Here is a 54,195-nt window from a genome sequence, read left to right as displayed (position 1 = left end):
CTTCCAGCCGTTGAGGTGCAGGATCGGCAGGACGACGCCGTCGGTGAGCGGGTTCACGAACTTGTTGGAGTGCCAGCTGGTGGCGAGCGGGCCGGTCTCAGCCTCGCCGTCGCCGACGACCGCCGCGACCAGGAGGTCCGGGTTGTCGAAGGCCGCTCCGTACGCGTGGCTCAGCGCGTAGCCGAGCTCTCCGCCCTCGTGGATGCTGCCCGGAGTCTCGGGGGCGGCGTGGCTGGGGATGCCCCCGGGGAAGCTGAACTGGCGGAAGAGGCGGCGCAGCCCCTCCTCCGACTCGTCGATGTGGGAGTAGATCTCGCTGTAGGTGCCGTCGAGGTAGGCGTTGGCGACCATGCCCGGTCCGCCGTGGCCGGGACCGGTGATGTAGAGGGTCGGCTGGCGGCGCTCGCGGATCGCGCGGTTCAGGTGCGCGTAGATCAGGTTGAGGCCGGGGGTGGTGCCCCAGTGGCCGAGCAGGCGGGGCTTGATGTCCTCCCGGCTCAGCGGGGTCTTCAGGAGCGGGTTCGCGAGCAGGTAGATCTGCCCGACCGCGAGGTAGTTCGCGGCGCGCCACCAGGCGTCGACGGTGTCGAGAGTGTCCTGCGTCAGCTCGGCGTCGGCGGGTCGGGCGATCCAGCTGTGCTCGGGGACGGGCAGGAGGGACGGAGCGGGGGAGTCGGCCATGTGCCCACGCTGGCATCCGGACGCCCGGGGCGGAAGGGCCTTGCAAGCCCGGCTCCGGAGGGGGTCAGGCGCGCGGCGTCGCCCGGCGGAGGACCAGCGACCCGACCGCCGTCAGGAGCGCGGCGGGGACGAGGAGCAGAGCGGCGGCTCCGGCGGTGCCCGCGCTCTCGAGGACGTCCGCCACGACCGGCCGGCCCCCGGCGAGAGCGACGACGACGACCACCGCGAGTGCCGCCGCTCCGAGGGCGAGGAGGAAGGCCGTCACTCCGCGCTCCCGCCAGCGGAGGAAGACCGCTCCCGCTGCTCCCCCGAGGGCGAAGGCGGCGAGGAGCGAGCAGAGCAGGACGACGAAGCGCTCGTGCCACGGACCGTCGAGGGGGGAGGCGAGGAAGAGCGCGCCACCCAGCCACCAGCCCCCGGTCGCCTCCTCGAGCACCCCGAGGGCCACGACGATCGCGGACCAGAGCACGGACAGTGCCGCGAAGGCGAGGGCGCTGCCGAGGACGTGGTCGCGCCGGGTCGCTCCGTAGCTCAGCGCCAGCCCGAAGGTGGCGGTCGTGGCCTGGATGGAGCCGATGAAGAGGAAGACGACGATCAGCATCCCCGGCCCCACGAGCAGGATGCCCGAGTCGCCGCCGCCCCGCTCGGCCCCGATCCCGCGGAGGACGAGCCACCAGATCACGAGGTTGCCGGCGAGGACGGCGAGCAGGACGAGCAGCGGCCAGCCGAGGACCGTCCCGGGGTGGGCGAGGTGGAGCCTCAGGACGGAGAGGATCCTCCGCGGGGAGGCGGAGCGGCGGGCGGGGGCGGTCATGGTCGGTCCTCTCGGATCGGTGGCGGTGGTGTCAGCTGCTGCGCGGGGTGGCGCGGCGGAGGATCGCCCAGCCCGCGACTCCGGCGATCGCGGTCGGGATGAGCGAGAGGGCGTAGCCGCCCGCGTATCCGACGCTGCCGAAGAAGGAGCCGACGGCGGGCCAGTTCTCGGTGAGGGTGAGGAGGGTGATCACGGCCAGCAGGAGGGCGCCGAGGATCCCGAAGAAGAGCAGCATCCCGCGCTGGCGCCAGCGCACGTAGACCGCCGCCGTCGCCGCTCCGATGAAGAAGAAGAAGAGCAGGGCGCAGAGCACCGCGACGGCCTGCTCGCCCACGGAGTCCCCGCCGAAGTAGATCGAGCGGAAGAAGCTGCCGCCGAAGCCCCAGCCGTCGGTCGCGCGCTCCACGATCCCGAGGACCACGAAGACGCCGGTGTAGAAGACCGAGAGGGCGACGAAGGTGAGGGCCGTGCCGAGGGAGAAGTCGCGGCGGGTGGCACCGTAGCCGAGGGCGAGGCCGAAGGTGACGTTCACCGACTGGACGGCCACGACCATCATGTAGACGAAGAGGAAGAAGGACGCGCCGGAGTAGGCCATCCCCTCCTGCGCCTCGAGGCGCTCGCCGGAGTCGAGCCCGCGGAGGATCAGCCACCAGACGACCAGGTTGCCCGCCAGGATGACGGCCGTGATGATCAGCGGCGTGTAGAGGATCGTGGCGGGGTTCGCGAAGTGCAGGCGGACGATGCTGCCGAGGCGGCCGACGGCGGTGTCGTGGCGCGTGTGGGCGCCGGTGAGGGCGGTCATTCCGAGGCCTTCCCGGTGGTGAGCTGGACGACGAGCTGCTGGAGGGGGACGGACTCGAGCTCGAGCCCGTGGCGGGCGGCGGAGGCGCGGCCGGCGTCGTCGAGGCGGGGGAGCGTGGCAGAGGCGCGGCTGCCGAGAGCGGAGCGGGCGATGACCTCGCGGCCGGCGGTGAACGACTCGACGGCCTGCCGGGGTCCGATGACCGTTGCCGCAGCACCCCGCAGCTCCTCCGCGTCACTGTCGACGACGAGGCGGCCCTGATCGATGACGAGGACGTGCTCGAGCAGGCTGCTGACCTCGTCGATGAGGTGGGTGGAGAGGACGACCGTGCGCGGGTGCTCGGCGAAGTCCTGGAGGAGGCGGTCGTAGAACAGCTGCCGGGCGACGGCGTCCAGCCCCAGGTACGGCTCGTCGAAGAACGTGAGCGGGGCGCGGGAGGCGAGACCGACGATCACTCCGATCGCCGAGAGCTGTCCGCGGGAGAGCTTCTTGATCTTGCGGTCGACCGGGAGGCGGAAGTCCTCGACGAGCTCGCGGGCGAACGCCTCGTCCCAGCCGTCGAAGAACCAGGGAGCGCTGCGCAGGACGTGCTTCACCTTGAAGTCGTCCGGGTACTTCTGGCTCTCCTTGATGAAGCAGGTGCGGGAGAGGACGGCGGCGTTCTCCACAGGCGACTGCCCGAAGACGCGGATCTCGCCCGAACTGGCGAACTCCTGGCCGGTGAGCAGCGACATCAGCGTCGTCTTGCCCGCGCCGTTGCGGCCGAGGAGGCCGTGGATGCGGTTCTCCTCCAGCGCGAAGCCGATGCCGTCGACGGCGCGCATGCGTCCGTAGTGCTTGGTGAGGTCGTGGACCTCGATGACCGCGCTCATCGCGATCCCCCTTCTGTGATCATGTCGGCGAGCTGCTCGGTGCTGAGGCCGAGCTTGGCGGCCTCGGCGAGCAGCGGAGCGACGAACTGGTCGCGGAACTGCGTGCGGCGCTTCTCGACCAGCCGGTCGCGCGCCCCCTCGGCGACGAACATGCCGATCCCCCTCTTCTTGTAGAGCACCCCGTCGTCGACGAGCAGGTTCACGCCCTTGCCGGCGGTGGCCGGATTGATGCGGTGGAACGCGGCGAACTCGTTGGTCGACGGGACCTGCGACTCCTCCGGCAGCGCGCCGTCGATGATGTCGTTCTCGATCTGCTCGGCGATCTGCAGGAAGAGCGGGCGGGAGTCGTCCACGCGGGCTCCTTCGGTGCTGGGTTAGGTGGTTGGTTGGTATTGTAGCTAACCATGGAGGCGGGAGGCCTTCGTGTCAAGAGGGGTGTGCCGCGCAGTCGCCGCGACGAGGGCCGTGGCGTGCTTCGCTGGCCTTGTGGTGGGGCCCTGTCGTCGCTTCGCGGGGGGGCGGGGCACGGCGGGTACACTGGCTCGGCCAGCCTCTGTAGCTCAATGGAAGAGCGACTCCGTCCTAAGGAGCAGGTTGGGGGTTCGAGTCCCTCCAGGGGCACCACGATCCGCAATCGGGATCAGTCCATCGGACGACCGCCGCTTTCGCTCCGTCTGACGCCAGCGTCCGCCCCCCGCCCAGCACTCCGAGCTCTGCTCGTCGAGGCGACGACGGTCCGAGCCCTCGATGGTCCTGCCCGGGTGGGGACTCCTCGGCGGCAGGGACGCACGACCGAGGAGCTCCGTCGCGCGTTCTCGGCCGTCCTCGTCCTGAGCCTCTCCATCCAGCGGGACCCGTTCGCGGACAGACGGCGCGCGGGTTTCAGTGCGCTGCTCGCGATAGCCGGTCGCATGGCGGCCGTCCGCAGGCGGTGACCGGCGGAATCCGAGACCCCCTTCTCGGCGGGATGTGGCGGGCCGTCTTCCGCCCGCGGTACGTGCGCGAGCTCCTCGATCAGGCGGGGAGCACGGATACGCTCTCGAAGCGTCGCCCGAGGTTCCGACCGCTCACGGTCTTCTGAGGGCGTCCCGCGGGCCTTCGTTCAGGCTGCCTCGACATGATCGAGGCTGGTACTCGACGGAAGGTTCTCTGTGAGCATGTTCAAGCGCGTTCTCGGCATGGCGTCGAAGGCGCTCGATTCGAAGAGCGGCTCGGGGTCGTCCTCGAGCGGGACGACCGATTGGCGCGACCTGGTGCGCACCGCCGCCGACAAGGTGACGGGCGACTCGCGGAGCGGGCAGGCTCAGCCGCCCCAGCAGTACGGCTCGCCGCAGCGCCCCTCCGCGCGACCCCAGGACGCCCGGCCCGGGCAGCAGCCTGTGGTCACGCAGGAGGACCGCGCGGCGATCGCGCGCTACGACTACCTCCTCCGCACCGCCGACCCGGAGCAGCTCGAGCAGGTCCACCGCGACGCGTTCGCGAAGCTGACGCCGGCGCAGCGCACCCAGGTCGAGGCCCGGCTCCGCGACGAGCTGCCCGCGAACGAGCAGCCGCGGTCCTCCGCCCCCGACGACCTGGCGCGTGCGGCGACGCGGGGAGAGGCGAACAACCCGGGATTCCTCAAGAAGATGTTCTCGAAGCCGGGGACGCGCGGTACGCTCGCGGGCGCGGGCGTCGGAGCGGCGGCGGGCATCGGGCTCGGCGCGGCGGGCGGACTGCTCGCGGCGGTCGCAGGCGGTGCCGTGATCAGCAGCGTCGCCGGTCCTCTGCTCGCGCAGGCGTCCGGTCTCGGCGTGGACTTCGAGAACCTGGCCGGCGGATTCGGGGACCTGGGTGACTTCGGCGACATCACGGGCGGCGCGGGCGAGTTCGTCTCCGGCGCGGGCGAGCACGTGTCCGGGCTGGGGGAGCAGGTGTCCGAGTTCGGCTCGGACTTCCAGCTGCCGGGTCTCGGCGACCTCGGGAACCTCTTCGACCGCTAGGCGGTCCCGGCCGGAGCGCTCCGGCGGCGGAGGAACGGCGACGCGATCGCGAGCGCCGCTCCGACGACGAGCAGGACGGCGCCCACGATCGCGACGGCGGTCGTCGACCAGTCGGGGAGGTCGACGACCGTCGTGCCGTTGAGGAGCTTCCATTCACAGGCTGCGCCGAGCGGCCACCACGACCAGAAGCCGCGGACGAGCTCTCCCGCTTCGGGCGGGACACCGCCGAGGCTGACGCTGCAGACGTAGTCGAAGCCCTGACGGTCGATGTTCGCGTACTGCAGAGGCACGAGTGCGAGCGCGGCCAGGCCGGCGACGGCGAGGACGAGGCCGGCGATCAGGGCGAGACGGGCGGCCGTGAGGCGCTTCTTCACCGGTGTCGAGGCGGGGGCGGGCGGCGTCTCGGTCATCATCCGATGGTGTCATGAGCGCGGAAGGGCCGGGCGGGGGTGCGCAACTACGGCTGAGACGCGTGCATCGGTCTGATTCAGCGCTTCGCGAGAAAGTCAGCATCCGGTGCGCAAGAGTCGCCGGTGTGCTGGCGCGATCGGATGCCGTCACCAGCGTCCGCCGACCGCCCGCAGCGCGACGGCCAGCATCCCGGCCAGCGCCACCAGGACGGTCGCGATGACGAAGATCCCGGACGAGTAGCCCTCGACCATCAGCGGCAGCACTGCTCCGAGGACGGTCCCGACCTGCGTCACGGCCGTGTATGCGCTGGCGCCCGCGCCGACTCCGCCCCTGCTCGTTCGACCGAGCAGGACCAGGCCGGTGCTCTGAAAGCCGACGCCCACAACGGCGTAGAGCACCTGGGCCAGCAGCAGCACCGGATAGGTGGTCGCGAGGAGCAGGAGCGAGAACGATCCGACCCCGAAGAGGGCGATCACGACGAGGGTGACGGCGCTGCCGCGGGCCGCGCTGAGCCGACCGAGCAGAGGCAGCGCGGCCAACTCCAGTAGAGCCGATATCAGGAACAAAGGAGGCACCTCGGCAGGGCGGAGCCCGGACGAGACAGCGAACAGCGGCAGATAGATCCCCCGAAGGGTGTCGGCCGACTTGAGAAGCGCCACGAGGACAAGCGCAGCGAAGAACGCTCCGCTTCTCGCTCGAGGCGTTCCGACTTCTCCGCCATCGTGCTCGCGCGGGAACGCGCGTCCAGCGAATGGTCTGCAGGTCGCACCGATCATCGTGATGCCGCCGAACACGGAGGCGATCAAGAGAGGATCGAGCCCGAGCGCGGACACGGCCGAGTAGATGACGAGGCCGAGGATGTATCCGCCGACCGTCATCAGCCGAAGACGCGTGACCGCGGCGACCTGTTCGTCGTCACTCAGCTGCGCGGCGACGCGGCCGAAGATCTGCGGGACGATCGTGCTGACGAGGAGCAGGAGAACGCCGCTCAGCATGACGAGCACGAATGTACCTGCGGTCGCGCGGAGTGCAAGGAGGGCGACCGGGACGGCTGCGCAGGTCAGGACCAATGCGCTGCGCGGGTACCCGTGATGGCGAACTGTAGGGACGAGCAGGGTGTTGTAGACGATGGCGGCGGCCGCGTTGACGAGAAAGAACACGGCGATCTCGCCCTTTGAGTGACCGGCCGAGTCGAGGGAGACGGGAACGGCTACGCTCGTGAGGCCTCCGATGGTCGCGTTGCTCAGCAGGGTCAGGGCGACGGATTGTGGGACGCGAGCGCCAGACAGTGGTTCCTCCTTAGTCGCTGACCGGTCTAGTTGGCGCGGGCGGACGAAGGTGGATCCTCGATGTCGCCCGGCTCGTTGCGATCCGAAACTGATGCGCGCCACTGAATATCTCTCACCTAAAAGCCGTCCGACCCTATCCCCGCTGATTGAAATGCCGCGGCGAGACCGCGCCCCAGCAACAGGTCCTTCCCGCACCTCCGGGCCGTGGCCAGAAGATGCTCACCCCACACTGCAGCCAGGGGCGCCATCGCATCGCTCAGGTACACCATGTCGAATTCGCGTTCGGTGAAACCGCATCGGATCCCGATCGCGTTGAGATTGACCGGTCGCCGTGCAGTCGACCAGCCGCTCGGATGTTCGGACGCAATGGGAAAACCCGGCCCGAGCGCGACGACGGACCGTGAATGAGCTACTTCAGACATCAGTCCGACGAAAAGCATCGATGTGTCGTTCGGATGCTGACGAAGGATCTGCAGGTCAGCTCGGCTGTTCGTTGAATCTCGAGCCCACCTCGCGACGCGCTCCCACTCGGGCTGCTCCAATTGCGCCAGGGGCCTGTTGCAGATGAAGAACTCGATTTCCATATCGACACATCGATCGGCCCACTGTTCCAGGTTAGCTCGATTGCTTCTTGCTTGTTCGGCTGTATTTTCGGAGATGCTCGGCAGTTCTACGCCCCACGCGTCCTCTATCCAGTGAAGAGAAAGGCCCATCCGGCATAGCCTGTAGCCGAACTCCACATCTTCGACTCCATAAGTTGAGAAGCGCTCGTCGAAACCGCCCGCGGAGAAGAAATCCGATCGCGCCACTGCAATGTTCCGTCCCCAGTAGAAACGCCAGGGGACCGCCAGCGGAACCCGCCGGACATCGACATCCAACCACTTGTCCGATCTGTAATCAGCGTAGCCGGGCCGCGTAGCCATCTCCATGTGTCTTGTGCGCCAGTCCGGGCCGCTGACAAGAGAACGGAATGCATGGGCATCTTCGCCAGAGAAGTCCCAGCCGTAGGTCGGCCCTGCTGTACTGCGTTTACCGACTTCCACGTTCGCCGCATGGGACTGAATCAGGTTCTCGCCCGCGAGAGTGCCGCAATCGAGGAAGATCAGTGTTCTGCCCCGAGATGCTCGCGCGCCGAGATTCCTTACCGCGCTCAGGCGGAACCCGTCGTCTCGTTGGCGAGTGTATGAGATGTCAATCGCGTGTTCGAAGGCCTTGACGACCGCAACGGTATCGCTCGAAGAGCCGTCGTCTGCGACGATGACCTCATAGGTGAACGACGCCTCTTGTTGCGCTAATGTCGTCAGAGTTCTTCTCAACTCGTCAGGGCGGTCATAGGTCGGAACGACGACTGAAACCTCCGGAGAAACACCGTCTGCTTTCTGCGGGAAGATCAACGGTCCTGACATGCCTTCATCCTTTCTCGCGTACCTGGAGGCATCGCAGAGCCGGCCCTCATTGTACGTTGCGGACTGCACTCCGCGATGTCGCGGTAAAGGAGTGATCGCTTCACGTCAGTTCGCTTGTGACTTCTCAATTCGATGTGCGAGACCGTAGCAGGCTGTGCCCTTCGGCGACCAGAGTGTGGCGCGCGTGGCACCCCTCGGGTCGTGAACACCAAGCGCACGCGCAGACGTGGCGCCAAGGCTCGCCCGCTGTCCAGCTCTCACAGAGCCAGGCGCGGCGAGTGTCATTTCGTGCCAGTCGTCGGCGTGGATGGCTGTGGGATATATGTTCATCATCACATCGAACCGACGAAGACCCACACGAAGAGGTGCGGAGTGATTTATCTCGATTCTGCGGCCACGTCTTTTCCCAAGGAGCATCATGTAGTGGACGCCATGAAATCCTATGCTGAACGTGGAACAAGCCCAGGCAGGTCGGGGCACCGGCTATCCGCTTGGGCTGAGGGCCAAGTCTGGGCAGCTCGTGAGTCGCTAGCAGATCTGGTCAAATGCATCGATCCGGAGCGGGTGACCTTCTCGCTGAATGCAACGATGTCTCTCAATGCGGTTGTGCACCACCTGGGCTCGATCGGGGGCCGCGTCCTGACGTCCGCTTTCGAACACAATTCAGTGGTTCGGCCACTTCATGCAGCGGCGCAGGAGGGTTCGGTCAGGCATGAGATCATTCCGCCCTCGACCAGCGGACCGTTCGATCTCGATCGACTGCAGGAGCAACTGCTTGCCGGCGGAGTCGCCGGGGTCATTGTCACCTGGGCCTCCAACGTCTCCGGTTCAGTGCTTCCGATCCGTGAAATCTCTGAAATCTGCAGAGAGGCCGGTGTTTTCATCGCCGTGGATGGGGCGCAGGCGCTTGGGGACCTTGATGTCGACGCGGGTCTTGCGGACGTGCTGGTGTTCGCTGGGCACAAGGGTTTGGGGGGACCTTTGGGTGTTGGTGGCGCTGTTGTCGGAGAAGGTGTCCGGTTGTCGCCTTTCGTCACCGGCGGATCGGGTGGACGTTCTGAAAGTCGGGATCATCCCTGCTGGCTGCCCTGGTCGCAAGAGGCGGGAACACAGAATGGGATCGGAATCGCCGGGTTAGGCGCGGCTCTGAGGCTGTTGGACGGGGCCGAGATCGCCAGAAGGCGGCGTCGAGCAACCGATTTGCGAGAACGATTCGTTACTGGTCTCAGTGGTGGTGGCGCGGTCACCCTCATCGAATCGCCCAGCGCCGAAGAACCTGTCGGAGTGGTGTCGTTCCGGATGAACCGTGTGACCCCGAGTGTTGCTGCTTCGCTCCTCGAAGAACGCTTCGACATTCTCGTTCGCGCCGGACTGCATTGCTCTCCTCTGGCCCACGAGACTCTCGGCACAGGCGATGGCGGGACTGTCCGGGTGAGTTTCGGGCCGAGAACTACGACAAATGAGGTCGATCTAGCACTTGCCGCAGTCCAGTCCATCTCATCGAGTTCGAGCGAAAGGAAATGATGAAGAATTTCGGTCACCTGGGACCCCGAATGCGTCTTCTGCAGGTCGAATCCGCGTCGAGTGTGGGAGGAAGACGGACTCGCGGTCTGTTCTGATCCAGCTCCCCTTCGGCAGGGTCACCTCCTCATCTACACAACCGAGCACTATCCATCGGCCGCAGACATGGATGCGCAGGCGGCAGAGCGGCTCGACGCATTGGAGGCCGACCTCGGTAAGCGCATCTGTGCAGAGTTCGGGGACTACGTTCTGTTCGAGCACGGGCGTACCGGTCACTGTCTTCGAAGTCGTCCTGGAGAGCGCCTCTGTCATCACATGCACGTCCACATGATCCCCGGCGCCCTAGACCTGCGGGGCTATGCAGGAATAGCGCAAGAGATCGAGATCTCATCATGGCGAGACGTCCTAGCCCTTGGTAGCGATGTCGATGGCTACGTTGTCATCGGCAATGCGCACGAAAAGGTCGTCGCGCCATTGACGCGCTCTCTTCCTCCGCATCACCTGCGTACGGTGATCGCGCGAGCGAACGCAACTCCAGATCTCGCCGACTGGGAACTCGCTCTCGCGGGAGAAGAGGTGGGCCTGGTCGCCGCTGCATCGCATTCGACTGTCGTCGCGCTCGTTGAGAATTTTCGGTTTGCGAGGGCGACATGAAGCGCCCCGTTGTACTGCATGTCTCGTGGGGAAGGGGGAACGGCCACGTCACGCGCCTGGTAGCCATAGGTCGGGCTTTTCACTCCGCGGGTTGGGACTGTGTTCTACTCGGTCGGCAGAATGCGGTGCACGATCGATTGGTCTCGAAGGCGGGAATCTTCACGACAGCCTATTACCGCGAAGGTGTCGCAGACATCGACCCATGGGCAGAATGGGGAGATCCTGGCGTGTTCGATAAAGCAGTCGTTGCTGACGTCGCTGTGCTCCAGCGGTTCAGGCCGGACCGGGTGATCAATGATAACCGATTGTCGATGATCGTAGCTTGCGCTTCGCTCTCCATCCCGATCGTCACGCTATGCCAAGACAATCAGCTCGTCGGCTACCGCTATCAGGGCGAGGGAGTGTCCGAGATCTGGACCGGACCGCTCATGGCGGTCAACGAGGCTCTTGGGCGGCGAGGGCTTCCCCTGGTCGATCGAGATGTTCGAGAACTGTTCGAACGCGGGCTGATCGCAATACCGAGTGCGCCGAGTCTTGACGTAATGGAGAGCCGCGTCGGTATGAGAGAAGTGGTTTTCACTGGCGTTCTCGGACCGGTCAAAGCGGGTCTGCATGGATCCGGGTTGCTGTTCTATCGGACGGTAGGAGGAATCGACTCGGAGTTCCTGCACGCTTTCGAGAACTGGGAAGGAGAAATCTATGTGGCGACCGGAGACCAGGCGTCAGCGGATTCGTATCGACATGTCCCGGACGCCGTCCACGTCGCGGCTCTCTGGGATCTCGAAGAAGTGTTTCCGGAGCTGGCTGCCGTCGTGCATCACGGAGGACATGGAATCGCGACGACGTGCGTGGCATCAGGGGTGCCAGCCGTCATTCTTCCAGGTCACAATCCGGAGAGGCGTTCGAACGGGTATCGGGTGGAGTTGTCGGGGTGGGGGAAGGTGCTCGGTCCACTTTCAGCGGAGGGTACTCGATGGGGCCCGGCCGTCGATGTGACCGGAGACCGTCCTCCGTGGAGCGATGTCCGTGGTGCAGTCGACGCTCTCCGGGCCCCCGACGTCGACGCGGGCGGGTCCGTCGCGTCAGCATCAGAGCTCGTCCGGCTGCTGACATGACGAGGGAGAAGCTCGTCCGAGACGGTGTACCGGCACTGCTCCGGGGTCTCGGTGTCGACGCGCGCTTCAGATCCGTCGATGCCGGCGAGCGGCGGGCCTGGCTCCTGGCGAAGCTGAAGGAGGAATGCGACGAGGTCCTGGCTGCCCCGTCCGTCGAAGAGCTGGCGGACGTCGCGGAAGTCCTGCATGCGCTCGCGTCGGAGCTCGGAGTGGCCTGGAGCGAGGTCGAAGCGGTGCGCGAGAGGAAAGGAGCGGACCGCGGAGTGTTCGACGCCGGAGTCGTGATGCGACTCTCCGAGTAGCACTCTGCTCGCGCGGCGGCGTCGTACCCTCGTCTGCATGGGGTTCGTCTTCTCGCTGCTGATCATCGTCCTGACCGTGCTCGCGCTGGTCGACGTCGTACGGCAGCCGGACAACATCATCAAGAACCTGCCCAAGATCGTGTGGATCCTGCTGATCTTCTTCCTCCCGCTCATCGGCGTCTCGCTGTGGTTCCTGCTCGGGCACGACTGGAAGCGCGGCGACGGCGGATCCTTCGTGCCGGGCGGCCGAGTGCCCCGCCGCCGGAAGCAGGCGCCGCCGCCGATGGTGGTGCGGCCCGCTCCGAAGAGCACCGAGGAGCAGCTCGCCGACCTCGAGCGCGAGGAGGCGCACTACGCGCGGCTCGCCGAGGAGCAGCGTCGCCGCCGCGAGGGTGAGCGGCCGCTCGACGCGTGAGCGGCCGCTCCGGAGGCCGCTACTTCGAGAAGTTCGACGCCGCCCACTGGATCGAGGCGATCTTCGCCTGACCCGCGACGCTCGGGTGGAAGTAGTCGGTGGTCCCGATCAGGCCCTTGGTGACGGGGGTCGCGGTGAGCGCTCCTCCGTCCCAGTCGCAGAGCTGACCGGCGGCGCTGCACGCCGTCTGCAGCGCGGTGTTGTACTGCGTCGTCCGCGTCTTCGCGGCAGCGGCGGAGGCGGCCGCGGCGGTGCTGCTGAGCCTGCGGCCGGTGGAGCTGACGCCGCGCGTGGTCCGGCAGAGGTCGCCGCCCGCCCAGACGAGCGCGCCGACTCCGGTCTTCACGACCGACCACTCGGAGGCCACGTTCGGCATCGACGAGAGGACGATGCGGGCGGAGGGCCACGTGGTGCGGATCTTCGTGATCGCGGCGGAGGCTCCGGTGCGGAACGTGCTCGCCGGGGTCATCGTGTAGCCGTCGGAGGCGACGCGGTTGTCGGGCGAGCAGAGGTCGTTGCCGCCGATGAGCAGGGTGACGACGTCCGGCCGCACGCCGGCGGCGACCGCGGCGTCGATCCGCGAGGGGACCTGCGCGACGACGTCGCCGGTGGTGGCGAAGTTCGCGGTCGTGACGGTGGTGCCGGGGAGCGCGGTCCGCAAGCGGGAGGCGAAGGAGTTCACGGAGGAGCTGGTGCCGGTGGACCAGTTGTTGCGGGGGCAGTCCGCGAAGGAGCCGCAGGTCCCGTAGGCCTGGGTGATGGAGTCGCCGAGGCTCAGCACCGAGAGGGTGGCGGGAGTGGCGGCGGCGGCGGCCTGCGCCGGGAGCAGCGCGGCGGCGAGGGCGAGCGCGGCTCCGACGGCGAGGGCGCGGACGCGGCGGCTCGGGGTCGGCGGGCGGGAGAGGGAGAGGCTCATGGGGGACCGTTCTCGAGGGGGAGGACGGTGGGGGAGCCGTCGGTGCTGACGCTAGGGGAGCGGCGCCCCGGATGACCCCGAACGGGTGACCCCAGAACGGGCCGGATGTGCGCGACGGCAGCGGATCCGGTCGTCCGGCGGCGGAACCGTCTGGACGGCGAGCGTCCTCTCAGCCGCCCGCCACCGGCACGATCCGCAGCCGGCTCATCGCCCAGACCAGCGCCCCCGACGCGAGGAACGCGACCGCGATCCCGACGACGAACACCGACACCTGCCCGTACCCGGTCGCGGGATCCAGGAACGGATAGGGCACCCAGCCGTCCGTCGCTCCGCGGATCAGCACCACGACGAGCCAGACGATCGGGTAGACCACGACCAGCCAGAGCCTGCGCCACGGCAGCGGAGGGCGATCCGCGAGCAGCAGCCAGTCGAGCAGTCCGTAGACGGGGAACAGCACGTGCATGACGGTGTTGGCCCACTGCAGCGCCACTCCGCCCGCCACATCGGTGAGGAGGGTGTTGTACACGAGGCCGACGACGATGATGTACCCGGTGAAGGCACCCCGCACCAGTAGGAGCCCGCCGGGCGCGGGACGGCGGCGGAGCGCGAGCACGGCGGTGGCTCCGAGCACGACGGCCAGCACGATGTTGCTCTGGATGGTGAAGAAGCCGAAGAAGTTGAACGGGTTCAGCGGCGTCCGAGAGGCGGTGTCGACGGCCGTCGCGATCACGGCCACCAGAACGGCGGCGGCCACGAGGAGGCGGAGGAGCGCGACCGGCACGCGGGCCGACTCCGCCCGGGAGGAGGGAGCGGGCGGCGTCATCGCTCGAGCGTAGCGCCGGAGCGCCTACCCTGTCCCCGTGCTCACGATCGGTGTCGACCTCGCTGCGGAGCCGGTGCGCACCGCTCTCGCCGCCCTCGAGTTCTCCGGCGGCCGGGCCGTCGTCCGCTCGCTCGTACTCGGCGCCGAGGACGCGACGATCGTCGAGGCGTCACGGGACGCGGCGGTCATCGGGATCGACTGCGCGTTCGGCTGGCCGGTGGAGTTCGCGGCGTTCGTCTCCGCGCACACGCGACGGGAGGTCTCGCCGCGGACGCTCGCGGGACGCGACTGGCGCCGCCGCCTCGCGTACCGCGAGACGGACCGGGTGGCGCGCGAGGTCACCGGCCGCTGGCCGCTCAGCGTCTCGACCGACCGGCTCGGGATGACCGCGATGCGCTGCGCGGAGCTGCTCGACGCCTTCGCCGCGAGCGGGGAGGACGTCGACCGCTCCGGGCGCGGACGGCTCGTCGAGGCGTACCCGGCGGCGGCGCTGCGGCTCTGGGGAGTGGACACCACGGGGTACAAGACGCGACCGGAGGCCGTGGCGCTCGCCGCGGAGTCGCTGCGACGGGCCGCACCCTGGCTCGATGTGCCGGCGCCCGCGCTCGCGCTGATGAGCCGCTCCGACGACGCGTTCGACGCCGTCGTCGCCGCTCTCAACGCCCGCGCCCACGCCCTGGGCGCGACCATGCCCGTGCCTCCCGAACTCCAGGAGGCGGCGGAGGCCGAGGGGTGGATCGCGGTCCCGACCGGATCGCTCGCGGAGCTCGCGGGCTGATCCGGCCGTCTCGACGGGTGTGCGCTCAGGCCGGGATCTTGGCCCCCAGCAGGCCGGCGGCGACCTCGGCGGCCCGCTCGGCCTCCTCGACGGTCGAGAAGGGTCCGGTGGGGACGAGGGAGGGCGCGGTGGTCAGTCGGGCGTCGATCTCGAGTCGGAACCGGGGCAGCTCCGCCCCGGGAACGACGACGATCCTGACTCCGTTCCGGCTCCATCGCGCGGGTTGGATAGAAGAAATCTGTGTCATGGTGCTCTCCGCTTTCGCGATCATCCGCACGGGTGGCTGACGCCTCGACCGTGCACGCTTCACGCTACGTCCGGTGCCCGTCTCTCCGAACGGGCTTGACCTCTCAGGCTCGTCGGGCGTAGCGCCTCATTGCAGTCGGTCGAGGGTGTCGCTGATCCGCCGCAGGCACTCGATGAGGACCGACACCTGCGCGGCGTCCAGGTCGGCGAGCACCTCGCCCTCGGCGGCGACGAGATTCCGCATCGCCTCGTCGACCCGCTTCGTGCCCCGCGGGGTGAGCGAGACGATCTTGCTGCGCGAGTCGGCGGCGTTCTGCTCGCGGACCACGAGCCCGCGGGCCCCGAGGCGGTCGACGCGGCTGGCGAGGTTGCCGCTGGACAGCGCGAGGTGCGTGGCCAGGGCCGAGGGCGTCATCCCGCCCTCCCCGCGCTGCCGCAGCAGCGAGAGGAGCTCGAACTCCCACGGGGCGAGATCGCTGACGGCGAAGGACTGCCGCCGCACCTCCTGCACGCGCGGGCTGAGCCGGCGGAGGCGGGAGACGACGTCCAGAGGCGCGAAATCGAGGTCGGGCAGGGCCCCGGCCCACGCGTCGATCACCAGATCGACATCGTCGTCTTCGCGCATGCCCCGATTATCCCCGGACGGCGCGGGCGTCGACGACGGGTGGTCTGGGGAGGCCGGCGGGCCTAGCCTGTGCGGACGACGGGCGGACCGGTCAGGCGCGGGCGGCCCGGACGTAGGCGACGATCGCGTTGGCGTGGCCGTGGCCCAGGCCGTGCTCGGTCTTCAGCCAGGTGACGACCTGCATGTGCGGCTCGGAGCGCAGCCGCTCGTCGGCGAGATCGAGCCAGTCCTGGACGGGACGGCCGTAGGTCTTCTCGATGCTCGGGAAGTACGAGGCCGGTCCCTTCGGCTTCGCGCCGTCGGCGGGCGGTTCGGGAGCGAGCACACGGTCGGTCATGCGGTCACGATAGCGAGCCGCGGTCAGGTCGTGTAGGCCGAGGGGTCGAACCGGCCGAGCTCCTCGCGGAAGGCGAAGGCGAAGTCGGGCCAGAGCAGCGTGAGTCGCCGGTTGTCGTCCAGGTACCAGCTCTCGCAGCCGCCGTTGGTCCAGACGGTGTCGGCGCTGAGGGCGTCGAGGCGGGCGACGGAGGCGGCCTCGGCCTCGGCGGTGACCTCGAGCCGGTCGGCGCCGGAGACCGCGAGGTGGTCGAGCGCGGCGAGCACGTAGGCGATCTGCGTCTCGATCATGTGCACCGCGGAGTTGTGGCCGAGGCTCGCGTTGGGGCCGTTGACGACGAAGAGGCTCGGGAAGCCGTGGACCGCGGTCGACTCGTACGCGACCATGCCGTCGGCCCAGCGGTCGGCGAGGAGGACGCCGCCGCGGCCGCGGATGCGCCGGGCGAAGGGCGGCCGCGTGGAGTGGAAGCCGGTCGCGAAGACGAGCACGTCGACCCTGTGCGGGACACCGTCGTCGCCGAGCGCGGCGCCCTCCTCGAGGCGCCGGAGCGGACCGGGGACGACGCGGACGTGCGGCTGCGCGAGAGCGGGGTAGTAGTCGTCCGAGAGGAGCACGCGCTTGCAGCCGATCTCGTAGTCCGGAGTCAGCACGGCGCGGAGCGCGGGATCGATGATCTGCGCCTCGAGGTGGCCGAGCGCCTCCGCCCGCAGCCGATCGATGGCCTCGGGCACGGCGACGCGGCCGGCGAAGCCGAGCTCGGCGCGCCAGAACAGCTCCTCGCGGAGCCTCGCCAGGGCCCCGGGCGCGCGGGAGAGGGCTCGGCGCTCCTCCGGCGGGTACGGGCGGTTCCGGCGGGGGACGACGTACGGGGCCGAGCGCTGGAAGAGCACCACCTCGGCGGCGCGCTCGGCGAGGTGCGGCACGATCTGCACGGCGGAGGCGCCCGAGCCGACGATGCCGATGCGCTTCCCGTCGAGATCGACGTCGTCCCGCCAGCGGGCGGAGTGGAAGGCAGGACCCGCGAACGAATCCAGGCCCGGTACGGCCGGGAGGCGTGGCTCGGAGAGGCGCCCCGCGCAGACGAGGAGGACCGCGGCGGAGTAGTCGCCCCGGGAGGTGCGCACCCGCCAGCGGTGCGCCTCCTCGTCGAAGACCGCCTCGAGCACCTCGGTCCCCAGCCGGAGCCGCGGCGCCAGGCCCTCCTTCTCGACGACGCGCTCGAGGTAGGCCTGGATCTCGGCCCCGGGGGCGTAGAACGCCGACCAGTCGGCCTCCGGGGCGAAGGAGTAGGAGTAGAGGTGCGAGGGGATGTCGCAGGAGACCCCGGGGTAGACGTTGTCCCGCCAGGTCCCGCCGATCCGCTCGGCGCGCTCCAGCACGACGAACGAGGTCCCACCGCGGCGCTCCAGGCGGACCGCGGCTCCGAGGCCGGCGAACCCGGCGCCGATCACGACGACGTCGACGTCCATCAGACCGTCGTCCTCGCCAGGACGCTGCCCGCCGGGTCGCGGTGCGGATCGGCGAGGAAGTGCTCGAGGACGGCGAGGAGCTCGGCGGGCCGCTCGGCGAGCACCGCGTGACCGGAGTCGAGGACGGCGTAGCGGGCGTCGTCGATCGCGCCGAGCAGGGCCTCGGCGCCCTCGACTCCTGCGACGGCATCGGCGGAGCACCCGACAACGAGGGCGGGAACCCGGCAGTCCATAGCGGCCGCAGCGACGTCGGCCCGGGCGGAGGCGGCGAGCATCCGCGCGACGTCGGCGCCCCACGGGGAGGAGGCGGTGGCCGAGCGGACGGCGAGGAGCCGAGCGGCCTCCTCCTGCGCGTCGGGCGGCAGCATCGGCCAGAGGCGCGCCGTGCGGAGGAGGCGCTCCGTCGGGCGCAGCCATCCGGCCACGAGGGCGAGGGCGCGCACCCGCCGATCGCCCGCGGCGAGGGCCACGGCGGCTCCGAGCGAGTGGCCGATCAGGACGGCCTCCTCGGCGCCGAGCGCGTCCAGGGAGGCGCGGACCGCGGCGGGTCCGTCGAGCCAGGGGTCGCCGAGATCGGCGAGCTCGAGCGCGGCGACGCGGTGGCGCCGCGCCAGCATCGGCAGCAGCAGTCCGGTGTCGCTCCGCGCGCCCCGGCCGACGCCGGTCAGCAGCAGGACCGCGCGCGGGCTCTCGGCGCCCGCGGTCAGCAGCCGCACGGTGGCGCTGTCCGACTCGATCCGCTCCTCCCGTACCAGCTCGGCCTGGCGCCGCAGGTACTCGGAGCGGGTCATGACGCCCGGCGGGTCCCGCGGACCGGGAGGCGCATCCGCTGCGGACCCGCCGCTGCGACGGACTCCGCCCGCAGCGCCCTCTCCGGCGCGACCACGCCGTACGTCGTGGTGCGCTGGCGCCAGCCGCGGCCGATCTCGCCGCTCAGCCGGGCGACGGTCGCGATGTCGAGCGAGCGGTAGGCCTCCGCTCCGGCCTCGGGCCGCAGGGCGCCGTCGAGCAGCAGACCGCCGAGGTCGTCCGCCCCGCCGCGGAGGAGGACCTGCGCCGCGTGCAGTCCGAGCTTGGTCCAGGCGGTCTGCACGTGGGCGATCCGGCCGTGGAGGACGAGCCGTGCGACGGCGTGCACGGCGCGGGTCTCGCGGAGGGTCGGCCCGCCCCGGCTCGCGCGCACCACGGCCGGAGGCGCCTCCGCCGGGACGAAGGGCATCGCGATGAACTCGGTGAAGCCGCCCGTCTCGTCCTGGATCGCCGCGAGCGTGCGCAGGTGCGCGAGCTGCTGCTCGGGGGTCTCGACGTGTCCGTAGACCATGGTCGAGGTGGAGCGGAGGCCGCTGCGGTGCGCGGCCGTGATCGCCTCCCGCCACTCGGCCACGGTCGGGTCCGTCCCCTCGCTCAGGACGGCGCGGACGTCGTCGTCGAGGATGCGGGCGGCGGTCCCCGGGACGGAGTCCACGCCGGCCTCGCGCAGAGCGTCGAGCATCGCGGGCAGGGTTCGGCCCGTGCGCCGGGCGACCTCGAGGATCTCGCCGGGCCGGTAGGCGTGCAGGTGCAGCGAGGGCTGCCGCTGCTTCAGCGTGCGGACGATCAGCAGCAGATCGTCGCCCGGGTGCTCCGGTCCGATCGCGCCCTGGAGGCAGAGCTCGGTGGCGCCGAGCGCGACCGCCTCGTCGGCGAGCTCCTCCAGCCGCTCGACGGTCAGCCCGCCGACTCCCCAGAGGGAGGTGTCGATGTTGCGGTTGACGACGACCGAGACCTCGTCGCCGGCGGCGTCGTGCCGCAGGTCGTCCGCCAGAGCGGAGAGGGCGTCGAGGTCGTCGCCGTCGGCTGCGAGCAGGGCGAGGTAGTCGGCGTCCTCGAGACCGGCGGGGTCTGTCTCCGCCCGGGCGAGCACGGCGCCGAGGGCAGGTGCCACCGGCCGGGGCAGGGCGTCGAGCGAGTCGCGGTAGGGCCGGGGGAGGACCGCCGCCGCCTCGTCGGCGAGCCAGGTCCCGCGGTCGGCGAGTGCCTCGACGTAGGGAGCGACGCGCGGATCGATCCAGGTGGCCGAGTCGCGGAGGTACTGCGGGTGGGCGGTCAGCCGCTCGTGCAGCTGGTAGCCGGCCGCCGCGGTGAGCCGCGCGAGGTCGTCGATGTTCGGCCAGGGGCGCTCCGGATTCACGTGATCCGCCGTGAGCGGGCTGACACCGCCCCAGTCGTCGACCCCGGCGCGCAGCAGCAGCCCGAGCTCCTGCTCGTCGGTGAGGTTCGGCGGCGCCTGGATCGTCGCGTCGGCGCCCAGCACGAGGCGCGCGACCGCGACGTTGGCCACGTACTCCTGCAGCTCGAGGTCGACCTCGTTCTGCATGGCCGTCCGCGGCTTCGCGCGGAAGTTCTGGACTATGCACTCCTGCACGTGGCCCCACCGCTCGTGGGACTCGCCGATCGCGAAGAGGGCGTCCGCCCGCTCCGCCGCGTTCTCGCCGATGCCCAGCAGCACGCCGGTGGTGAAGGGGATGCGGCTGCGGCCCGCGTCCTCGAGCACGCGCAGGCGCAGCGCCGGGTCCTTGTCCGGGGAGCCGTAGTGCACACCGCCCTTCTCGGACCAGAGGCGCTCGGCGGTCGTCTCGAGCATCATGCCCATCGAGGGCGCGACCGGGCGGAGCCGCTGCAGCTCGGCCCACGACATCACGCCGGGGTTCAGGTGCGTGACCATGCCCGTCTCGCTCATCACCAGGACGGCCATCGCGCGCACGTACTCGAGCGTCGAGGCGTAGCCGTGCTCGGCGAGCCAGGCGCGGGCGATCGGCCACCGGTCCTCCGGGCGGTCGCCGAGCGTGAACAGGGCCTCCTTGCAGCCGAGCGCGGCACCGGCGCGGGCGACCTCGAGGATCTCCTCCGGCTCCATGAAGGTCGACTCGCGCTTGGCCGCGAGCCCGCGCGGTGTCTCCACGAAGACGCAGTAGTGGCACCGGTCGCGGCAGAGCTTGGTCAGCGGGACGAAGACCTTCCGCGAGTAGGTGACGACGCCGGGCCGTCCGCGGCGGGCGAGTCCGTCGTCGCGCAGGCGGCCGGCGGCCTCCAGCAGCAGGTCGAGGTCGTCGCCGCGCGCGCCGAGGAGCTCCTCGGCGGTCTCGCGCGTCAGCGCCTCGCCGCGGTCGAGCCGGGCGAGCAGGGTGGCCGTGGTCATGCGGGAGCGGCCCTTCCGAAGGGGGTCGTGGCGGAGGCGGGAGGTCAGAGCGCGCGCAGCCGCGGCGCGAGGTCGCGCTCGAAGGCGTCGAAGAAGCGCTGCTGGTCGTCGCCCGGGGCGTGGAAGACCAGGTGGGTGAAGCCCGCGTCGACGTAGGGCTTGATCTGCGCGACCGTCTCCTCGGGGTCGGAGCCGACGATCCAGCGCTTCGCGACCTGCTCGATCGGCAGCTCGTCGGCGGCGCGCTCCATGTCGACCGGATCGGTCAGCGAGTGCTTCTGCTCCGGCGACAGCGAGAGCGGCGCCCAGAAGCGCGTGTTCTCGAGCGCGAGCGCCGGATCGGGATCGTAGGAGAGCTTGATCTCGATCATGCGGTCGATGGTCGAGGAGTCGCGATCGGCCGCCGCGGCGCCCTCCTCGACGGCGGGGAGCAGCTTCTCGGTGTAGAGCTCCATGCCCTTGCCCGACGTGCAGATGAAGCCGTCGCCCGCCCGGCCGGCGTACTTGGCGACGACGGGGCCGCCCGCCGCGATGTAGACCGGCACGCCGCTCTCGGGCTTGTCGTAGATCGACGCCTCGTGCGTGGAGTAGTACTCGCCGTCGAAGGTGACGCGGTCGCCCGCCCAGAGCGCGCGCATGAGCCGCACGGCCTCGCGCAGGCGGGCGAAGCGCTCCTTGAAGTCGGGCCAGGTCTGCTCGCCCGCGCCCTGGTAGCCGGTGGCGACCTCGTTCAGCGCCTCGCCGGTGCCGACGCCGAGCATGATCCGCTCGGGGTAGAGCACGCCGAGCGTGCCGAACGCCTGGGCGATGACGGCGGGGTTGTAGCGGTAGTGCGGGGTCATGACGGAGGTGCCGAGGGTGATGGTGGAGGTGCGCTCACCGGCCGCGGCGAGCCAGGCGAGGGAGAACGGCGCGTGCCCGCCCGTGTGCCGCCACGGCTGGAAGTGGTCCGAGACGACCGCGGTCTCGAAGCCGTGCCGCTCGGCGCCGACCGCGAGCTCGACGAGCTCCCGGGCGCCGAACTGCTCCGCCGATGCCTTGTACCCGAGCGTGATCGTCATCTGCAGCCTTCGTGAGAGGTGGGACGGCTCCCGGAGCGGGAGCGGCCCCTCCATTCTGCGCCTGCCGCGGCGCCCGGCGGGACGGGTGGACGCACCCGGGGGAGGCGTGCCCCGATCCCGCGCTGGGGAGGAGCGTCAGGCCGGCGGAGCGGCGATGTTCACCATCCAGCCGACGCCGTAGCGGTCGACCAGCATCCCGAAGCGGTCGCCCCAGGGCGAGGCGACCAGCGGCTCGACGACCGTGCCGCCCTCGGCCAGGCCGTCCCAGTAGCCGCTCAGCTCGGCGTCGTCGTCGCCGAAGAGCGCGATCGTGATGCGGGCGCCGCTATCGGCCGGGCTCGAGGAGGGGGAGTCGGAGCCCATCAGGATCATCCCGCTCGGCGTGACGAGCTGGGCGTGCATGATCCGGTCCTGGTCGGCCGGATCCGCGCTCATCCCGAAGTCGCCGAAACGGCTGGAGCTGAGCTCGCCGCCGAGGACGTCCCGGTAGAACTCCATCGCCTCCTGCGCGGAGCCGTCGAAGCCGATGTAGGGGCTCAGTGAAGTGGGCACGGCACGCCTTTCCGTCGAGGTGCGCCCAGTATCTCCGCGTCCCGACGCGAGCACCAGGGGCGTCCTGCAGAAGGTCCGCCCCCGGTCCTCAGAGCTCGTCGCGGGTGGGCGGGTTCGCGCCGGAGCGGGAGGTCGTGATGCCGGCGACGTGCGCGGCGTGGCGGCCGATCGCGTGCAGGGCGGGGCCGTCGAGCAGCATCCCGTTCGCGGCGCCGAGGCCCTGGCGGAACGCCTCGTCGAGGATCGCGCCCATCGCGGAGTCGCCGGCGCCGATCGTGTCCGCCACCACGATCCGGGCGGCGGGCACGGTCACCCGCGTGACGGCCGAGGCCAGCAGCAGTCCCTCCGCGCCGCGGGTGACGACCGCGAGCTGCGACCCGAGGGAGAGCAGCCGGCTGAGGACCTCGTCGAGCTGCATCGTCGGGTAGAGCCACTCCGCGTCCTCGTCGCTGAGCTTCACGACCTCGCACGCGGCGGCGATCCGCTCGAAGCGCGCGAGCGCCTCGGCGTGCGCGCCGACCAGAGCCGGGCGGATGTTCGCGTCGACGCTCGCCGTCACTCCGGCGGGCAGAGCCTCGAGGAGCCCGAGCACGGCGGATCCGCCCGGCTCGAGGAAGATCGCGATGGAGCCGGTGTGGACGTGGGAGGCGCCCTCCGGGTCCGCCGCCGGCGGGTTCCAGGAGAGGTCGAAGACGTAGCGGGCCGACCCGTCCGCGGCGAGGACCGCCCGAGCGGTGCTGGTGCGCTCCGAGTCGCCGTGCCGGACCTCCACGCCGGAGGCCTCGAGGTGGGCGCTGATGCGGCGGCCGCGCTCGTCGTCGGCGATGTCGGTGACGAGGGTCGCGGGCCGCCCGAGTCGGGCGAGCGTGAGGGCGACGTTGGCCGGGGAGCCGCCGACGTGCTCCGTGGCGCTGCCGTCGCGCTCGACGATGTCGATCAGCGCCTCGCCGATGACCAGGGTGCGGGAAGCCGGGCTGACGCGCTCGTCGGTGGAGGACATGCCGACATCATGCCGGGTGACGGGGTCGCCCCGCGACGCGCGGGGCCGACCGGCGCGAGCGGCTCGCGTCCCGACCGCGGTCTCAGCCCCGGTCGCGCAGGTCCGCCAGCACCGCGTCCACGCTCGTGATCTCGATCAGCGGCGCGTACAGGGACATGGCGTCGAGCGCGCGCTGGTGGTCGGCCTCGGAGGCGCCCGCGCAGGCGTCCGCGGCGACCCTGACCCGCACTCCGGCGTCCGCGGCCGCCAGCGCCGTCGAGAGCACGCAGCAGTCGGTCGAGACGCCGGTGAGCACGACCTCGCGGGAGTCGTCGAGCTCGGCCTCGAGCTCGGGCCCCCACTTGCCGAAGGTCGTGGCGGTGATCGTGCGGTGGCCCTCGAACCCGGCCACGAGCTCGTAGAGCCGGTCGCTCTCGGGGACGAGCGCGAACGGCCACTCGCGGTAGTAGGGGATCCACGCGCCGGCGGGCCGCTCCGGGGCGACGAATCGGGTGGTCACGACCCGCTCGCCGAACGCCGGGAGGAGCCGGCGGGTCCCCTCGGCCGCGCGCTCGAATCCGCCGGATCCCCACGGCGACTCGGCGTCGGCGAAGACGTGCTGCAGGTCGATCGCGACGAGCAGGCTCACGCCGAGGCCTCCTGGCGGCGGACGGCCCCGCGCGAGAGGGCGAGCGTTCCCGCGAAGCCGATCACGAGCGCCACGAGGACGCCGAGATTGGCGCCGGCCCAGTCGCCGTCGCGGCCGCCGAGCGGGCCGAGGAGGTAGCCCTCCCACTCGAACCCGGGGGAGTAGTTGACCACCAGGCCCCAGCCGACGACCGCGCCGATCAGCACGAGGGCCACGGGGACCGCCGAGACGCTGCCGTAGCGGCCGCGGGAGTCGTACAGAGCCTCCTGGTCGTAGTCGCGCCGACGGAGGAGGAGGTCCGCGAGGAAGACGCCGAGCCAGGCCGCGATCGGCACGCCGAGGGTGATCAGGAAGCCCTGGAACGGGCCGAGGAAGTCGCCCGCGACGAACACGACGTAGACCGCTCCGAGGACCATCAGCACGCCGTCGATCCCGGCGGCCACCGGCCGCGAGACCTTGAGCCCCGTGCTGAGCAGCGCCAGGCCCGAGGAGTAGATGTCCATCACGGCCCCGCCTATCAGGCCGAGCAGCGCGACGACGATGAAGGGGAGCAGGAACCAGGTCGGCAGGATCCCGGCGAGCGCTCCGATCGGGTCCGCGGCGATCGCGTCCGAGAGCTCCTGCGAGGAGCCGGCCAGCAGCAGGCCGACGACCACCAGCACGACGGGCGCGACCGCTCCGCCGATCGTCGTCCACGCGATCACTCCGCTCGTGCGGGCACCGCGGGGGAGGTAGCGGGAGTAGTCGGCCGCGGCGTTCACCCAGCCCAGCCCGAAGCCGGTCATCATGAACACGAGCCCGCCGATGACCGCGGCGGCCGAGCCCGCGGGCAGGGCGCCGACGGCGGCGAGGTCGATCCGGTCGAGGACGAGCACGACGTAGACCACGGTCAGCACGGCGGTCGCGACGGTGATCGCGAGCTGGAGCCGCATGATCAGGCGGAAGCCCGCGATCCCGGCGATCACGATGAGCGCGGCGACCACGATCAGCGCGACCACCTTGGTGAGCACGCCCCCGTCCCAGCCGAACTCCTCGAACACCGTCGCCGTCGCGAGCACCGCGAGGGAGGCCAGCACCGTCTCCCAACCCACCGTGAGCAGCCAGGAGATCACCGAGATCAGGCGGTTGCCGTCGACCCCGAAGGCCGCCCGGCTGAGCACCATCGTGGGGGCGGAGCCGCGCTTGCCGGCGACGGCGACCAGACCGCAGAAGAGGAACGAGACGACGATCCCGATCACGCTGACGAGCGTCGCCTGCCCGAAGGAGAGGCCGAAGCCGAGGAGGAAGGAGCCGTAGCTCAGCCCGAGCACGGACACGTTCGCGGCGAACCACGGCCAGAACAGGTCGCGGGGGCGGCCGTGCCGCTCCGACTCCTGGATCGTGTCGAGGCCGTTGAGCTCGATGCCGCTCGCGGGGCGGGTGCTCGGACGATCGGGGGAGGTCATCGCGTCCTCGTTCTCACGGGTGCCGGCCCTGCGCCGGAGCTGTGACGAACCTACAGCGCCCCGCGCTCGAACAGCAGCCGGAGCGATTCGAGGTCGTCCGCGACCCGCGCGCAGTCCTCGTCCCAGTCGTCGAGGCTCATCCCGGGGCGCCGCCGCACGGTGAAGGCCACCTCGGCGCCGTTCCCGTTCACGAGCACCCGGAGCGGATTGTCCACCACCGTCCCGTCGGGGAGCGTGACCTCGTGGTCCGCGACGCCGAACGGGTTCTGCGGGGCGAAGCGCACCTCGACCCGGCCCATCGGCGAGTCGGCGAACCAGCGTCCGTCGACCTGCTCGAGCGCGGAGGAGGCGAGGCCCGCGGCCCACCGCGGGAGGTTCGCCGGGTCGGAGACGAAGGCGTACACCTCCGCGGCCGGAGCCTCGATCACGACGCCCACGGGGCGCGATTCGTACAGGGTCATCCGCTCGTCCTTCCTCTGCAGCCGGTCAGTGCTCGTCGCCGAAGCTGGCGACCAGCAGCGCGGCGAGCGCCGTCCGCTCCAGCATGCCCTCGATGCCGATCGCCTCGCTGCGCGCGTGCGCACCCTCGCCCGGGGCGCCGAGCCCGTCGAGGACCGGCAGGCCCAGCGCGGCGACGAGGTTGCCGTCGCTCGCCCCGCCGACCGCGATCTCGCGGAGGGGGACGTCGATCCGCTTCGCGACCCGCTCGGCCCTGCGGTAGAGCGCGGCGACGGAGGCGGTCCGCTCGAAGACGGGCCGCTCCCAGGAGCCGCGCACCTCCAGCCGGATGCGCGGGTCGGCGGCGGCGAGCGCGTCGAGCTCGGCCTCGACGCGGGCGGCCTCGGCGGATCCGCGGATCCGCGCCTCCAGCTCCAGGCGCACGCGGGCCGTCGTCACGTTGACCCGCGAGCCGCCGGAGACCACTCCGATGTTGACCGAGGTGCCCTCCTCCTCCCGCGCGATCGCCAGCACCCGCGGGATCAGCGAGCCGAGCTCGTGGATCGCGCTCGCCCCCTTCTCCGGTTCGACCCCGGCGTGCGCCTCGACGCCGACCACGTCGATCACGAAGCGCCCGATGCCCTTGCGCGCCGTCTTGACCGCGTCGCCGATCGCGCCCTCGAACACCAGGACCGCGTCGGCGCCCGCGCACTGCCGCTCCAGGAACGGGCGGGAGGCGGCGCTGCCGATCTCCTCGTCCCCGCTCATCACCAGGCGGACGGCCGGATGCGGGACGCCGGCGTGGCGGAGCGCGGCCACCAGCCACACCATCTGCACCAGCCCGGCCTTCATGTCGTAGCTGCCCGGGCCGCTCAGGCGGTCGCCGTCGACGGCGAAGGGCCAGGAGCGGGTCGTGCCCAGGGGCCACACCGTGTCGTAGTGGCCGAGCAGCGCCACGAACGGACGCGTGCCCCGGTGCGGTCTCGCGCCACCGCTCGCCGGGACGGTCCAGCTGGTCGCGGTCGGCGCGTCCTGCGCACGCCGGTGCTGCACGTCGGCGTCGTGCCCGAGCCGCTCTCCCACCCAGTGCACCAGGAAGGCGTGCAGCTCGCCGAGCGCCTCGAGGGAGTCGCTGGGGCTCTCGATCATCACGAGGTGCCGGACGTCGTCGAGCATCCGCGAGCGGTTGTCGCGGAGGAAGGAGCGCACGCGGGCGGCGTCGTCGGCATCGGGGAAGGTCATCGACTCCGGAGTACCAGAGTGCGGCCGCTCGCGCGAACCGGCTGAACCGTTCGGGCCCCCGTTACGTTGGTGCAGGAAGAGGTGGAGATGTCCGAGGATCAGGCCCAGATGCTGCGTGCGCTGCACGACGAGCACGCCAGCGCGCTCTGGCGGTTCGTGCTGCGCCTGACCGGCGACCGCCAGATGGCGGAGGACGTCGTGCAGGAGGCGCTGCTGCGCGCCTGGAAGCACCCCGAGATCCTCGCCCAGGGCGAGGCCGCCGCCCGCTCCTGGCTCTACACCGTGGCCCGGAACCTCGTCATCGACGACCGCCGCAGCGCCCGCTACGCCCGGGAGCTGGGCACGGACGAGGTCCCCGAGCGCCCGACCGCCGACCGCACCGACCAGGTGCTCGACGCCTGGCTGCTCTCGGACGCGCTCAGCGGACTGAGCCACGACCACCGCGCCGTCATCGTGCACGCCTACTACGGCGGCCGCACGGTCACCGAGATCGCCGCGCTGCTGGGGATCGCCCCGGGCACCGTCAAGTCGCGGATGCACTACGGGATGCGGGCCCTCAAGCTCGCACTGCAGGAGCGGGGGGTGACGGAGCTGTGAGCCGCGACCCCTCCTCCGACGACCGGCACGACGACCCCTTCCGCGACTGGGACGCCGCGTACCTCCTCGGATCCCTGACCGCTGCCGACCGCCGCGAGTACGAGCTGCACCTGCGCGCCTGCCCCGGCTGCCGCGAGTCCCTCGCCGAGTTCGTCCCGCTGCCGGGCCTGCTGGCCCACCTGCCCCAGGACGAGGCGATGCGCCTGGTCGAGGAGCCGGAGGCGGCCGGCGATCCGGCTCCGGCGGCACTGCTGACCCGCCTCGCCGCGGCCACCGACTCCGTCCGCCGCCGCACCCGGCTGCGCATCGCGGGCCTGGTGCTCGCCGCCGCGGGCGTCTCGGCCGCCGCCGCCGTCGCCCTGCCGCTCGCGATCGGTCCGTCCCTCGCCCCTGTCGAGACCGTCGGCTCGACCGTCTCGCTCGCCGCGGCTCCGGGCGTCCCCGTCGAGGCCTCCGTACGGTTCGTGCCGCAGCAGTGGGGCACGCGGATCGACATGGACTGCAGCTGGGCCGACACGGCCGAGCAGTACGCGGGCTCGGCCGGCTACGTCCTCTACGTCACGGACACCTCGGGCGGCACCGAGGCCGTCGGATCGTGGACGAGCGCGCCGGGGACGACGATGGAGCCCAGCCTCGCCACCGGGCTCCCGCTCTCCGAGATCGCCTCGGTCGAGGTGCGGCTGCAGGGATCGGACACCGTCGTGCTCACCGGCCGCCCCTGAGCGGGCCGCCGGATTCCCAGGTGCGCGCTCGGCGGACTGAGTAGCTTCTCAGTCATGACGATCGCGACCCTCGCCCTCGCCCCCGCCTCCGTGGCGACCGCCTCCTCCTCCGACAGCATCGACGAGCTCTCCGGACTCGTCGGCGTCGCCGCGCGGGTGATCGCCGCGCTCGGAGAGGCGGGCGTCGGCCTGCTGACGCTGATCGAGACGGTGTTCCCGCCGATCCCGAGCGAGCTCGTGCTGCCGCTGGCCGGCTTCCTCGCCCAGCAGGGCCGGATGAACCTGGTGCTGGTCGTGATCACGGCGACCCTCGGCGCCTACCTCGGCGGCCTGATCCTCTACGCGCTCGGCCACCGCATCGGCACGGAGCGCTCGATCCGCCTGCTCTCCAAGCTCCCGCTGGTCGACCGCGAGGACTTCGAGAAGGCGGTCGGCTGGTTCCGCCGGCACGGCACCTGGGCGGTCCTCTTCGGTCGCCTCATCCCGGGCGTGCGCAGCCTCATCTCGCTCCCCGCGGGGGCCGAGCGGATGAACCTGCTGCTGTTCTCGGGACTGACGATCCTCGGCTCCGGCGTCTGGAACGGCCTGCTGATCGGCCTCGGCGCAGCCCTCGGCACACAGTACGAGCTCGTCGACCAGTACGCGGGCGTGCTCGACGCGATCATCTACAGCGCGTTCGGCGTGCTGCTGCTCGCGCTCGTGGTGCGCCGCGTGCGGCGGCACCGTGCCGCGGCGCGCACCGGATCCCGCCACTGACCTGCGTCCACGGGCGGGCGGGCGCAAGGCCCCGCGCCACCCCGCCCCGGTGCCCTAACGTTCGAGGGGTCCGCACTCCCCGACGCGAAGGAACGCCATGTCCGAGACCGCCGCGCCCACGATGTCCCGCACCTCCGTCGAGCGCTGGTGGATCATCGCCGTCTCGCTGATCGCGATCGTGCTCGGCGTCATCGCCGTCCTGATCCCCGGTCCGACGCTGCTGACCGTCGCCATCGTCTTCGGCATCCACCTGATCGCCGCGGGCGTCTTCCGCCTGCTGCTGGCCTTCACCGCCTCGCGGCTCGATGCCCGGGTGCGCTGGCTCGCGGGCCTGCTCGGCGCCCTGATCCTGGTCGCGGGCATCCTGTGCCTGTCGAACCCGTTCGAGTCGCTGAGCGTCCTGGGCCTCGTGATCGGCGCGGGCTGGATCCTCGACGGCGTCTCGAGCATCACCAGCGGCCGCACCGTCGCCGGCCCCGCGTGGCTGCCGATCGCGGCAGGGATCGCCTCGGTCATCGCGGGCGTCCTGACGATCATCATGCCCGTGCTGGCGCTGGCCTCCTTCGTCACGGTCGCGGCCATCCTGCTGATCGTCGTGGGCGTCTCGGGCCTGCTCCTGCTCCCGGGCCGCACGAAGCGCCCCGAGAGCGCCGAGGCGTAGACCGCGCGGATGGCCGATCCCGATCTCGTCCCCGAGCTGCTCGTCGCCGACCTCGACCGGAGCCTGGGGTTCTGGTGCGGTCCCTGCGGGTTCCGGATCCACTACGCCCGGCCCGAGGAGGGCTTCGCGTACCTGGTCCTCGGCTCCGCGCACGTGATGCTCGAAGAGGCGGGGCGGGGCCGCAACTGGATCGCGGCACCGCTGGAGCGCCCGCTCGGCCGGGGGATGAACCTGCAGCTGCACGTCGACGACGCCGACCGGACGGCGGCGGCGCTCGCCGAGGCCGGGACGCCGCTGTTCTCGCCGCTCGAGACCCGCTGGTACCGGGTCGGAGCGGAGGAGGCGGGCGTCCGTCAGCTGGTGGTGGCCGATCCGGACGGGTACCTTCTGCGGTTCCAGTCGTCGCTCGGACGCCGACCGGCTCGAGCGGACGTCCCCGTCGCTCCCTGACCGGCCGACTGCGCCACCATCCGCTCGGCTCAGGACGTCATGCCAGCGAGTGACGACCGTGACACCGCGCGGCTGGTTCCCTCGGAGACATGATGCAGCACCCCGCCACCGCGACCCTCCCGCAGGTCCCGGCCGCCGCCCTCTCCGAGCCCGCGAGCGAGCAGGCCGCCTCGGCGGAGCACGAGCCCCTCGTCCGTCCGGCAGACCTGGTGTCGGCGCTCACGGGCGTCGCGCTCTGCTTCTTCTCCCTCTTCGTCTACGCCATCGCGCACTGGCAGTACTTCGGCACGGACGTCGACGAGGTGAGCGTCCTCGGCTGGCTCGCGCCGCTGATCGCCGGCGTCGCCTGCCTGCTGTCGGCAGTCGTGTCCGTCGGGGTCCGCGCCTCCGGGCGCCGCGCCGAGCGGACCGCGGCATGATCCCCGTCCTCGCCGGGCCCGGCCTCGAGGCCGCGGAGCAGCTCCTCGTCCGCGCCGGATGCCTCCGCCCCGAGCACCCGTGGGCGGCCGGTGCCGCCACGGAGGCCGCGCCGCGGATCGACTTCGCCGTCCTCGCCGAGCAGGCGTGCCTCCTCGACCTCTCGGAGGAGGCGGTCGCCCGCATCGCCGTGTCGCTCGCCACCGGCCGTCCCGTCGATCTGCGGAGCGCCTTCGGGCATCTCGCGCGCGACCACGCTCAGCTCGTCATGACCGCGGTCGCCGCTGCCGCCGGGCACGATCGCGTGAGCAGCCGGATCCGCGTGGTCGGCGACGAGCGCCGGGTCGAGACGGCGCCGCCCCTGGCCGTCTGGCCCTCCTGAGCCCCCCCGCCCGCCCCGATCGGGCGGGCGCGCTCGCCGATCCGACCCTGGGCTCCGCGTTCCTCCGATGCTCCGGCCCGGTGAGCCGTACGGAGGTGCCGTGCCGCCGACCCGCGTCGCTACGGCCTTTCGGAGGTGCCCGGTTTAGGGTGTCCGTGTGCAACGAGTCGACGATTTCCCAGGAGCCGGACCGGTGGCGACCTCACCCGAATCCGGTGACCAGGGGGAGGCGTCCGCGCATCGGCTCTCCCCGACGGCGACCTCTCCCGTGCAGGTGACGAGCGGCGAGGCCGGCTACCAGGGCGGCAACGTGGCCGATCCGGTGTGGCAGTCGTGGCGCGACGAGCTCGCCAAGGTCGGCGGTCCGTCGCCCCTGCTCCACTTCGTGGACTCGCCCCGGACGCGCATCGAGCTCTCGACCACGCACCCCGGCGGGCTGCCCCCGTTCATCTCGGGCAAGACGACGCTCCTCTCCTCGCTCATCCGAGACGAGCTCGCCCTGCGCACCGCGAAGAACGCCGCGGGCGCGATCACCGACAAGGGGATCGAGCTGCGCTCGGTCCGCGGCATCGAGGGCGTCCACCTCGCCATCGGCCTCGCCCAGTGGCGCGCCGGCGACACGGAGTTCACCGCTCCCGTGCTCCTCCGCCCGCTCGCCATCCGCCGCTACGGCCGCGACTTCGAGCTCAAGCTCAAGGGCCAGCCCTACTTCAACCCGCAGCTCGCGCGCGCCCTCAAGCAGCAGTTCGGCATCACGATCGACCCCGAGCAGTTCGTCGAGCTGGCGGTGCAGAACGGCGTCTTCAAGCCGCAGCCGGTCATCGACCAGCTGCGCGGCCTGACCTCGCACCTGCCGTGGTTCGCCGTGCACCCGCGCCTCGTGGTCTCGAGCTTCGCCGACGTGGCGGGCGACATGCTCCGCGACGCCCGGATGCTCGAGCACCCCGTCCTCGACGCCGTCGCCGGGAACCCGGCCGCCAAGCGGGCGCTGCAGCAGTCGCAGAAGGTGGCGTCGATCATCCCGCAGGACGAGCGTCCTCCGGCGACCGACAACCTCCTCCTCGACGCGGACGCCGAGCAGGAGCAGGTGATCGCGAACATCGCGGCCGGCAACTCGCTCGTCGTGAAGACCCTTCCCGGCACGGGCGGCACCCAGACCATCGTCAACGCGATCGGCGCCCTGGCCGCCCAGCACAAGCGCGTGCTGGTCGTCAGCGCCCGCCGGTCGAGCCTCGACAGCATCCACCAGCGCCTGCTCTCGGCGGGCCTGGGCGGCATCGCGGTCGGGCCCCGCACGCTCCGCCGCGACCTCATCCAGTCGATCGGCCGCAACGAGAAGGCGGCGCGCCCCTCCGTCAGCGAGATCGACGACGCCCTGCTCCGGCTGCGGAAGGTGCTGCTCGACTACCGCGGCGCGCTCTCCCGGCGCGACGAGAGCTTCGGCGTCTCGGCGCTGCAGGCCCTCGAGGAGCTCGCCCGCCTCTCGCAGCTGCGGACGCCCCCGTCGACCGCCGCCCGCCTCGACCGCCGCTCCGTCACCGCTCTCGCGCACAGCCGCCCCGAGGCGACCCGGATGCTGATCGAGTCGGCGCGCCTGGGCGAGTTCCGCTACGGCCCGGGCGACTCGCCCTGGTACGGGGCCCAGTTCGACTCCACCGCCGACGCCGAGATCGCCCACGAGCTGGCCAAGCGACTGCACCTGCGCGACCTGCCGCGCCTGCTCGACCGCGCCCAGGACGTCATCGGCCAGACGCGGATGCGCCCGTTCGAGTCGGTCGCCGAGCTCGGCATCTACCTGCGCCTGCTGCAGGACGTCCGCGAGACGCTGGACAAGTTCCAGCCGGCCGTCTTCGACCGCTCGATCCAGGACCTCATCGTCGCCACCTCGCCGCGCCGCGAGGCCGCCGAGATGTCGTCCACCAACCGCCGGCGCCTGAAGAAGCTCGCCCGCGAGTACCTGCGTCCCGGCGCGCACGTCACCGACCTCAACGCGGCGCTCCGCCGGGTGCAGCAGCAGCGGACGCTGTGGCAGCGCTACGCGGTCGCCGGCACGATCCCCGAGGTCCCGGTCGGCGTCGCCGACGTGCAGGTGGCCTACCAGCAGGTGACCGACCAGCTGAGCCGTCTCGACGAGCCGCTCGGCCGCCGCGGGACGAACCTGCAGCTCGCCTCGCTCCCTCTCGCCGAGCTGGCCTCGATGGTGTCCGGCCTCGCCGAGGACAGCGAGGTGCTGGCCAACCTCCAGGAGCGGACGACCCTCCTCGCCACCCTGCGCGACTGGGGCCTGGACCCGCTGCTCACCGACCTCTCGCGCCGCCACGTGCCGGCCGAGCTGGTCGCGGGCGAGCTGGACCTGGCCTGGTGGCGCTCGGCGCTCGAGATCATGCTGACCGACGAGCGTGCGCTGCTCGGCGGCAACACGAGCGTGCTCGACCGGCTCGAGGCCGACTTCAAGCTCGTCGACGAGGCGCACGCCGCCTCGAGCGCCGAGCTGCTGGCCTGGAAGCTCTCCGAGACCTGGAAGATCGGGCTCGTCGACTGGCCGCAGGAGCGCGACGCGCTGCGCGCGCTGCTGCGCACCGAGGCGGCGACGACCCCTCAGGAGCTGCAGAAGGCCGCTCCGCACCTCTCGCGCGTGCTCGCTCCGGCCTGGCTCGCCTCGCCGTACGAGGTGCACCGCATCGGCACCGAGACGACCTTCGACGCGGTGTTCCTCGTCGATGCCGGGGCGACCACGCTGGCCGAGAACGTCGGAGCGATCCGCCGGGCCAAGCAGGTCGTCGCGTTCGGCGACCCGGTCACGCAGACCCCCACTCCCTTCGGCCTGCGCGTCGACGAGACGCCGGAGTTCGGCTCCACCGCCTCGCGGACCGACGTGGAGGCGCTGCACGCCCAGTCGGCGCTCGCCCGCCTCGGCGAGCTGCTCAACACCGTCACGCTCACCCGCAGCTACCGCGCGGGCGGCGAGGACCTGGCCGAGCTGGTCAACCGCCGCTTCTACGGCGGCCGCATCGACTCGCTGCCCTGGGCCGGCTCGTTCCTCGGACACGACTCGCTCCGCTTCCACTACATCGCGAGCGGGCACGGCATGCCCGAGAACGACTCCGGAGCCGTCGAGTCCGTCGACGCCGAGGTCGCGAAGGTGGTCGAGCTGGTGCTCGAGCACGCGGTGATCCGTCCGCGCGAGTCGCTGATGGTCATCACCGCGAGTCCTCGCCACGCCGTGCGGGTGCAGCAGGCGGTGCTGACGGCCTTCGCCAAGCGCACCGATCTGAGCGACTTCATCCTCGGCGACCGTCCCGAGCCCTTCGCCGTCGTGACTCTGGAGCAGTCGGTCGCGCAGAGCCGCGACCGCGTCATCTTCTCGATCGGCTACGGCCGGACGCCCCACGGCCGCCTGCTGTCGAACTTCGGCGCGCTCGCGGAGCCGGGCGGAGAGCGCCTGCTGGCGGTCGGGATGACCCGTGCCCGCCGCTCGATGGACATCGTCTCGTGCTTCCGCCCGGGCGACATCGACGAGTCGCGCATGCGCTACGGCATGGTCGCGCTCGCGCAGGTGCTGCAGGAGGCGGAGGACCGCGTCCAGCCGAGCGACCGCGACGACTACTCGGAGCCGATGCTGGTCGATCTCGCCGCGCGCCTCGAGCGCCGCGGACTCCGGGTCAACATCGGGCACAAGGGCAAGCTGGCCCTCGTCGCCGCGCACGGGACCCGTGCCGTGGTGGTCGAGACCGACCGCGACGTGAGCACGCAGAGCCTGCGCGTGTCGCTGCGCCTGCGTCCGGAGCTGCTGCGCCGGCTGGGCTGGCACTACCTGCGGGTGCACAACTTCGAGCTGTTCGCCGACCCCGAGGCCGTGGCCGCGCGGGTGGCCGGGCTGATCGATGCGACCGCGGGGGAGGAGCAGACCGCTGCTCCCGCCGCCGGCGAGGCTCCTGCTGCTCCCGCCGCTCCTGCCGCCGCCGCCGCTCCGGCATCGGGGGAGACGCAGCCCGTCGAGCCGCTGCCGCACGACTGATCGTGGCGCCGGATCCCGACGCCCCCGCGGGTGCCGACCGCCCGTTGCGGCGCACCCGCGGCGGTCGGCGGGCGACGCTCCCCGCGAAGCCGGGCACCGATCCGTCCCCGCACGACGCTCCGATCGCCGACCCCTCCGCGCCGCCCGCGCGCCCCGACACCGGCCCGAACGACGCGCGCCTGCGCCAGGACGTCCCTCCGCACTACTGATTCCACCCGCGCCGGTTGACGGTCCTCGAGTCGCCGCCGGTCCCGTCGACGACCTCGGGCCTCACCCCGGCACGCCCCCGCTCGACGAGCGGACACGTCACGCGGACGTCTGGCGACCGATCACGTCGGGCCCGTCGACGGTGGCCGACCGCTTCCCGTCCGATGGCCGCTGACGACCGCTTCCGTCCGGTGCCCGTTGACCGACCGCTTCCCGCCCGGTGCCCGCCGGTATCGAGGAGCGCGTGGAGACAGGGCCGATCAGCCCCCGTCGGAGACGCCGAAGGTCCCGTTCGGCGACCTCCCGAAGGTGCAGGTGCCGTCCGAAACGCGTGCCGACGTTTCGGACGCACCGTTCGCACAACGCTCTGCGAAGCGTTCCCCGATCGGGAAGCCGACCGCGGTCCTCTTCCGCCTCCGGCGGAAGGAGACAGAGCGACTCAGTCGACGTGCTTGCCGGAGTTCGCGGTGGTGGCGGTGCCGTTGTTGGCGAGCAGGTCGCGGATGTCGGCGAGGAGCTCGAGCTCGGTGGGGGCCTTGTCCTCCGCGGCGGGGGCGTCGGCGGTCTTCTTGGCGAACGCGGCGTTCTTGAGGTGGTTGATCGGCAGGACGAACGCGAAGTAGAGGACGAAGGCGACGATCACGAACTGGATCAGGGCCGAGATGACCGAGCCGTAGGCGATGACGGTCGGGTCCTCGCCGTTCTCTCCCGGTCGGATGGGCCAGGCCAGGGCCTCGAGGGAGGAGGCGTCGAAGATCACGCCGATGAGCGGGTTGAAGATCCCCGTCACGATCGCGTTGACGATGGTCGTGAAGGCGGCGCCGATGACCACGGCGACAGCCAGGTCGATGACGTTGCCGCGGAGGATGAACTCTTTGAAGCCGTTGATCATGATGGTTCCGTTTCTGCCGTGAGCGGTGGGTGGCGGGTCAGCTCCCGGAGGAGGAACCCGAGGAGGAGGACCCGGAGGAGCCCGAGGACGACGAGGAGGAGGACGATCCGGAGCCCGAGGACCCCGAGCCGGACGAGGAGCCGCCCGAGCCCGATGAACCCGAGGATCCGGAGGAGGAGCCGCCCGATCCCGAGGAGCCCGACGACGAGTCGGATGAGCCGGAGCCGGATGCGCCCGAGCCGGACGAGCCGGCACCCGAGGAGGAGGAGCCGCCCTCGCTCGACTTCCCGCCGGAGCGGGAGTCGGTGCGGTAGAAGCCCGAGCCGTTGAAGGTCACGCCGACCGCGCTGAACACCTTGCGCAGCGCCCCCTGGCAGCTCGGGCACTCGGTGAGCGTGTCGTCGGTGAACTTCTGCTGGATGTCGAAGGCGTTGCCGCACTGCGTGCAGCGGTAGGAGTAGGTGGGCACAGGGGGCTCCTCGGAGGCGGGTGGGGGAGAAGGAGGACGGGGTCAGTGGCGCAGGTCGACGATGCCGGAGGGAGTGACGACTCCGTCGACGGCCTGGTCGTGGACCTCGCTGGGCACCCGGTCGACGAGCTCGCTGTCGAAGACGACGGCGTAGACCGGCGGGCACTTCTCCATCGAGCCGAGGGTCTTGTCGAAGTAGCCGCGCCCCCAGCCCATCCGCATCCCCTGCCGGTCGACGGTGGCGGCCGGGACGACGATGAGGTCGACGTCGTTGATCGCGATGGGGCCGAGCAGCTGCCCGACGGGCTCGGGCATGCCGAACAGGCCCTGGGTCTCGGTGTGGCCGTCGCCGACCGCCCAGTCGAGCAGGCCGTCCTGGCGCGAGACGGGGAAGAGGACGCGGATGCCGTGGCTCTCGGCCCAGCCCAGGAACGGCCGGGTGCTCGGCTCGTCCGGAGCGGAGAGGTAGCACGCGAGGGAGCGGGCCCCCACGCGGGTGGCGAGCTCGATCAGGTGGGCGGTGATCTGCTCCGCGGCCTGGTCGCGAGCGGTCGAGGTCTGCGTGCGGCGGCGCTCGCGCAGCTCGGCGCGCAGCGCCCGCTTCTCGTGCGTGATGTCGGCTGGCATGCGCTCAGTCTAGAACCGGGCCCCGCGCCGGCCTCCGCGCGGACGACCCTGAGGGACGCTCGTCCCGGACCGCCCCGGAACGGGGACCGGCGCCTTCCGTCGCCGGTCCTGGCGCGAAACTCCCGCGACTTCCCCCGCCGCTAGGATGGCGCCCCATGGGCACTCGAATCCGCAAAGCAGTCATCCCCGCCGCAGGTCTCGGCACCCGCTTCCTGCCGGCGACGAAGGCCATCCCCAAGGAGATGCTGCCGGTCGTCGACAAGCCGGCGATCCAGTACGTGGTCGAGGAGGCTGCGGACGCCGGCCTCCAGGACGTGCTCGTGATCATCGGGCGCAACAAGAACGCGCTCGCCAACCACTTCGACTCGGTGCCCGAGCTCGAGCAGAACCTGTCCCAGAAGAAGGACGACAAGAAGCTCGAGCACGTCAAGTACGCGAGCGACCTCGCCGACGTGCACTTCGTCCGTCAGGGCGAGCCGAAGGGCCTCGGCCACGCGGTCTCCCGCGCGCAGCGCCACGTCGGCGACGAGCCCTTCGCCGTGCTCCTCGGCGACGACCTGATCGACGCCCGCGACCCGCTGCTCTCCCGCATGATCGACGTCGCCGAGCAGCGCGACACCACGGTGGTCGCGCTGCTCGAGGTCGACCCCGACCAGATCCACCTCTACGGCTGCGCGGCGGTCGAGGCGACCGACGAGGACGACGTGGTGCGGATCACCGGGCTGGTCGAGAAGCCCTCCAAGGAGGACGCCCCCTCGAACCTCGCGATCATCGGCCGCTACGTGCTGAAGCCCGACGTGTTCGGCGTGCTCGAGCACACCGCTCCGGGCAAGGGCGGCGAGATCCAGCTGACCGACGCGCTGGAGCGCATGGCGCAGGACCCGGCCGAGTTCGGCGGCGTCTACGGCGTCGTGTTCCGCGGCCGCCGCTACGACACCGGCGACAAGCTCGACTACATCAAGGCCATCGTGCAGCTCGCCTCCGACCGCGACGACCTCGGCAAGGACCTCAAGCCCTGGCTGAAGGACTTCGTCGCCGGCCTCTGAGCCCCGGCGAGCGCTCCTCCGGAACGGACGGGACCCCCTGCTGCGGCACGGGATCCCGTCCGTTCGTCCGTTCCCAGAGAGCACGGAACGCCGCGGAGTCCAGTCCCCCTCCCGCAGTGCGGCGGAGCAGTAGGGTCGCATCATGCCGCTCCCGATCCCGACGCTCACCGAGGGTCGTGTCACCGTCCGCCCCATCCGCGTGCGCGACGCCCGCCCTCTCGAGCGGGAGCTGATCGCGAACCGGTCGTGGCTGCGCCAGTGGGAGGCGTCCGACCCCCGGGGAGGCGCCGCGTTCGACGTGCGCGCCAGCATCCGCTCGCTGCAGCAGAACGCGCGGGCCGGCGGGGGAGTGCCGTTCCTCATCGACTGGGACGGCGAGCTCGCCGGGCAGCTCAACATCTCGAACATCGGGTACGGCTCGCTCTCCTCCGGGTCGATCGGCTACTGGGTGTCCGAGCGCTACGCCGGGCGGGGGATCACTCCGATCGCCGTGGCACTCGCTGCCGACCACGCCTTCCTCGACCTGGGGCTGCACCGGATCGAGATCTGCATCCGCCCGGAGAACCGGCCGAGCCTGCGCGTGGTCGAGAAGCTCGGCTTCCGCTACGAGGGCCTGCGGCGACGCTTCATCCACATCAACGGCGACTGGCGCGACCACTTCTGCTTCGCCCTCGTGGCGGAGGAGGTGCCCCGCGGCGTGCTCCGCCGCTACCTCGACGGGCAGGTCCCGTCGGAGGTCGGCGTGCCGACCGACGCGGATCTCCGCGCCTCGCGCCGCTCGGGTCTCTCCGGACCCTCCGACGGCGCCGGTGTCCCTCCGACGGGGCCCCGACTGATCCGCGATCCGCACGGACACACCTACCCGTAATGACGGACGGGAGTGCCCGGTGCTCCTAGCGTTGTCCGCATGAGTAGCGACTGGCTGGGCGGGGGCGTCGTCTGGGCGCTCGCCGCCGTTCTGTGGGTCGCCTACCTGATCCCCACGTGGATGCGCAGGCGGTCGTACAACGCGACCGAGCGCAACGCGGTGAGGCTGCAGCAGACGCTGCGGATCCTCGCCGAGACCGCGGAAGTGCCCGAGCACGTGCGTGCGGAGGCGACAGCCCGCGAGGTGGCGCTGCAGCAGCGCCGGCTCCGGGTGACCGAGACACGACGACGAGCCGAAGAGAAGGCACAGGCGATGGAGCTGGCACAGGCGGAGAAGGCGGCGCGCGACGCGCTGCGACGGGCGACCGCGAGCGCACGGCGGAGCACGCGGTCAGGGCCCTCGGTCCTGCGCTGGCGCCAGGGCGCCGCGCTGGCCGTGCTGGTCGGGGCGGTCGCCGCGCTGGTCGGGCTCGTGATGCTGCCCTTCGGCGGCACGGGTGCGGTGCCGCTCGTCGGCCTGCTCCTCGCCGTCGCGGGGCTCGGCACGCTGATCCTGCTGGCTCCGGGTCGCCGGCGCGCGGCCGCTCCGGCCGCAACAGCGACGACGGCCGCCGCGACCGAGCGCCGGCGCGCCGAGGTCTTCGAGGCCGAGCTCGCCGAGGAGGCGGCGGACGACGCCTCCGAGGAGCTCGCCGAGGACCGTGCGAGCTGGACGCCGCAGCCGCTCCCCAAGCCGCTCTACCTCTCCCGGGGCACGGTCGCCGCCTCCGCGATGGCGTCGATCGACGCCGTGGAGCGCCTGCGCACCGCCGCGGCGGAAGCGGAGCTCGCCCAGCGCGCCGCCGCGACCGCTCCCGAGGTGGCGCCGCTGCGCGTCCCGCGTGCTGCCGCTCCCGCTCCCGAGGCGCCGCGTCCCTCCTCCCGCTTCGCCGCGATGGGCGTCGTGGACGGCGTCGACGCGATCGACCTCGACCAGGCGCTGCAGCGCCGCCGCGGGGCCTGACCCGAGTGCGAGGCGCCTGCTCGTCCGTGCTAGTGTGGACGAGTTGTTCGGGCCGGTGACGGCTCGGAAGGCACGGGTCCGTGGCGCAGTTGGTAGCGCGCTTCGTTCGCAATGAAGAGGTCAGGGGTTCGAATCCCCTCGGATCCACCACCACGGAAGGCCCGCTCGAGAGAGCGGGCCTTCTGCGTTCTCCCGGCGGCCGGATCGGGAACCTCGCCTGTTCGGCGGGTCGACCGCCTCGCGGCCTCGACGCGCTCGTCGGCGGAGAAGTGGTCCGTTGGATCGGCTTCGGTACTAGGCGTCTCCGCCGATCCTGGCTCGACCGCCGAGGACGGCGACTCCCGTCGAGACTCCGGCGACTGCGACCATCGCGACGATGCCCAGTGCCCGGAGCACGAACGCCTTGTGCTCCGAATCCTTGAGTGCTTCGTCGTCGATCGCTTCTTTGAACAGCCGAAGGACCGAGTAGCGGTCCGTCGCGCTCAGGGTGTCACGATCCAGTTCGCGGTTCAGGACGGCGCGGTACTCGGCGAAGGCCCTGTGAACCTTCTTCTGACTCTTCCAATTGGCTCGAACGGCTGAACTCGCCTGATCTCGCACCTCACTGAACGAGTCGAGGACGAGATTCTTGAAATCCGGGAACTGCTCGACGACCTTCAGGGCGAGCTCCTCGCTCATGTTCGGCAGCTCGGATGCGAACGCGATGAACTTCTCTTTCGACAGATTCCTCCAGGAGTCGATACCGATCCTCTGCTTGAGATCGTCCTCGTTCGAGTGGTCCATGCTGATCCCTCTTCCCTCCACGGCGACGGCCGATCATCGCTTCAGAGTATCGAGGAGGAGCCGTCGGTCCACGTGCTCTCCGGGCGGGAGAGCGCGCGGGCCGGTCGTGCAGGTCCTGACGATCGGGCGCCCGAAGCTGTGGGCCGCTCGCCTCCGTGCGTCCTCCGTGTCCCCCATCCGGGCCGCGCCTGACGGGAGCCGCCCTCCTCCGGTCCGTCGGGGGAGCCGCGGCGACGTACGCTCGCCCCTCGTGCTCTCGCAGCACGCGAGGCACTCGAACGATGGACGACCAGGGGACGGGACGACATGGGGACCACAGCACACAGGGCACGGCGGAGAGCAGCAGGGGTCGGCGCGGGGGCGATCGCGCTCCTGGCGGGGCTCCTGGCGGCACCGCCGGCGCAGGCGTCCGGGACGCAGACGCTGCTCGCGCTCGGCGACTCGATCACGCGCGCGGCCACGACCTGCGGGGTGAACCGCGACTGCGTCGAGAACTCCTGGGCGACGGGATCGGCGCCCGCGGTCGACTCGATCGCGAACCGGATGGCGCTGGCGGATCCGCGGACGGCGGTCCGCGCGGTGAACTACGCGAAGTCGGGCGCGGTCATCAGCGGAGTCGAGTCGCGGATCGACGCCGCGGTCGCGGCCGGGGAGGAGCCGGACGTGGTTACGCTGCTGATCGGCGGCAACGACCTCTGCTCGCTGAGCCTCTCGCCCGACTCCCGCGACGGCTACGCGATGACGCCCGCGGCCTCCTTCGCCGCGTCGGCGACCCGGATCCTGCGCTCGATCGGCGAGGAGTGGCCGGAGGCGACGGTGCTCGTCGGCTCGGTCCCGGACATCGAGTCGGAGTGGGAGGCCGTGAAGCCGACGCCGGGCGCCGCGATCTGGGCCTGGGGCGGGGTCTGCCGGACCCAGCGCGGAGTCGACGCCACGACCGGAGCCCCGCTGACCGGCTCGGCCTACACCGCCTCGCTCGCGGCGGCGGAGGACCGGGAGGCCGACTTCAACGAGGCACTGGAATCGGCCTGCGCGTCCGCCGCGAACGACTGCGTGTGGGACGGCGGCGCCCTCACGGCGGCTCCGATCTCGCTCGATCAGCTCTCGACGGACGTCGACTACTTCCACCCGAACGTCGCCGGCCAGGCGATGATCGCGGAGGAGCTGTGGACGGCCTGGGGCCTCGGCGACGAACCGACCCCGACTCCCACGTCGGCGCCCACCGCGGCTCCTGCTCCGGCACCCGCGGGCTCGCCCGCGCCGTCGCGCGACACGACGGCTCCGAAGACCGTCATCACCGCGCCGACGAGCGGATCGACGGTGCGCGGCTCTGTCACCCTGGTCGCCACCGCCAAGGACGACGTCGGCACGACGAAGCTGAGCTTCTGGAGCGGAGCCACGCGGCTGGGCGACGCGACGAGGGCGTCGGACGGCACGTGGCGCCTGACTGTCTCCGCCTCCTCCTACCCGGCCGGGCGGTACGCGATCGTCGCGCACGCCTACGACGCCGCAGGGAACCTCGGGCGGAGCTCTTCGATCACCCTCAAGCGCTGAGCGGCTGAGGGGGCCGTCCGTCACCGGCCCCCTCAGCCCCGCGCGACGAGCAGCACGTCGGGACGATCCCAGTTCTCGACGGTCTGCAGCACCCAGAAGATCCCGAAGAGGGCCAGCGCGACGGCCTCGCCGAGCAGGAGCCACTGCTCGCCGAGAAGCTCCGCTCCCCGCCCCGTGAGTAGCAGGAGCACCAGCGCCGCATCGACCGCGGCGATCAGCACCGCGAGAACGGCGTAGCAGCGGGAGTAGAAGCGCGGCGTCCCCGGCCCGCTCGCTCCCTCCGCGCGCACCGCGACGGCGTGCAGACCGGCGGTGACGGCGATGAGGAGGAAGAAGACGCCGGCGGCGGCGTAGTGGCCGAGCCGCAGGAACGACGGGAGCGTGCTCCAGGCCGCCAGGAAGATCAGGAGGGCGGCGGCGATCGCGGTGCGGACCAGTGCCCAGCGGTCGAGGACCCGGTCGAGGGCGAGCAGGATCACGGAGGCGACGAGGACGGCCGCGGCCGTGACCAGGTAGGCGGGCAGGGAGGCGGCGACCTCACCCGCGGCCGTCGCGGGAAGGCACGACGCCCCTCCCGCCGGGCACACCGCTCCCTGGAGGCGCTGCAGCTCCTCCGAGGCGAGGGGCACCGGCACGATCGCGATGACCGGCGCCGTCATGCCCGCCAGCAGCAGGAGGAAGCGCCGCACGCTCCTCCCGGCGAGGACGACCAGCGCGACGCCGACCGCGAAGAGCGCCCCGGTGAAGAGGGAGCGGACCGGGGTGTAGTACGAGGCGCTGATCGAGCGCAGCGGGCCTCCGACGACGAGCTGGTGGACGAGGCCGGCCGTGAGGAGCACCACGGCCGCCACCAGGGAGAGGCGGACGTAGCGGTAGGTGCGGAGGGAGGAGACGGCGCCGCCCCCGCCCAGCGCGTCGCCGCGGGCCACCCGGCTACTCCGCGCGCAGGCCGGAGGAGGCGAGGGCGAAGTCGACGTCGATGCGGATGGCGACGCGGAGGGGGTTCGGGCGCGGGGTGCGGTAGCGCTGGGAGTAGAGCTCGACGGCGTGCTGCACGGCGTCCGGCTCCTCCTCGATCGTCGCCGGACCGCCCAGGCTCAGCCACCGGATGCCGTCGACCTGCCCGACCGTCGCGGTGCCGCCCCGCCGGACGTTGAGCACCTTCTGGCTCTCGCGGGAGGTGATGACGCGGACGACGCCGTCCTCGTAGGTGAAGCCCACGGCGACCACATGCAGGCGGCCCTGGCGGCCGGGGGTGGAGAGGGTGGCCAGGTGGCGCTCGGTGACGAAGGCGAGGCCGTCGGCGCTCAGGATGCTCATCCCGCGAGCGTAGCCCGAGGCGCCGACGCGCTCCTGGGGGCGGACCGCCGGTCAGCCCTCGAGGATCAGCGCCTCGCCCTGGCCGCCTCCGCCGCAGAGCGCGGCGACGCCGAGCCCGCCGCCCCGGCGCCGGAGGGCCAGCGCCAGGTGCAGGGCCAGCCGTGCTCCGGAGGCGCCCACAGGGTGGCCGAGCGCGATCGCCCCGCCGTCGGGGTTGACCGCCTCGGGCTCGACGCCGAGATCGTCCGCCGACTGGAGGACGACGGAGGCGAACGCCTCGTTGATCTCGATCAGGTCCAGGTCGGACACCGCTGCACCGCGGCGGCCGAGCGCCCGGAGGATCGCCGCCGACGGCTGTGAATGCAGGGAGTTGTCCGGTCCGGCGACCTGCCCGTGCTCGGCGACGGTCGCGAGCCAGGGCAGTCCGCGCTCGCGGGCCCAGCCGCGGGACACGACGACCAGCGCGGCGGCGCCGTCCGTGATCGGGGACGAGCTGCCCGCCGTGATCGTGCCCTCGGGCGAGAACGCGGGGGCCAGCCGGGCGAGCGTCTCGACCGTGCTGTCCTCCCGGATCCCGTCGTCGGCGGACACGACGAGGTCCGGTCCGCGCCGCTGCGGAACCGCGACCGGCACGATCTCCTCGGCGAGCACGCCGGTGGACCGTGCCGCGGCGGCCCGCTGGTGCGAGAGCGCGGCGAAGGCGTCCTGGCGCTCGCGGCGGATGCCCCGTGCGGCGTTGCCGTCGTCGGTCACCCTCCCCATCAGGCGGCGGTCGAACGGATCGAGCAGGCCGTCGTGGAGGAGTGCGTCCTCGAGCGGACGCGGACCGACACCCAGGCCCGAGCGGGATCCGAGCAGGAGGTGCGGCGCGTTGGTCATCGACTCCTGCCCTCCGGCGACGACCACCTGCGCCTCGCCGAGCCGGATCATCCGCGCCGCGTCGATCACCGCGGTGAGACCCGACAGGCAGAGCTTGTTGATCGTGACCGCCGGGACGTCCCAGCCCAGGCCCGCGAGGACCGCGGCCTGCCGGGCGGGGCCCTGACCGGCTCCGGCCTGGATCACCTGGCCGAGCACGACCGCGCCGACGTCGGCCGCGGAGGCGCCCGAGCGCTCGAGAGCCCCTCGGATGGCAGCGGCGCCGAGCTCGACGCCCGAGAGCGGCGCGAAGGCTCCGGAGAAGCGGGCGAACGGGGTGCGGGCGCCCCCCAGGATCACGGGGGTGGTGTCGTCAGTGGACACGGGGACTCCTTCTCGACGGTGAGAGCGGGGGAAGCGGTGGGGAGACGGATGCCGGGAGCCGGCCCGGCTCAGGGAACGAGAAGGATCTTCCCGCGGACGTGGCCGTCCTCGCTGAGCCGGTGCGCCTCTGCGGCCTGCTCGAGCTGGAGGCGCGGACCTGTCGCGACCGCGAAGCGCCCCTCGCTCGCCAGCCGGGCGGCCAGCGGCACCCCCTCGCGGCGGAGGCGCTGCTCCTCCTCGGTCAGCGGCACGGGACTGCCGCCGCTCCAGGCCCGGATGCCCAGCTCGGCCGCCCGAGGACCGGCGACCACCGTTCCGACGTGCTGCGGATCCTCCACCAGCGCGAGCGAGGCGGCGAGCGCCTCGTCCGTCCCGGCCGCGTCGAGCACGCGGTCGACGCCCTCGGGCGCCGTGGCACGCAGCCGCTCGAGCAGTCCGGGCCCGTAGGCGACCGGCACCGCTCCGAGCGCGCGCAGCGCCTCGTGATTCGCCGGGCTCGCCGTGGCGATCACCCGGGCTCCGCGGTCGACGGCGAACTGGATCGCCGCCCGGCCGACCGCTCCGGCGCCCGCGTGGACGACGAACGTCGATCCCTCCGCGACGCCGAGCGAGACCACCGCCTGGTAGGCCGTGGAGACCGGGATGCCGAGCGCGGCCGCCTCCTCGAAGCCGAGTCCGTCGGGGAGCGGATCGAGGGAGTGGGGGGAGACCGCGACGGCGGTCGCGTAGGTGCCGGTGGCGCCGCTGACGATGACCCGGTCGCCGACGCTCCAACCGGTCACTCCCGGACCGACGGCGGAGACCACGCCGGAGCCGTCCGACCCGAGCCTCCGCGGACCGTCGAACGGCGGGCTCGGGCGCAGGCCGGAGCGCACCTTCCACTCGATCGGGTTCACACCGGCCGCGCGGACGGCGACCACCACGATTCCGGGCCCCGCCTCGGGCTCCGGCGCCTCGACGGTCTCGAGCACCTCGGGCCCGCCGATCCGCTCGTACTGCACGATCCTCGCCATGTCGTCCTCCTCCTCGCGGGCCACCGCCCGCTCCGGTCGACTCAGTCCAGCAGACTCTCGCGCACCTGGCGGCGCAGCACCTTGCCGATCAGCGAGGTCGGCAGCTCGTCCACCGGGACGATCCGCCTGGGCACCTTGTAGGGCGTCAGGTGCAGCCGGCAGAAGTCGCGCAGCGCCTCCGGATCCACGGCCGTCCCGGCCCGCAGGACCACGGCCGCCGCGACGCTCTCGCCGCCGTCCTCGCGGGGGAGCCCGACGACGGCCGCGCGCGTCACGTCCGGGTGCGACTCCAGCACTCCCTCGACCTCGGAGGGGGAGACGTTGAAGCCGCCGGTGATGATGAGCTCCTTGGCCCGGTCGACGATCGTCACGAAGCCGTCGGCCGAGACGGTCGCGATGTCGCCCGTGCGCAGCCAGCCGCCGGGGATGAGGGCCTCGGCCGTCTCCTCCGGCCGCTTCCAGTACCCCTGGAACACCTGCGGCCCCCGGAGCAGGAGCTCGCCGGACTCGCCCGGGCCGCGGTCGACCGACGGATCGGCGGGGTCGACGAGGCGGATCGTCGTGCTGGGGAACGGCACGCCCACGGTGCCGGGCCGGCGGGTCGGGCCGACCGGGTTCCCGAGGGCGACCGGCGAGCTCTCGGTCATGCCGTAGCCCTCGACCAGGAGTCCCCGGCTCGCGCGCTCCCAGCGGTCGACCGTCGCGACCGGCAGGCTCATCGCTCCCGAGATCGCGAAGCGGATGCCGCGCAGGTCGAGCTCGTGGCGCTCGGAGGCGCGGGCCAGCGCGTCGTACACGGGCGGCACCGCGGGGAGGAAGGTGGGCGGCGACGACTTCGCGGCCGCCTTCACGAGGCCGACGTCGAAGGTCGGGAACAGCACGACCTTCGCGCCGATGCTGATCGCGAAGGTCAGGCACAGCGTCAGCCCGTAGGCGTGGAACAGGGGGAGCACCGCGTAGAACGTCTCGTCGCCCTCGCGCAGGCCCGGCACCCAGGCGCGGCCCTGCAGGGCGTTCGCACGGAGGTTCGCGTGCGAGAGGATCGCGCCCTTGGGCGTCCCGGTGGTGCCGCTCGTGTACTGCAGCAGGGCCGTGTCGCCGAGGACCGGGCGGGGGTGCGAGCGCGCGATGCGGCGGTTCTTCAGCAGCGACGCGAAGGGCACCAGGGAGCGGCTGCGGGGGGTCGCGGTCAGCTTCTCGCGCGACCGGCGCACCGACGGCAGGGGGAGCCGGAGCGCCAGGCGCTTGCCGAGCGGGAAGGAGCGGGTGAGGTCGACGGAGACGACGCGCTCGATGCCCAGGTCGGCGGGCATGGTCGCGACGACGTCGGCGATCTTGTCCCAGACGACCGCGAACCGGGCGCCGTGGTCCTCGAACTGCCGCCGCAGCTCGCGCGGCGTGTAGAGCGGGTTGTGCTCGACCACGATCGCTCCGAGGCGGAGAGCGGCGTAGAACGCCACCACGTGCTCCGGGCAGTTCGGGAGCACCAGCGCGACCCGGTCGCCGGCGCGCACGCCCAGGCGCCGCAGGCCCTCCGCCGTGCGCGCGACCTGCTCGCCGAGCTCGGCGTAGCTGGTCTCGGCGCCGAAGAACTCGAGGGCGGTGCCGCGGCGGTACCGCGCGACCGAGTCCTCGAGCAGGTCGACGAGGGTCTGGGTGGGAGGGTCGATCTCGGCGGGCACGCCCTCCGCGTAGGAGGTCAGCCACGGCTTCGTCGCCAGGTTCGAGGATCCGGAGGTCACGGGCCGAGTATCGGGCACCCGCCTCCGCACTTCCTCCGAGGCGCGCGGAGGGGGTGCCGCACCGGGCGCGGGAGCGGCAGGCTGGCGGCATGAGCGCAGCCATCGACCTCCTCCGCGACGCCTTCGGCCGGGTGCACGAGAACGTGCACGCCGTCCTCGACGACAGCACCCCCGATCAGCTCGCGTTCCGCGCGGACGCCCGCTCGAACTCGCCCGCCTGGCTCGTCTGGCATCTCGTCCGGGTGCAGGACGACCACCTCGCCCCGCTCGCCGGCCACGAGCAGGTGTGGACGGCCGACGGCTTCCACGGCCGGTCCGGGCTGCCCTTCGGGCCCGACGAGACCGGCTACGGGCAGGAGCCGGCCGAGGTGGCGGCGCTCGCCGCGTTGCCGGCCGCGCTGCTCGCGGAGTACGCCGACGCCGTGCACCGGCAGACGCTCGCCCTCCTCGACACGCTCGGAGACGAGGACCTCGAGCGCGTCGTCGACGAGCAGTGGGATCCGCCGGTGACCCTCGGGGTTCGGCTGGTCTCGGTGATCGACGACGACACGCAGCACGTCGGCCAGGCCGCGTACGCGAAGGGTCTCGCCGAGCGCTCGGCGCGCTGAGCCCGGCCTCTACGCTGGCGGGATGCGCGCGCTCCGGACCCTGCCCGCGAGCGCGGTCCTCGCCCTCGCCACCGCGCTGACCCTCGTCGGCTCCTGGATCCCCTCCTACTGGAACGACGAGGCCGCGACCCTCCGCCTGGCGCGGCTCCCGGTGGGCGAGCTCCTCGCCTTCGTGCAGGAGAAGGACGCGGTGCACCTGGTCTACGGCCTGCTGATGCACGGCTGGATCGCGATCGCCGGGGAGTCGGAGCTCGCGGTGCGGGCGCCGTCCGCTCTCGCCACGGGAGCGGCGGCGGCGGGCGTCGTCGTCCTGCTGCGCTCGTTCGACCGGCCCCGGGCGGCACTCCTCGCCGCCGCGGTGCTCGTGCTGCTCCCGCGGTCCTCGTTCTCGGGGACCGAGGCGCGGTCCTCCGCTCTGGCCACCGCGCTCGTGGTGGGAGCGGCGGTCCTCGTCGTGCGGGCGGCCCGCTCCGGAGGAGCCCTGCGCTGGACCGCGTTCGCGGCCGTCGCAGGTCTGGCGGACGCCGTGTTCCTCTACTCCGTGCTGGTGCTGCCGGCTCTCGTCGCTCTCGCCGCGGCCGCGGCGCCCCGGGGTGCCGTGCGGGCTCTTCCGGCGAGCGCCCTCTCGGCACTGGGCGCAGTGCCGGTGCTGCTCCTCGCCGCAGGGCAGAGCGGCCAGGTCGGCTGGCTCCGCTCGCAGCCCGTGACCGCGTTCACCGTCCTGGTCGAGCCGTTCTTCGGATCCGCGTGGTGGCTGGCCGGGATCGCCGTCGCGCTCCTCGCGGTCGCCGCGGTGCGGGGCGGCCTGCGCGGGCCGCTCCTGCCGGCCCTCGTCCTCTGGATCGTGCTGCCGACGGCGGTGCTGGTGCTCGGGACCCTCCTCGTCGAGCCGATGTTCACTCCGCGCTACCTCGCGTCGAGCACGCCCGCTCTCGCGGTCCTCCTCGGCCTCGCGCTCGACTCGTTCAGGGCCCGGACGGGCGTCGCCCTCCTCGCCCTGATCGCGGTGGCCGCCCTGCCGGTCCTGGTGCAGATGCGCACGGTCACCGGGAAGCCGGCCGGGCAGGATCTCCGCGGTCTGGCGGCCGCCGTCGAGGAGCGGGCCCGTCCGGGCGACGCCGTCCTCCTCGGCTCCTCCGGGACGGTCTCGCTCCGGCCCCGCCTGGCGCTCGCCGCCTACCCGGAGGCGTTCGCGGGCGTGGACGATGTCGCCCTCGCCGCTCCGTACAGGACGACGGGCACGTATTCGGACGTCCTGCTGGAGGGCGAGGCGCTGCGCGCCGCGCTCGCCGGGGAGGACCGGGTCTGGCAGGCGCTGCCGGAGGGCGAGGCGGACGCGGTGCTCGCTGAGGCGGGGTTCGTCGCGCGCGAGCGGATCCGGGTGCCGACGACCGTGCTGACGCTGTGGGAGCGTCCGGAGGGCCGCTGATCCGGAGCGCTCGGGGCGTCGCAGCCCCGGAGTGGAGAGACGCCGGAGTGCCCGGAGCCCCGCCGACGGGGAGCCGCTACCCTTGTCCCCGGCGCCGTCGCAGAGCGGTGGCGTCCGCGGAGCGAGGACCGCGCCACCGAGAGGACCCGAACGTGACGTTGCCCGAGACCACCACCACCGCCATCGCGAAGCGGAAGGGGCGCGACGTCGCCCCCGAGATCGCGCGCTCCTGGCTGCTGGTGAACGCCACCCGCACCGAGACGTTCGACGCCGCGCACGCGTCCCGCGCCGACCAGATCGTCCTCGACATCGAGGACGCGGTCGACCCCAAGGCGAAGCCCGACGCGCGGACCGACGTCGCGGAGTGGCTGACCGGCGAGAAGCGCGCCTGGGTCCGCATCAACGACCACTCCACCCCGTTCTGGTCCGACGACGTCGACGCGCTGAAGGGCCTGCCCGGCCTCGCCGGCGTCATGCTCGCCAAGACCGAGGCCGCCGAGCACGTCACCGAGACCTTCGACCGCCTCGGCGGCTCCACCCCGGTGCTCGCCCTGGTCGAGTCCGCCCTCGGCATCGAGGAGGCGGTCTCGATCGCCCGCGCCCGCGGCACCTTCCGCCTCGCGTTCGGCAGCGGCGACTACCGCCGCGACACCGGCACCAGCGCCGACGACCTCGCGATGGCCTACCCGCGCTCGCGCCTGGTCGTCGCCTCGCGCATCGGCGACCTGCCCGGCCCGATCGACGGCCCGACCGTCTCGAACAGCCACCCCGTGCTGCGCGAGCAGTCCGCGCTCACGGTCTCGCTCGGCCTCACCGGGAAGCTCTGCCTCGACACCGAGCAGCTCGCCGTGATCAACGAGGTCATCAGCCCGACGCCGTCCGACGTCGCCTGGGCCCGCGACTTCCTCGACGACTTCGAGGCCCGCGGCCGCGTCATCCGCGACGGCAGCGACCTGCCCCGGCTGGGCCGCGCCAAGAAGATCGACAAGCTGGCCACGGCGTTCGGCGTCAACCCGCTGTGATCCGTCGCGGGGAGGGCGCCACCGCGGCACACTGAGGGAGCCGCGGAGACCCTCCCGCGCAGGACGGAGACTCCGATGGGCGCGGTCAGCACCTTCCTCTGGTTCGACGACGGCGCGGGGGAGGCGGCGCGCTTCTACACGGAGCTGGTGCCGAACTCGCGGATCACCGGAAGCCAGGTGCTGCCGGAGGGCTCCCCGTCGCCCGGCGAGGTGCTGTCGGTGACGTTCGAGCTCGACGGGCAGCGGTTCCAGGCGATCAACGCCGGGCCGCGGTTCCCGTTCACCGAGGCCGTCTCGATCGTCGTGACCGTCGGCGACCAGTCCGAGCTCGACCGGCTGTGGGACGCCCTGATCGCGGACGGCGGCGAGGAGAGCCGGTGCGGCTGGCTCCGCGACCGCTGGGGGCTGTCCTGGCAGATCGTGCCGGAGGTCCTCCCGCGTCTGCTCGGAGGCGCCGACCCCGAGGCGTCCGCGCGCGCTCTGCAGGCGATGCTCGCGATGAGCCGCCTCGACATCGCGGAGCTGGAGCGGGCCCATGCCGGCGCGTGACTCCGCCCGCCCGCGCCGCTCGACCTCGCTGCGGCGCGCGTACCTCCGCGACTACCGCTACGCCTACGGCTCGCGCTTCGTGCACCTGCGGGAGGGCTGGGACGTGTCGCGGTACGCGTCCGGCGACGGCGCTCCGGTGCTGCTCATCCCCGGGATCTACGAGACGTGGCAGTTCCTCCGGCCCATCGCCGAGAGGCTGCACGCGGCGGGCCATCCGATCCACGTGCTGCCCGCGCTCGGCTACAACACGCGGCCGATCGTCGCGTCGGCCGGACTCGGCCAGGACTACCTGCGCGAGCACGATCTGCGCGGAGTCGTCGTCGTCGCGCACAGCAAGGGCGGCCTGATCGGCAAGCACATGATGGTCGTCGACGACCGCGAGGACGGGCGGATCGAGCGCATGATCGCCGTCTCGACCCCGTTCAACGGCTCGTCGCTCGCACGGATCGCCCCGGCGCGGGCGCTCCGGGAGTTCGCACCCCACCGCCCGCTGATCCGCACCCTGCTGGCCGAGCGCGAGGCCGACGCGCGCATCACGTCGATCTACGGGATGCGCGACCAGTACATCCCCGGAGGGAGCCGCCTCGCCGGGGGGCACGAGAACATCGCGGTCTCGGTGGTCGGCCACTTCGCGCTGCTCTCGAGCCCGAAGGTGCTCGACCTCATCGCGGCCCGGGTCTGAGGCCGGACCGGATCCGCTGGGCTCGCCGCCCGCGTGAGGCGCCTGCCGTGCGGCGCGACCTCGACCGGAGGACGGCCGCCTCAGCGACGGGCCGAGCCGCCCGCCGCGCTCAGGACCAGGGAGTGAGCAGCACGAGCGGGATCTGCCGCTCGGTCTTCGTCTGGTACTCGGCGTAGTCCGGCCACGCGGCGACCGCGCGCTCCCACCAGGCCGCGCGCAGATCGCCCTCGAGCACGCTCGCGGCGTAGTCCTTCTTCACCGGCCCGTCCTGCAGCTCGACGTGCGGCTCCTTGAGCATGTTGCCGTACCAGACGGGGTGCTCGGGCGCGCCGCCTTTGGACGCGACGACCACGTACTCGCCCTCGTGCTCGACGCGCATCAGCGCGGTCTTGCGGAGCTTCCCGCTCTTCGAGCCGACGGTGGTCAGGACGATGATGGGGCGGCCGCGGAGGAGGTTCCCCTCGGCTCCGCCGGTCCGCTCGTAGAGCTCCGCCTGCTCGCGGGCCCACTCGGACGTGCTGGGTTCGTACTCTCCGGTCAGCGGCATGCCTCCGATCGTACGGCCGCGGCGGCCCCGGTGGCCGACCCGTGTGCAGGAGGATGGAGCGGTGTTCTCCGCAGACCCGTTCGACCGAGCCCGTATCGCCCTCCTGCGCGACGACCTGATCCGCGCCCGCTACGGCGTGGACGCCGTGCGGGGGCTCTGGGGCGACGAAGCGGCCGAGGCGCTGCACCGCGGCGATCGGGTCCCCGCCCGCCGCGCCCTCGAGCGCAGCGGCGACCACGACGCGCTGGCCACCCTCGCCCGCCTGTTCCTCCTGGCCGATCCCGTCTCGGCCGACGACGCGGACGAGGCGTTCGGCGCTCTCGCGCTGGAGGGGGCGGTGGAGCTCGGCCTGGTGCGCGTCGAGGCCGGAGCCGTCGTCACCGCGGCCCTCGACCTGCGCCCCTACGACGTGGTCGACCAGCGCGGCGCTGCCTCCTGGTGGATCGCCTCCGACCTCGGGGAGCTCGCCCTCGGCCGCGCGCTCGACGAGGACCACGTGCTCGGCGTCGGCGGCGCGAGCCTCACGCTGACCGGCCTGATGATCCAGCGGCCCGTCGGCCGCGTGCTCGACCTGGGGACCGGCTGCGGGATCCAGGCGCTGCACGCCTCCCGCCACGCCGAGCAGGTGGTCGCCACCGACATCTCCGAGCGCGCGCTCGCGCTCGCCTCTTTCACCGCGGCGCTCAACGGGATCGAGAACATCGAGTTCCGCCTCGGCAGCCTCTACGAGCCGGTCGCGGGGGAGCGCTTCGACCACATCGTCACGAACCCGCCGTTCGTCATCACGCCGCGAGTCGAGGGCGTCCCCTCCTACGAGTACCGCGACGGCGGGCTGGAGGGCGACGAGATCGTGCGCCGCGTGATCCTCGGAGCAGCCGAGCACCTGGTGCCCGGCGGTGTCGCGCAGCTCCTGGGGAACTGGGAGTACCGGGAGGGCGCGGACGCCTTCGACCGGATCGCGGACTGGCTCGCCGACGCCCGCAGCCCGCTGGAGCAGGCGCTCGAGGCGGGGCCCGAGGGGCTCGACGCCTGGATGGGCGGGACCGCCTCTCCTCTGGACGTCTGGGTCGTGGAGCGCGAGCGTCAGGATCCGGCGGTCTACGCCGAGACCTGGATCCGGGACGGCGGCACGACTCGCGGCCCCGCGTTCGACGCGCTGGTCGACGCCTGGCTGACCGACTTCGAGCGGCGCGGGGTGACCGGCGTCGGCTTCGGCTACGTCACGCTCCGCCTGCCCGAGCAGCCCCGCCCGCCGATCCGCCGCCTCGAGCGCATCACCACGCCGGTCGCGACCGCGGGCCTGGGCGGCCACCTCGCCGCCTGCCTCGACGCGGCCGAGGCCCTCGCGTCGCTCGACGATCGCGCTCTGGCGGGTCTCGCCCTGGTCGTCGCCGGAGACGTCACGGAGGAGCGGCACTACTGGCCGGGCAACGACGATCCGACGGTGCTGCGGCTGCGCCAGGGCGGCGGCTTCGCCCGGGTCGAGGAGGTCGACACGGCTCTCGCCGCCGTGGTCGGCGCCTGCGACGGCGAGCTCTCGGTGGCGGCGATCGCGGCGGCGGTCGCCTCGCTCCTCCAGGTCGAGGAG

General features: G+C 72.1%; 59 protein-coding genes and 2 tRNA genes (2 of these 61 cut by a window edge). 28 read left to right on the top strand and 33 right to left on the bottom strand.

Annotation, left to right across the window (positions count from 1 at the left end; genetic code table 11):
• The 5 genes from C5C29_RS02080 to C5C29_RS02060 all read right to left on the bottom strand — a co-directional run.
• Positions 1–681, bottom strand: the 5' portion of a protein-coding gene (locus tag C5C29_RS02080) for a phosphoketolase (protein WP_104224609.1). It extends 1,794 nt beyond the left edge of the window; only the first 681 of its 2,475 coding nucleotides appear in the window; the start codon lies at positions 679–681; its stop codon lies off the left edge, out of view.
• Between the two features lie 64 nt (positions 682–745).
• A complete protein-coding gene (locus tag C5C29_RS02075; protein WP_104224610.1) occupies positions 746–1,495 on the bottom strand; it encodes a hypothetical protein in 750 nt (249 codons plus the stop codon).
• 31 nt (positions 1,496–1,526) lie between these two features.
• Positions 1,527–2,297 (bottom strand): ABC transporter permease, encoded by a 771-nt coding sequence (locus C5C29_RS02070; protein WP_104224611.1) that lies wholly within the window; start codon positions 2,295–2,297, stop codon positions 1,527–1,529.
• Positions 2,294–3,169, bottom strand: coding sequence for an ABC transporter ATP-binding protein (locus tag C5C29_RS02065; protein ID WP_104224612.1), 876 nt, complete (start codon positions 3,167–3,169; stop codon positions 2,294–2,296). Before C5C29_RS02065 ends, C5C29_RS02070 begins: the two co-directional genes overlap by 4 nt.
• Complete coding sequence (locus C5C29_RS02060) at positions 3,166–3,522, bottom strand: GntR family transcriptional regulator (RefSeq protein ID WP_104224613.1); 357 nt, start codon at positions 3,520–3,522, stop codon at positions 3,166–3,168. The genes C5C29_RS02065 and C5C29_RS02060 overlap by 4 nt, the downstream gene beginning before the upstream one ends.
• A gap of 196 nt (positions 3,523–3,718) precedes the next feature.
• Between C5C29_RS02060 and C5C29_RS02055 the strand changes: the two genes are divergently transcribed.
• Both C5C29_RS02055 and C5C29_RS02050 read left to right on the top strand, forming a co-directional pair.
• Positions 3,719–3,793: transfer RNA gene (locus C5C29_RS02055), tRNA-Arg, on the top strand.
• Between the two features lie 533 nt (positions 3,794–4,326).
• Positions 4,327–5,151 (top strand): hypothetical protein, encoded by an 825-nt coding sequence (locus C5C29_RS02050; protein WP_258062356.1) that lies wholly within the window; start codon positions 4,327–4,329, stop codon positions 5,149–5,151.
• Here C5C29_RS02050 and C5C29_RS16960 read toward each other — a convergent pair.
• From C5C29_RS16960 to C5C29_RS02035, 3 genes are all read right to left on the bottom strand, one after another.
• Positions 5,148–5,561, bottom strand: coding sequence for a hypothetical protein (locus C5C29_RS16960; RefSeq protein WP_104339898.1), 414 nt, complete (start codon positions 5,559–5,561; stop codon positions 5,148–5,150). The genes C5C29_RS02050 and C5C29_RS16960 overlap by 4 nt on opposite strands.
• A gap of 147 nt (positions 5,562–5,708) precedes the next feature.
• Positions 5,709–6,953 carry a hypothetical protein gene (locus tag C5C29_RS02040; RefSeq protein WP_146083449.1) on the bottom strand — a complete coding sequence of 415 codons (1,245 nt, stop codon included), beginning with the start codon at positions 6,951–6,953 and terminating at the stop codon, positions 5,709–5,711.
• Between the two features lie 14 nt (positions 6,954–6,967).
• The gene (locus C5C29_RS02035) at positions 6,968–8,257 is read right to left on the bottom strand and encodes a glycosyltransferase (RefSeq protein WP_104224617.1); all 1,290 of its coding nucleotides are present in this window, start codon (positions 8,255–8,257) and stop codon (positions 6,968–6,970) included.
• 372 nt (positions 8,258–8,629) lie between these two features.
• Here C5C29_RS02035 and C5C29_RS02030 point away from each other — a divergent pair, with 372 nt between their 5' ends.
• From C5C29_RS02030 to C5C29_RS02010, 5 genes are all read left to right on the top strand, one after another.
• Positions 8,630–9,781 carry an aminotransferase class V-fold PLP-dependent enzyme gene (locus C5C29_RS02030; protein WP_181074980.1) on the top strand — a complete coding sequence of 384 codons (1,152 nt, stop codon included), beginning with the start codon at positions 8,630–8,632 and terminating at the stop codon, positions 9,779–9,781.
• 162 nt (positions 9,782–9,943) lie between these two features.
• On the top strand, positions 9,944–10,432 hold the full coding sequence (locus tag C5C29_RS16770) for a hypothetical protein (protein ID WP_146082278.1): 489 nt from the start codon (positions 9,944–9,946) through the stop codon (positions 10,430–10,432).
• 125 nt (positions 10,433–10,557) lie between these two features.
• Entirely contained in the window at positions 10,558–11,547 is a 990-nt protein-coding gene (locus tag C5C29_RS16765; protein ID WP_146082279.1) for a glycosyltransferase, read from the top strand.
• On the top strand, positions 11,544–11,849 hold the full coding sequence (locus C5C29_RS02015; protein ID WP_104224621.1) for a nucleoside triphosphate pyrophosphohydrolase: 306 nt from the start codon (positions 11,544–11,546) through the stop codon (positions 11,847–11,849). The genes C5C29_RS16765 and C5C29_RS02015 overlap by 4 nt, the downstream gene beginning before the upstream one ends.
• A 37-nt stretch (positions 11,850–11,886) precedes the next feature.
• Positions 11,887–12,264 carry a PLD nuclease N-terminal domain-containing protein gene (locus C5C29_RS02010; protein WP_104224622.1) on the top strand — a complete coding sequence of 126 codons (378 nt, stop codon included), beginning with the start codon at positions 11,887–11,889 and terminating at the stop codon, positions 12,262–12,264.
• A 19-nt stretch (positions 12,265–12,283) separates the two neighbouring features.
• Here the strand turns inward: C5C29_RS02010 and C5C29_RS02005 are convergent, their stop codons facing one another.
• Both C5C29_RS02005 and C5C29_RS02000 read right to left on the bottom strand, forming a co-directional pair.
• Complete coding sequence (locus C5C29_RS02005; RefSeq protein ID WP_104246724.1) at positions 12,284–13,180, bottom strand: GDSL-type esterase/lipase family protein; 897 nt, start codon at positions 13,178–13,180, stop codon at positions 12,284–12,286.
• A 169-nt stretch (positions 13,181–13,349) separates the two neighbouring features.
• Positions 13,350–14,003: a Pr6Pr family membrane protein gene (locus C5C29_RS02000; protein ID WP_104225056.1), complete on the bottom strand. Its 654-nt coding sequence runs from the start codon at positions 14,001–14,003 to the stop codon at positions 13,350–13,352.
• Positions 14,004–14,040: 37 nt separating this feature from the next.
• Here C5C29_RS02000 and C5C29_RS01995 point away from each other — a divergent pair, with 37 nt between their 5' ends.
• A complete protein-coding gene (locus tag C5C29_RS01995; RefSeq protein ID WP_104225057.1) occupies positions 14,041–14,781 on the top strand; it encodes a DUF429 domain-containing protein in 741 nt (246 codons plus the stop codon).
• 25 nt (positions 14,782–14,806) lie between these two features.
• Here C5C29_RS01995 and C5C29_RS01990 read toward each other — a convergent pair whose 3' ends face one another.
• From C5C29_RS01990 to C5C29_RS01930, 13 genes are all read right to left on the bottom strand, one after another.
• Positions 14,807–15,028 (bottom strand): hypothetical protein, encoded by a 222-nt coding sequence (locus C5C29_RS01990; protein WP_146076606.1) that lies wholly within the window; start codon positions 15,026–15,028, stop codon positions 14,807–14,809.
• 126 nt (positions 15,029–15,154) lie between these two features.
• Positions 15,155–15,652 (bottom strand): MarR family winged helix-turn-helix transcriptional regulator, encoded by a 498-nt coding sequence (locus tag C5C29_RS01985; RefSeq protein ID WP_104225059.1) that lies wholly within the window; start codon positions 15,650–15,652, stop codon positions 15,155–15,157.
• Positions 15,653–15,743: 91 nt separating this feature from the next.
• Positions 15,744–15,989, bottom strand: a complete 246-nt coding sequence (locus tag C5C29_RS01980) for a DUF4287 domain-containing protein (RefSeq protein ID WP_104225060.1) — start codon at positions 15,987–15,989, stop codon at positions 15,744–15,746.
• 23 nt (positions 15,990–16,012) lie between these two features.
• The gene (locus C5C29_RS01975; protein ID WP_104225061.1) at positions 16,013–17,458 is read right to left on the bottom strand and encodes an NAD(P)/FAD-dependent oxidoreductase; all 1,446 of its coding nucleotides are present in this window, start codon (positions 17,456–17,458) and stop codon (positions 16,013–16,015) included.
• A complete protein-coding gene (locus C5C29_RS01970) occupies positions 17,458–18,249 on the bottom strand; it encodes an alpha/beta fold hydrolase (protein WP_104225062.1) in 792 nt (263 codons plus the stop codon). Before C5C29_RS01970 ends, C5C29_RS01975 begins: the two co-directional genes overlap by 1 nt.
• Entirely contained in the window at positions 18,246–20,636 is a 2,391-nt protein-coding gene (cofG, locus tag C5C29_RS01965; protein WP_104225063.1) for a 7,8-didemethyl-8-hydroxy-5-deazariboflavin synthase CofG, read from the bottom strand. Before cofG ends, C5C29_RS01970 begins: the two co-directional genes overlap by 4 nt.
• A 44-nt stretch (positions 20,637–20,680) precedes the next feature.
• Positions 20,681–21,697, bottom strand: a complete 1,017-nt coding sequence (fgd, locus tag C5C29_RS01960) for a glucose-6-phosphate dehydrogenase (coenzyme-F420) (RefSeq protein ID WP_181067747.1) — start codon at positions 21,695–21,697, stop codon at positions 20,681–20,683.
• A 135-nt stretch (positions 21,698–21,832) separates the two neighbouring features.
• Positions 21,833–22,249, bottom strand: a complete 417-nt coding sequence (locus C5C29_RS01955) for a VOC family protein (RefSeq protein WP_104225064.1) — start codon at positions 22,247–22,249, stop codon at positions 21,833–21,835.
• 88 nt (positions 22,250–22,337) lie between these two features.
• Complete coding sequence (locus tag C5C29_RS01950) at positions 22,338–23,249, bottom strand: carbohydrate kinase (RefSeq protein ID WP_104225065.1); 912 nt, start codon at positions 23,247–23,249, stop codon at positions 22,338–22,340.
• 82 nt (positions 23,250–23,331) lie between these two features.
• On the bottom strand, positions 23,332–23,877 hold the full coding sequence (locus C5C29_RS01945) for a cysteine hydrolase family protein (RefSeq protein WP_104225066.1): 546 nt from the start codon (positions 23,875–23,877) through the stop codon (positions 23,332–23,334).
• Complete coding sequence (locus tag C5C29_RS01940; protein WP_104225067.1) at positions 23,874–25,322, bottom strand: cytosine permease; 1,449 nt, start codon at positions 25,320–25,322, stop codon at positions 23,874–23,876. The genes C5C29_RS01945 and C5C29_RS01940 overlap by 4 nt, the downstream gene beginning before the upstream one ends.
• A 50-nt stretch (positions 25,323–25,372) precedes the next feature.
• A complete protein-coding gene (locus C5C29_RS01935) occupies positions 25,373–25,783 on the bottom strand; it encodes an SRPBCC family protein (protein ID WP_104225068.1) in 411 nt (136 codons plus the stop codon).
• A gap of 25 nt (positions 25,784–25,808) precedes the next feature.
• The gene (locus tag C5C29_RS01930; RefSeq protein WP_104225069.1) at positions 25,809–27,002 is read right to left on the bottom strand and encodes a M20/M25/M40 family metallo-hydrolase; all 1,194 of its coding nucleotides are present in this window, start codon (positions 27,000–27,002) and stop codon (positions 25,809–25,811) included.
• An 87-nt stretch (positions 27,003–27,089) separates the two neighbouring features.
• Here C5C29_RS01930 and C5C29_RS01925 point away from each other — a divergent pair, with 87 nt between their 5' ends.
• From C5C29_RS01925 to C5C29_RS16955, 9 genes are all read left to right on the top strand, one after another.
• Positions 27,090–27,599 (top strand): sigma-70 family RNA polymerase sigma factor, encoded by a 510-nt coding sequence (locus C5C29_RS01925; protein ID WP_104225070.1) that lies wholly within the window; start codon positions 27,090–27,092, stop codon positions 27,597–27,599.
• Complete coding sequence (locus tag C5C29_RS01920; RefSeq protein ID WP_104225071.1) at positions 27,596–28,321, top strand: anti-sigma factor; 726 nt, start codon at positions 27,596–27,598, stop codon at positions 28,319–28,321. The genes C5C29_RS01925 and C5C29_RS01920 overlap by 4 nt, the downstream gene beginning before the upstream one ends.
• Positions 28,322–28,375: 54 nt before the next feature.
• Positions 28,376–29,077, top strand: a complete 702-nt coding sequence (locus C5C29_RS01915; protein ID WP_104225072.1) for a DedA family protein — start codon at positions 28,376–28,378, stop codon at positions 29,075–29,077.
• Positions 29,078–29,174: 97 nt separating this feature from the next.
• Positions 29,175–29,738: an HdeD family acid-resistance protein gene (locus C5C29_RS01910; RefSeq protein ID WP_104225073.1), complete on the top strand. Its 564-nt coding sequence runs from the start codon at positions 29,175–29,177 to the stop codon at positions 29,736–29,738.
• 9 nt (positions 29,739–29,747) lie between these two features.
• Entirely contained in the window at positions 29,748–30,188 is a 441-nt protein-coding gene (locus C5C29_RS01905; protein WP_104225074.1) for a VOC family protein, read from the top strand.
• An 89-nt stretch (positions 30,189–30,277) separates the two neighbouring features.
• A complete protein-coding gene (locus tag C5C29_RS01900) occupies positions 30,278–30,607 on the top strand; it encodes a hypothetical protein (protein WP_104225075.1) in 330 nt (109 codons plus the stop codon).
• Positions 30,604–30,987: a hypothetical protein gene (locus C5C29_RS01895; protein WP_104238332.1), complete on the top strand. Its 384-nt coding sequence runs from the start codon at positions 30,604–30,606 to the stop codon at positions 30,985–30,987. The genes C5C29_RS01900 and C5C29_RS01895 overlap by 4 nt, the downstream gene beginning before the upstream one ends.
• Positions 30,988–31,180: 193 nt before the next feature.
• Positions 31,181–35,005, top strand: coding sequence for a DEAD/DEAH box helicase (locus tag C5C29_RS01890; protein ID WP_374953983.1), 3,825 nt, complete (start codon positions 31,181–31,183; stop codon positions 35,003–35,005).
• A gap of 2 nt (positions 35,006–35,007) precedes the next feature.
• On the top strand, positions 35,008–35,214 hold the full coding sequence (locus C5C29_RS16955) for a hypothetical protein (RefSeq protein ID WP_104223221.1): 207 nt from the start codon (positions 35,008–35,010) through the stop codon (positions 35,212–35,214).
• Positions 35,215–35,651: 437 nt separating this feature from the next.
• On the opposite strand, the gene mscL is transcribed toward C5C29_RS16955, so the two are convergent.
• The 3 genes from mscL to C5C29_RS01870 are packed head-to-tail and all read right to left on the bottom strand — an operon-like array spanning position 35,652 to position 37,200.
• Complete coding sequence (gene mscL, locus C5C29_RS01880; RefSeq protein WP_181074922.1) at positions 35,652–36,104, bottom strand: large conductance mechanosensitive channel protein MscL; 453 nt, start codon at positions 36,102–36,104, stop codon at positions 35,652–35,654.
• A gap of 37 nt (positions 36,105–36,141) precedes the next feature.
• The gene (locus C5C29_RS01875; protein ID WP_104223220.1) at positions 36,142–36,573 is read right to left on the bottom strand and encodes an FmdB family zinc ribbon protein; all 432 of its coding nucleotides are present in this window, start codon (positions 36,571–36,573) and stop codon (positions 36,142–36,144) included.
• Positions 36,574–36,615: 42 nt separating this feature from the next.
• Positions 36,616–37,200: a 5-formyltetrahydrofolate cyclo-ligase gene (locus C5C29_RS01870; RefSeq protein ID WP_104223219.1), complete on the bottom strand. Its 585-nt coding sequence runs from the start codon at positions 37,198–37,200 to the stop codon at positions 36,616–36,618.
• A gap of 155 nt (positions 37,201–37,355) precedes the next feature.
• On the opposite strand from C5C29_RS01870, the gene galU reads away from it, so the two are divergent.
• The 4 genes from galU (at position 37,356) to C5C29_RS01850 (ending at position 40,266) form a co-directional block, all read left to right on the top strand.
• Positions 37,356–38,246: a UTP--glucose-1-phosphate uridylyltransferase GalU gene (gene galU, locus C5C29_RS01865; RefSeq protein WP_104223218.1), complete on the top strand. Its 891-nt coding sequence runs from the start codon at positions 37,356–37,358 to the stop codon at positions 38,244–38,246.
• Positions 38,247–38,388: 142 nt separating this feature from the next.
• Complete coding sequence (locus tag C5C29_RS01860) at positions 38,389–39,114, top strand: GNAT family N-acetyltransferase (RefSeq protein ID WP_104223217.1); 726 nt, start codon at positions 38,389–38,391, stop codon at positions 39,112–39,114.
• A 39-nt stretch (positions 39,115–39,153) separates the two neighbouring features.
• Entirely contained in the window at positions 39,154–40,116 is a 963-nt protein-coding gene (locus C5C29_RS01855; RefSeq protein ID WP_104223216.1) for a hypothetical protein, read from the top strand.
• A gap of 74 nt (positions 40,117–40,190) precedes the next feature.
• A tRNA-Ala gene (locus C5C29_RS01850) sits at positions 40,191–40,266 on the top strand.
• A 144-nt stretch (positions 40,267–40,410) separates the two neighbouring features.
• On the opposite strand, the gene C5C29_RS01845 is transcribed toward C5C29_RS01850, so the two are convergent.
• Entirely contained in the window at positions 40,411–40,899 is a 489-nt protein-coding gene (locus C5C29_RS01845; RefSeq protein ID WP_104223215.1) for a hypothetical protein, read from the bottom strand.
• Between the two features lie 306 nt (positions 40,900–41,205).
• On the opposite strand from C5C29_RS01845, the gene C5C29_RS01840 reads away from it, so the two are divergent.
• Positions 41,206–42,453, top strand: a complete 1,248-nt coding sequence (locus C5C29_RS01840; protein WP_104223214.1) for a GDSL-type esterase/lipase family protein — start codon at positions 41,206–41,208, stop codon at positions 42,451–42,453.
• A gap of 32 nt (positions 42,454–42,485) precedes the next feature.
• On the opposite strand, the gene C5C29_RS01835 is transcribed toward C5C29_RS01840, so the two are convergent.
• The 5 genes from C5C29_RS01835 to C5C29_RS01815 form a co-directional block, all read right to left on the bottom strand.
• A complete protein-coding gene (locus tag C5C29_RS01835) occupies positions 42,486–43,382 on the bottom strand; it encodes a hypothetical protein (protein WP_104223213.1) in 897 nt (298 codons plus the stop codon).
• Positions 43,383–43,386: 4 nt separating this feature from the next.
• On the bottom strand, positions 43,387–43,773 hold the full coding sequence (locus C5C29_RS01830; protein WP_104223212.1) for a pyridoxamine 5'-phosphate oxidase family protein: 387 nt from the start codon (positions 43,771–43,773) through the stop codon (positions 43,387–43,389).
• Positions 43,774–43,824: 51 nt separating this feature from the next.
• Complete coding sequence (locus tag C5C29_RS01825; RefSeq protein ID WP_104223211.1) at positions 43,825–45,015, bottom strand: acetyl-CoA C-acyltransferase; 1,191 nt, start codon at positions 45,013–45,015, stop codon at positions 43,825–43,827.
• A gap of 68 nt (positions 45,016–45,083) precedes the next feature.
• Positions 45,084–46,028, bottom strand: a complete 945-nt coding sequence (locus C5C29_RS01820) for an NADP-dependent oxidoreductase (RefSeq protein ID WP_104223233.1) — start codon at positions 46,026–46,028, stop codon at positions 45,084–45,086.
• Between the two features lie 41 nt (positions 46,029–46,069).
• Positions 46,070–47,770 (bottom strand): long-chain-fatty-acid--CoA ligase, encoded by a 1,701-nt coding sequence (locus tag C5C29_RS01815; protein WP_104307915.1) that lies wholly within the window; start codon positions 47,768–47,770, stop codon positions 46,070–46,072.
• Positions 47,771–47,859: 89 nt separating this feature from the next.
• Between C5C29_RS01815 and C5C29_RS01810 the strand changes: the two genes are divergently transcribed.
• The 5 genes from C5C29_RS01810 (at position 47,860) to C5C29_RS01790 (ending at position 52,060) form a co-directional block, all read left to right on the top strand.
• Positions 47,860–48,378 carry a DinB family protein gene (locus C5C29_RS01810; protein ID WP_104307914.1) on the top strand — a complete coding sequence of 173 codons (519 nt, stop codon included), beginning with the start codon at positions 47,860–47,862 and terminating at the stop codon, positions 48,376–48,378.
• Positions 48,379–48,400: 22 nt separating this feature from the next.
• The gene (locus C5C29_RS01805; protein WP_104307913.1) at positions 48,401–49,807 is read left to right on the top strand and encodes a glycosyltransferase family 39 protein; all 1,407 of its coding nucleotides are present in this window, start codon (positions 48,401–48,403) and stop codon (positions 49,805–49,807) included.
• Between the two features lie 158 nt (positions 49,808–49,965).
• Positions 49,966–50,829 carry a CoA ester lyase gene (locus C5C29_RS01800; RefSeq protein WP_208543400.1) on the top strand — a complete coding sequence of 288 codons (864 nt, stop codon included), beginning with the start codon at positions 49,966–49,968 and terminating at the stop codon, positions 50,827–50,829.
• 75 nt (positions 50,830–50,904) lie between these two features.
• A complete protein-coding gene (locus C5C29_RS01795) occupies positions 50,905–51,378 on the top strand; it encodes a VOC family protein (protein ID WP_104263191.1) in 474 nt (157 codons plus the stop codon).
• Positions 51,365–52,060 carry a triacylglycerol lipase gene (locus tag C5C29_RS01790; protein ID WP_104307912.1) on the top strand — a complete coding sequence of 232 codons (696 nt, stop codon included), beginning with the start codon at positions 51,365–51,367 and terminating at the stop codon, positions 52,058–52,060. The genes C5C29_RS01795 and C5C29_RS01790 overlap by 14 nt, the downstream gene beginning before the upstream one ends.
• 109 nt (positions 52,061–52,169) lie before the next feature.
• Here the strand turns inward: C5C29_RS01790 and C5C29_RS01785 are convergent, their stop codons facing one another.
• Complete coding sequence (locus tag C5C29_RS01785; RefSeq protein ID WP_104223205.1) at positions 52,170–52,607, bottom strand: nitroreductase family deazaflavin-dependent oxidoreductase; 438 nt, start codon at positions 52,605–52,607, stop codon at positions 52,170–52,172.
• Positions 52,608–52,668: 61 nt separating this feature from the next.
• Between C5C29_RS01785 and C5C29_RS01780 the strand changes: the two genes are divergently transcribed.
• A protein-coding gene (locus C5C29_RS01780) for a methyltransferase (RefSeq protein WP_258069452.1) crosses the window boundary here: on the top strand, positions 52,669–54,195 show its 5' portion. The gene runs 87 nt beyond the window's last position; only the first 1,527 of its 1,614 coding nucleotides appear in the window; the start codon lies at positions 52,669–52,671; its stop codon lies off the right edge, out of view.

The organism is Rathayibacter sp. AY1H2, assembly GCF_002931985.1.
In the GTDB taxonomy this organism is placed as follows: domain Bacteria; phylum Actinomycetota; class Actinomycetes; order Actinomycetales; family Microbacteriaceae; genus Rathayibacter.
This window is presented reverse-complemented; position numbering and strand designations above follow the sequence as displayed.

What these genes read in the sequence shown, in the direction of transcription:
- C5C29_RS02075 (WP_104224610.1), bottom strand. Translation starts at nt 1,495, where the DNA reads ATGACCGCCCCCGCCCGCCGCTCCGCCTCCCCGCGGAGGATCCTCTCC.
- C5C29_RS02070 (WP_104224611.1), bottom strand. Translation starts at nt 2,297, where the DNA reads ATGACCGCCCTCACCGGCGCCCACACGCGCCACGACACCGCCGTCGGC.
- C5C29_RS02065 (WP_104224612.1), bottom strand. Translation starts at nt 3,169, where the DNA reads ATGAGCGCGGTCATCGAGGTCCACGACCTCACCAAGCACTACGGACGC.
- C5C29_RS02050 (WP_258062356.1), top strand. Translation starts at nt 4,327, where the DNA reads ATGTTCAAGCGCGTTCTCGGCATGGCGTCGAAGGCGCTCGATTCGAAG.
- C5C29_RS16960 (WP_104339898.1), bottom strand. Translation starts at nt 5,561, where the DNA reads ATGACCGAGACGCCGCCCGCCCCCGCCTCGACACCGGTGAAGAAGCGC.
- C5C29_RS02035 (WP_104224617.1), bottom strand. Translation starts at nt 8,257, where the DNA reads ATGTCAGGACCGTTGATCTTCCCGCAGAAAGCAGACGGTGTTTCTCCG.
- C5C29_RS16770 (WP_146082278.1), top strand. Translation starts at nt 9,944, where the DNA reads ATGGATGCGCAGGCGGCAGAGCGGCTCGACGCATTGGAGGCCGACCTC.
- C5C29_RS02015 (WP_104224621.1), top strand. Translation starts at nt 11,544, where the DNA reads ATGACGAGGGAGAAGCTCGTCCGAGACGGTGTACCGGCACTGCTCCGG.
- C5C29_RS02010 (WP_104224622.1), top strand. Translation starts at nt 11,887, where the DNA reads ATGGGGTTCGTCTTCTCGCTGCTGATCATCGTCCTGACCGTGCTCGCG.
- C5C29_RS02005 (WP_104246724.1), bottom strand. Translation starts at nt 13,180, where the DNA reads ATGAGCCTCTCCCTCTCCCGCCCGCCGACCCCGAGCCGCCGCGTCCGC.
- C5C29_RS02000 (WP_104225056.1), bottom strand. Translation starts at nt 14,003, where the DNA reads ATGACGCCGCCCGCTCCCTCCTCCCGGGCGGAGTCGGCCCGCGTGCCG.
- C5C29_RS01990 (WP_146076606.1), bottom strand. Translation starts at nt 15,028, where the DNA reads ATGACACAGATTTCTTCTATCCAACCCGCGCGATGGAGCCGGAACGGA.
- C5C29_RS01985 (WP_104225059.1), bottom strand. Translation starts at nt 15,652, where the DNA reads ATGCGCGAAGACGACGATGTCGATCTGGTGATCGACGCGTGGGCCGGG.
- C5C29_RS01980 (WP_104225060.1), bottom strand. Translation starts at nt 15,989, where the DNA reads ATGACCGACCGTGTGCTCGCTCCCGAACCGCCCGCCGACGGCGCGAAG.
- C5C29_RS01975 (WP_104225061.1), bottom strand. Translation starts at nt 17,458, where the DNA reads ATGGACGTCGACGTCGTCGTGATCGGCGCCGGGTTCGCCGGCCTCGGA.
- C5C29_RS01970 (WP_104225062.1), bottom strand. Translation starts at nt 18,249, where the DNA reads ATGACCCGCTCCGAGTACCTGCGGCGCCAGGCCGAGCTGGTACGGGAG.
- cofG (WP_104225063.1), bottom strand. Translation starts at nt 20,636, where the DNA reads ATGACCACGGCCACCCTGCTCGCCCGGCTCGACCGCGGCGAGGCGCTG.
- fgd (WP_181067747.1), bottom strand. Translation starts at nt 21,697, where the DNA reads ATGACGATCACGCTCGGGTACAAGGCATCGGCGGAGCAGTTCGGCGCC.
- C5C29_RS01950 (WP_104225065.1), bottom strand. Translation starts at nt 23,249, where the DNA reads ATGTCCTCCACCGACGAGCGCGTCAGCCCGGCTTCCCGCACCCTGGTC.
- C5C29_RS01940 (WP_104225067.1), bottom strand. Translation starts at nt 25,322, where the DNA reads ATGACCTCCCCCGATCGTCCGAGCACCCGCCCCGCGAGCGGCATCGAG.
- C5C29_RS01935 (WP_104225068.1), bottom strand. Translation starts at nt 25,783, where the DNA reads ATGACCCTGTACGAATCGCGCCCCGTGGGCGTCGTGATCGAGGCTCCG.
- C5C29_RS01930 (WP_104225069.1), bottom strand. Translation starts at nt 27,002, where the DNA reads ATGACCTTCCCCGATGCCGACGACGCCGCCCGCGTGCGCTCCTTCCTC.
- C5C29_RS01925 (WP_104225070.1), top strand. Translation starts at nt 27,090, where the DNA reads ATGTCCGAGGATCAGGCCCAGATGCTGCGTGCGCTGCACGACGAGCAC.
- C5C29_RS01915 (WP_104225072.1), top strand. Translation starts at nt 28,376, where the DNA reads ATGACGATCGCGACCCTCGCCCTCGCCCCCGCCTCCGTGGCGACCGCC.
- C5C29_RS01910 (WP_104225073.1), top strand. Translation starts at nt 29,175, where the DNA reads ATGTCCGAGACCGCCGCGCCCACGATGTCCCGCACCTCCGTCGAGCGC.
- C5C29_RS01905 (WP_104225074.1), top strand. Translation starts at nt 29,748, where the DNA reads ATGGCCGATCCCGATCTCGTCCCCGAGCTGCTCGTCGCCGACCTCGAC.
- C5C29_RS01900 (WP_104225075.1), top strand. Translation starts at nt 30,278, where the DNA reads ATGATGCAGCACCCCGCCACCGCGACCCTCCCGCAGGTCCCGGCCGCC.
- C5C29_RS01895 (WP_104238332.1), top strand. Translation starts at nt 30,604, where the DNA reads ATGATCCCCGTCCTCGCCGGGCCCGGCCTCGAGGCCGCGGAGCAGCTC.
- mscL (WP_181074922.1), bottom strand. Translation starts at nt 36,104, where the DNA reads ATGATCAACGGCTTCAAAGAGTTCATCCTCCGCGGCAACGTCATCGAC.
- C5C29_RS01870 (WP_104223219.1), bottom strand. Translation starts at nt 37,200, where the DNA reads ATGCCAGCCGACATCACGCACGAGAAGCGGGCGCTGCGCGCCGAGCTG.
- galU (WP_104223218.1), top strand. Translation starts at nt 37,356, where the DNA reads ATGGGCACTCGAATCCGCAAAGCAGTCATCCCCGCCGCAGGTCTCGGC.
- C5C29_RS01860 (WP_104223217.1), top strand. Translation starts at nt 38,389, where the DNA reads ATGCCGCTCCCGATCCCGACGCTCACCGAGGGTCGTGTCACCGTCCGC.
- C5C29_RS01855 (WP_104223216.1), top strand. Translation starts at nt 39,154, where the DNA reads ATGAGTAGCGACTGGCTGGGCGGGGGCGTCGTCTGGGCGCTCGCCGCC.
- C5C29_RS01845 (WP_104223215.1), bottom strand. Translation starts at nt 40,899, where the DNA reads ATGGACCACTCGAACGAGGACGATCTCAAGCAGAGGATCGGTATCGAC.
- C5C29_RS01840 (WP_104223214.1), top strand. Translation starts at nt 41,206, where the DNA reads ATGGGGACCACAGCACACAGGGCACGGCGGAGAGCAGCAGGGGTCGGC.
- C5C29_RS01830 (WP_104223212.1), bottom strand. Translation starts at nt 43,773, where the DNA reads ATGAGCATCCTGAGCGCCGACGGCCTCGCCTTCGTCACCGAGCGCCAC.
- C5C29_RS01820 (WP_104223233.1), bottom strand. Translation starts at nt 46,028, where the DNA reads ATGGCGAGGATCGTGCAGTACGAGCGGATCGGCGGGCCCGAGGTGCTC.
- C5C29_RS01810 (WP_104307914.1), top strand. Translation starts at nt 47,860, where the DNA reads ATGAGCGCAGCCATCGACCTCCTCCGCGACGCCTTCGGCCGGGTGCAC.
- C5C29_RS01805 (WP_104307913.1), top strand. Translation starts at nt 48,401, where the DNA reads ATGCGCGCGCTCCGGACCCTGCCCGCGAGCGCGGTCCTCGCCCTCGCC.
- C5C29_RS01795 (WP_104263191.1), top strand. Translation starts at nt 50,905, where the DNA reads ATGGGCGCGGTCAGCACCTTCCTCTGGTTCGACGACGGCGCGGGGGAG.
- C5C29_RS01790 (WP_104307912.1), top strand. Translation starts at nt 51,365, where the DNA reads ATGCCGGCGCGTGACTCCGCCCGCCCGCGCCGCTCGACCTCGCTGCGG.
- C5C29_RS01785 (WP_104223205.1), bottom strand. Translation starts at nt 52,607, where the DNA reads ATGCCGCTGACCGGAGAGTACGAACCCAGCACGTCCGAGTGGGCCCGC.